Annotated in this window: 50 protein-coding genes and 1 tRNA gene (1 of these 51 running past the window's edge); 26 read left to right on the forward strand and 25 right to left on the reverse strand. The window is 55.4% G+C overall.

The annotated features are described in order from the left end of the window. Positions 1 to 98 precede the first annotated feature (98 nt). Both ACKVOS_RS11555 and ACKVOS_RS11560 read right to left on the reverse strand, forming a co-directional pair. Positions 99 to 2,762 carry a M1 family metallopeptidase gene (locus ACKVOS_RS11555; RefSeq protein ID WP_409212154.1) on the reverse strand — a complete coding sequence of 888 codons (2,664 nt, stop codon included), beginning with the start codon at positions 2,760 to 2,762 and terminating at the stop codon, positions 99 to 101. Positions 2,763 to 2,788: 26 nt separating this feature from the next. Continuing rightward, the gene (locus ACKVOS_RS11560) at positions 2,789 to 3,529 is read right to left on the reverse strand and encodes a TlyA family RNA methyltransferase (protein WP_409212155.1); all 741 of its coding nucleotides are present in this window, start codon (positions 3,527 to 3,529) and stop codon (positions 2,789 to 2,791) included. Positions 3,530 to 3,578: 49 nt separating this feature from the next. Between ACKVOS_RS11560 and ACKVOS_RS11565 the strand changes: the two genes are divergently transcribed. Both ACKVOS_RS11565 and sppA read left to right on the forward strand, forming a co-directional pair. Further along, on the forward strand, positions 3,579 to 4,115 hold the full coding sequence (locus ACKVOS_RS11565; protein ID WP_409212156.1) for a hypothetical protein: 537 nt from the start codon (positions 3,579 to 3,581) through the stop codon (positions 4,113 to 4,115). 399 nt (positions 4,116 to 4,514) lie between these two features. After that, positions 4,515 to 6,389: a signal peptide peptidase SppA gene (gene sppA / locus ACKVOS_RS11570; RefSeq protein WP_409212157.1), complete on the forward strand. Its 1,875-nt coding sequence runs from the start codon at positions 4,515 to 4,517 to the stop codon at positions 6,387 to 6,389. A 148-nt stretch (positions 6,390 to 6,537) separates the two neighbouring features. Here sppA and ACKVOS_RS11575 read toward each other — a convergent pair whose 3' ends face one another. From ACKVOS_RS11575 to ACKVOS_RS11585, 3 genes are read right to left on the reverse strand one after another with little or no spacing between them, the layout of a single operon-like run. Beyond that, on the reverse strand, positions 6,538 to 6,849 hold the full coding sequence (locus ACKVOS_RS11575) for a hypothetical protein (protein WP_409212158.1): 312 nt from the start codon (positions 6,847 to 6,849) through the stop codon (positions 6,538 to 6,540). Continuing rightward, entirely contained in the window at positions 6,846 to 7,382 is a 537-nt protein-coding gene (gene ppa / locus ACKVOS_RS11580; RefSeq protein WP_160352190.1) for an inorganic diphosphatase, read from the reverse strand. The genes ACKVOS_RS11575 and ppa overlap by 4 nt, the downstream gene beginning before the upstream one ends. Positions 7,383 to 7,401: 19 nt before the next feature. Then, positions 7,402 to 9,345, reverse strand: a complete 1,944-nt coding sequence (locus tag ACKVOS_RS11585) for a M61 family metallopeptidase (protein ID WP_409212159.1) — start codon at positions 9,343 to 9,345, stop codon at positions 7,402 to 7,404. 184 nt (positions 9,346 to 9,529) lie between these two features. Between ACKVOS_RS11585 and hisS the strand changes: the two genes are divergently transcribed. Further along, a complete protein-coding gene (gene hisS / locus ACKVOS_RS11590) occupies positions 9,530 to 10,795 on the forward strand; it encodes a histidine--tRNA ligase (protein ID WP_409212160.1) in 1,266 nt (421 codons plus the stop codon). Positions 10,796 to 11,015: 220 nt separating this feature from the next. Continuing rightward, positions 11,016 to 12,095: a peptide chain release factor 1 gene (gene prfA, locus ACKVOS_RS11595; RefSeq protein ID WP_409212161.1), complete on the forward strand. Its 1,080-nt coding sequence runs from the start codon at positions 11,016 to 11,018 to the stop codon at positions 12,093 to 12,095. Here prfA and ACKVOS_RS11600 read toward each other — a convergent pair. The 4 genes from ACKVOS_RS11600 to ACKVOS_RS11615 are packed head-to-tail and all read right to left on the reverse strand — an operon-like array spanning position 12,092 to position 17,080. Further along, positions 12,092 to 13,156 (reverse strand): LLM class flavin-dependent oxidoreductase, encoded by a 1,065-nt coding sequence (locus ACKVOS_RS11600; protein WP_158900615.1) that lies wholly within the window; start codon positions 13,154 to 13,156, stop codon positions 12,092 to 12,094. The two genes, prfA and ACKVOS_RS11600, sit on opposite strands and share 4 nt — an antisense overlap. Then, a complete protein-coding gene (locus ACKVOS_RS11605; RefSeq protein WP_409212162.1) occupies positions 13,153 to 14,055 on the reverse strand; it encodes an aldo/keto reductase family oxidoreductase in 903 nt (300 codons plus the stop codon). The genes ACKVOS_RS11600 and ACKVOS_RS11605 overlap by 4 nt, the downstream gene beginning before the upstream one ends. Then, positions 14,052 to 15,071, reverse strand: a complete 1,020-nt coding sequence (locus tag ACKVOS_RS11610; RefSeq protein ID WP_409212163.1) for a LacI family DNA-binding transcriptional regulator — start codon at positions 15,069 to 15,071, stop codon at positions 14,052 to 14,054. Before ACKVOS_RS11610 ends, ACKVOS_RS11605 begins: the two co-directional genes overlap by 4 nt. Beyond that, positions 15,068 to 17,080, reverse strand: coding sequence for an alpha-glucosidase (locus tag ACKVOS_RS11615; RefSeq protein ID WP_409212164.1), 2,013 nt, complete (start codon positions 17,078 to 17,080; stop codon positions 15,068 to 15,070). Before ACKVOS_RS11615 ends, ACKVOS_RS11610 begins: the two co-directional genes overlap by 4 nt. Before the next feature lie 242 nt (positions 17,081 to 17,322). Here ACKVOS_RS11615 and ACKVOS_RS11620 point away from each other — a divergent pair, with 242 nt between their 5' ends. The 6 genes from ACKVOS_RS11620 (at position 17,323) to nadA (ending at position 24,923) form a co-directional block, all read left to right on the forward strand. Beyond that, positions 17,323 to 19,653, forward strand: a complete 2,331-nt coding sequence (locus ACKVOS_RS11620; RefSeq protein ID WP_409212165.1) for a TonB-dependent receptor — start codon at positions 17,323 to 17,325, stop codon at positions 19,651 to 19,653. A gap of 336 nt (positions 19,654 to 19,989) precedes the next feature. Continuing rightward, on the forward strand, positions 19,990 to 20,361 hold the full coding sequence (locus ACKVOS_RS11625; protein ID WP_409212166.1) for a BlaI/MecI/CopY family transcriptional regulator: 372 nt from the start codon (positions 19,990 to 19,992) through the stop codon (positions 20,359 to 20,361). After that, on the forward strand, positions 20,358 to 21,989 hold the full coding sequence (locus ACKVOS_RS11630) for a M56 family metallopeptidase (protein ID WP_409212167.1): 1,632 nt from the start codon (positions 20,358 to 20,360) through the stop codon (positions 21,987 to 21,989). The genes ACKVOS_RS11625 and ACKVOS_RS11630 overlap by 4 nt, the downstream gene beginning before the upstream one ends. A 106-nt stretch (positions 21,990 to 22,095) precedes the next feature. Continuing rightward, complete coding sequence (locus ACKVOS_RS11635) at positions 22,096 to 23,022, forward strand: MBL fold metallo-hydrolase (protein ID WP_409212168.1); 927 nt, start codon at positions 22,096 to 22,098, stop codon at positions 23,020 to 23,022. Between the two features lie 59 nt (positions 23,023 to 23,081). Further along, entirely contained in the window at positions 23,082 to 23,849 is a 768-nt protein-coding gene (locus ACKVOS_RS11640; protein ID WP_409212169.1) for a hypothetical protein, read from the forward strand. Positions 23,850 to 23,933: 84 nt separating this feature from the next. Then, on the forward strand, positions 23,934 to 24,923 hold the full coding sequence (gene nadA / locus ACKVOS_RS11645) for a quinolinate synthase NadA (protein WP_409212170.1): 990 nt from the start codon (positions 23,934 to 23,936) through the stop codon (positions 24,921 to 24,923). 20 nt (positions 24,924 to 24,943) lie between these two features. Here the strand turns inward: nadA and ACKVOS_RS11650 are convergent, their stop codons facing one another. Next, complete coding sequence (locus ACKVOS_RS11650; RefSeq protein WP_409212171.1) at positions 24,944 to 25,237, reverse strand: helix-turn-helix domain-containing protein; 294 nt, start codon at positions 25,235 to 25,237, stop codon at positions 24,944 to 24,946. Continuing rightward, entirely contained in the window at positions 25,234 to 25,557 is a 324-nt protein-coding gene (locus ACKVOS_RS11655; RefSeq protein ID WP_409212172.1) for a type II toxin-antitoxin system RelE/ParE family toxin, read from the reverse strand. The genes ACKVOS_RS11650 and ACKVOS_RS11655 overlap by 4 nt, the downstream gene beginning before the upstream one ends. Before the next feature lie 168 nt (positions 25,558 to 25,725). Here ACKVOS_RS11655 and nadC point away from each other — a divergent pair, with 168 nt between their 5' ends. Then, complete coding sequence (nadC, locus tag ACKVOS_RS11660) at positions 25,726 to 26,574, forward strand: carboxylating nicotinate-nucleotide diphosphorylase (RefSeq protein WP_409212173.1); 849 nt, start codon at positions 25,726 to 25,728, stop codon at positions 26,572 to 26,574. Positions 26,575 to 26,671: 97 nt separating this feature from the next. Further along, positions 26,672 to 27,304 (forward strand): ribonuclease T2, encoded by a 633-nt coding sequence (locus tag ACKVOS_RS11665; protein WP_409212174.1) that lies wholly within the window; start codon positions 26,672 to 26,674, stop codon positions 27,302 to 27,304. A 9-nt stretch (positions 27,305 to 27,313) separates the two neighbouring features. On the opposite strand, the gene ACKVOS_RS11670 is transcribed toward ACKVOS_RS11665, so the two are convergent. The 5 genes from ACKVOS_RS11670 to ACKVOS_RS11690 form a co-directional block, all read right to left on the reverse strand. Then, the gene (locus ACKVOS_RS11670) at positions 27,314 to 27,736 is read right to left on the reverse strand and encodes a DUF4112 domain-containing protein (RefSeq protein ID WP_409212175.1); all 423 of its coding nucleotides are present in this window, start codon (positions 27,734 to 27,736) and stop codon (positions 27,314 to 27,316) included. 19 nt (positions 27,737 to 27,755) lie between these two features. Further along, positions 27,756 to 29,078: an ABC transporter substrate-binding protein gene (locus ACKVOS_RS11675; protein ID WP_409212176.1), complete on the reverse strand. Its 1,323-nt coding sequence runs from the start codon at positions 29,076 to 29,078 to the stop codon at positions 27,756 to 27,758. A 168-nt stretch (positions 29,079 to 29,246) separates the two neighbouring features. Further along, positions 29,247 to 30,740 (reverse strand): S1C family serine protease, encoded by a 1,494-nt coding sequence (locus ACKVOS_RS11680; protein ID WP_409212177.1) that lies wholly within the window; start codon positions 30,738 to 30,740, stop codon positions 29,247 to 29,249. An 86-nt stretch (positions 30,741 to 30,826) separates the two neighbouring features. Further along, positions 30,827 to 32,929: a transglycosylase domain-containing protein gene (locus ACKVOS_RS11685; RefSeq protein WP_409212178.1), complete on the reverse strand. Its 2,103-nt coding sequence runs from the start codon at positions 32,927 to 32,929 to the stop codon at positions 30,827 to 30,829. Positions 32,930 to 32,982: 53 nt separating this feature from the next. After that, positions 32,983 to 35,160 (reverse strand): primosomal protein N', encoded by a 2,178-nt coding sequence (locus ACKVOS_RS11690; RefSeq protein WP_409212179.1) that lies wholly within the window; start codon positions 35,158 to 35,160, stop codon positions 32,983 to 32,985. 158 nt (positions 35,161 to 35,318) lie between these two features. On the opposite strand from ACKVOS_RS11690, the gene ACKVOS_RS11695 reads away from it, so the two are divergent. The 4 genes from ACKVOS_RS11695 (at position 35,319) to ACKVOS_RS11710 (ending at position 39,904) form a co-directional block, all read left to right on the forward strand. Beyond that, positions 35,319 to 35,993 carry a DUF4197 domain-containing protein gene (locus ACKVOS_RS11695; protein ID WP_409212180.1) on the forward strand — a complete coding sequence of 225 codons (675 nt, stop codon included), beginning with the start codon at positions 35,319 to 35,321 and terminating at the stop codon, positions 35,991 to 35,993. 328 nt (positions 35,994 to 36,321) lie between these two features. Then, positions 36,322 to 36,975, forward strand: coding sequence for a fructose-6-phosphate aldolase (gene fsa, locus ACKVOS_RS11700; RefSeq protein WP_409212181.1), 654 nt, complete (start codon positions 36,322 to 36,324; stop codon positions 36,973 to 36,975). 267 nt (positions 36,976 to 37,242) lie between these two features. Beyond that, the gene (gene folE / locus ACKVOS_RS11705; protein WP_409212220.1) at positions 37,243 to 37,863 is read left to right on the forward strand and encodes a GTP cyclohydrolase I FolE; all 621 of its coding nucleotides are present in this window, start codon (positions 37,243 to 37,245) and stop codon (positions 37,861 to 37,863) included. An 85-nt stretch (positions 37,864 to 37,948) separates the two neighbouring features. After that, positions 37,949 to 39,904: an alkyl/aryl-sulfatase gene (locus ACKVOS_RS11710; RefSeq protein WP_409212182.1), complete on the forward strand. Its 1,956-nt coding sequence runs from the start codon at positions 37,949 to 37,951 to the stop codon at positions 39,902 to 39,904. A 71-nt stretch (positions 39,905 to 39,975) separates the two neighbouring features. On the opposite strand, the gene mltG is transcribed toward ACKVOS_RS11710, so the two are convergent. The 8 genes from mltG to ACKVOS_RS11750 form a co-directional block, all read right to left on the reverse strand. Next, positions 39,976 to 40,947 (reverse strand): endolytic transglycosylase MltG, encoded by a 972-nt coding sequence (gene mltG / locus ACKVOS_RS11715; RefSeq protein ID WP_409212183.1) that lies wholly within the window; start codon positions 40,945 to 40,947, stop codon positions 39,976 to 39,978. Positions 40,948 to 40,950: 3 nt separating this feature from the next. Next, complete coding sequence (gene fabF, locus ACKVOS_RS11720; protein ID WP_409212184.1) at positions 40,951 to 42,207, reverse strand: beta-ketoacyl-ACP synthase II; 1,257 nt, start codon at positions 42,205 to 42,207, stop codon at positions 40,951 to 40,953. Between the two features lie 133 nt (positions 42,208 to 42,340). Then, a complete protein-coding gene (locus ACKVOS_RS11725) occupies positions 42,341 to 42,574 on the reverse strand; it encodes an acyl carrier protein (protein WP_373474772.1) in 234 nt (77 codons plus the stop codon). A gap of 94 nt (positions 42,575 to 42,668) precedes the next feature. Then, positions 42,669 to 43,406 (reverse strand): 3-oxoacyl-[acyl-carrier-protein] reductase, encoded by a 738-nt coding sequence (fabG, locus tag ACKVOS_RS11730; protein ID WP_409212185.1) that lies wholly within the window; start codon positions 43,404 to 43,406, stop codon positions 42,669 to 42,671. Positions 43,407 to 43,428: 22 nt separating this feature from the next. Next, entirely contained in the window at positions 43,429 to 43,881 is a 453-nt protein-coding gene (locus tag ACKVOS_RS11735) for a GxxExxY protein (protein WP_409212186.1), read from the reverse strand. 2 nt (positions 43,882 to 43,883) lie between these two features. Then, the gene (locus ACKVOS_RS11740) at positions 43,884 to 44,678 is read right to left on the reverse strand and encodes a crotonase/enoyl-CoA hydratase family protein (RefSeq protein WP_409212187.1); all 795 of its coding nucleotides are present in this window, start codon (positions 44,676 to 44,678) and stop codon (positions 43,884 to 43,886) included. 4 nt (positions 44,679 to 44,682) lie between these two features. After that, positions 44,683 to 45,621, reverse strand: a complete 939-nt coding sequence (gene fabD, locus ACKVOS_RS11745) for an ACP S-malonyltransferase (RefSeq protein ID WP_409212188.1) — start codon at positions 45,619 to 45,621, stop codon at positions 44,683 to 44,685. Between the two features lie 32 nt (positions 45,622 to 45,653). Then, a complete protein-coding gene (locus ACKVOS_RS11750) occupies positions 45,654 to 46,490 on the reverse strand; it encodes an LD-carboxypeptidase (protein WP_409212189.1) in 837 nt (278 codons plus the stop codon). A gap of 89 nt (positions 46,491 to 46,579) precedes the next feature. Here ACKVOS_RS11750 and ACKVOS_RS11755 point away from each other — a divergent pair, with 89 nt between their 5' ends. From ACKVOS_RS11755 to ACKVOS_RS11785, 7 genes are all read left to right on the forward strand, one after another. After that, positions 46,580 to 47,971 (forward strand): Mur ligase family protein, encoded by a 1,392-nt coding sequence (locus ACKVOS_RS11755; protein ID WP_409212190.1) that lies wholly within the window; start codon positions 46,580 to 46,582, stop codon positions 47,969 to 47,971. A 63-nt stretch (positions 47,972 to 48,034) separates the two neighbouring features. Next, the gene (locus ACKVOS_RS11760; protein WP_409212191.1) at positions 48,035 to 49,153 is read left to right on the forward strand and encodes a GGDEF domain-containing protein; all 1,119 of its coding nucleotides are present in this window, start codon (positions 48,035 to 48,037) and stop codon (positions 49,151 to 49,153) included. 127 nt (positions 49,154 to 49,280) lie between these two features. Next, positions 49,281 to 49,727 carry a 30S ribosomal protein S6 gene (rpsF, locus tag ACKVOS_RS11765; protein ID WP_409212192.1) on the forward strand — a complete coding sequence of 149 codons (447 nt, stop codon included), beginning with the start codon at positions 49,281 to 49,283 and terminating at the stop codon, positions 49,725 to 49,727. A 3-nt stretch (positions 49,728 to 49,730) separates the two neighbouring features. Beyond that, positions 49,731 to 49,955, forward strand: a complete 225-nt coding sequence (gene rpsR, locus ACKVOS_RS11770) for a 30S ribosomal protein S18 (protein ID WP_125229746.1) — start codon at positions 49,731 to 49,733, stop codon at positions 49,953 to 49,955. Between the two features lie 10 nt (positions 49,956 to 49,965). Further along, on the forward strand, positions 49,966 to 50,643 hold the full coding sequence (gene rplI / locus ACKVOS_RS11775; protein ID WP_409212193.1) for a 50S ribosomal protein L9: 678 nt from the start codon (positions 49,966 to 49,968) through the stop codon (positions 50,641 to 50,643). A gap of 142 nt (positions 50,644 to 50,785) precedes the next feature. Next, entirely contained in the window at positions 50,786 to 51,292 is a 507-nt protein-coding gene (locus tag ACKVOS_RS11780) for a 2'-5' RNA ligase family protein (protein ID WP_409212194.1), read from the forward strand. Positions 51,293 to 51,369: 77 nt separating this feature from the next. Beyond that, positions 51,370 to 51,446 (forward strand) — tRNA-Met (locus tag ACKVOS_RS11785). Between the two features lie 15 nt (positions 51,447 to 51,461). Here the strand turns inward: ACKVOS_RS11785 and ACKVOS_RS11790 are convergent. Then, positions 51,462 to 52,967, reverse strand: coding sequence for a tryptophan halogenase family protein (locus ACKVOS_RS11790; protein ID WP_409212195.1), 1,506 nt, complete (start codon positions 52,965 to 52,967; stop codon positions 51,462 to 51,464). Positions 52,968 to 53,120: 153 nt separating this feature from the next. On the opposite strand from ACKVOS_RS11790, the gene ACKVOS_RS11795 reads away from it, so the two are divergent. The 3 genes from ACKVOS_RS11795 to ACKVOS_RS11805 form a co-directional block, all read left to right on the forward strand. Then, positions 53,121 to 56,492: a TonB-dependent receptor gene (locus ACKVOS_RS11795; protein WP_409212196.1), complete on the forward strand. Its 3,372-nt coding sequence runs from the start codon at positions 53,121 to 53,123 to the stop codon at positions 56,490 to 56,492. A 108-nt stretch (positions 56,493 to 56,600) separates the two neighbouring features. Continuing rightward, positions 56,601 to 57,581 (forward strand): family 16 glycosylhydrolase, encoded by a 981-nt coding sequence (locus ACKVOS_RS11800; protein WP_409212197.1) that lies wholly within the window; start codon positions 56,601 to 56,603, stop codon positions 57,579 to 57,581. A gap of 3 nt (positions 57,582 to 57,584) precedes the next feature. Further along, on the forward strand, positions 57,585 to 57,671 hold the beginning of the coding sequence (locus ACKVOS_RS11805; RefSeq protein WP_409212198.1) for a LacI family DNA-binding transcriptional regulator. Its footprint extends 975 nt past the window's final position; only the first 87 of its 1,062 coding nucleotides appear in the window; the start codon lies at positions 57,585 to 57,587; its stop codon lies off the right edge, out of view.

Raw genomic sequence — 57,671 nt, forward strand, 5'->3', positions numbered from 1 at the left:
ATTTCGTCACCCTGAACTTGGTTCAGGGTGACGGGTCCTATGAGGAAGCGTCAAAACTGCGGGGACTGTCCCTTTAGGGACTGTCCCCAACCATGCCATCACTGCGCCGCTTTTTCATCCAGCCAAGCCGATGTTTCGGCCCGGATCCGCGGTTGCAACTTGATGCGGGTTTGGATCGCGGCAACAGCCTGATCGATGGGTTTGCGCGATTCCGGTGAGAGATAGGCTTTGGCATAAGCTTCAAGCTTTCCAATCATCGCCGGGTCGCTGGAGCCATTGCCAAGGCCGGGAATGAACTCCGATTTGGACGACACATCGACCAGAGCCTCCACCGCCTCCCGGTTTGCCAGCGCGAAATCGACGGCCAGATCGGGATGGCCGCCCGATACGCCATTGATGATCGAGGCGCTCAGCGTGGGGCCGGGCTCCTTTGTCAGCGCGAGGACCAGCGCCTGCTTTGCAAGGGCCGTGTCGCGGGCCGAGCCCAGCAGGCGGTACATGCTGGATCGTACAAGGAAGTTTTCCGCCGTCTGGCCCAGCTTGCGCATCTTGTCCCAGTCGGCTTGATTGGCATTTTGCGCGATCACGCCGAGCCATGTTGTGCGCAGGGGGCCATCCAATGCTGCCGGGTTGGTTTCCAGTTCGGCGAAAAGCCGCTTGGCTTCAGCCACGACCGCTGGATCGCCCATATAACCGAGGGTGCTGATCAGCGCGCTACGCAAATTGGCGTCTAAGGTGCTATCGGAAGGGCTTTGGCGATAGCCAAGCTTGGCGAGTGCAGGACCAAAACGATTGCTGGCCAGTTTCGCAAGCTTGGCTTGGCGTGCCGGGTCCTTCTCATACAGGCCGTACAGATAGCCATAGGTGGACACAATATCCTCGGTCACCCGCTGGCTGGTGTCGGATGGCACCGCATCCACCAGATTCAATGCCGTGCGTACCGGCTGATATTCGTTGAAGGCGAGGCTTTGGCTGTCCTTCAGCAAGCCGAGCTGGTCGATTGCGGGAAGCTTTGCGAAATCCTTCTGCAAGGCCGCCATCATATCGGGTTGGTAGAGTACGCGGTAATAGCCGCTTTGTCCGGCATTCACGATGAAGGCGCCGCAGCCAGCGAGTTGCAGCGATCCGTTGCCGTTCGAAATGACCGTCTTGCTGGGCGCTTGTCCGATGACTTGCGCGATGACCGGCACATTCCAGCGTTGCGGTTTTGCCGATGTTTCGGCCTTGCGATCCCGCGAAAACTCGCTTTGGGTCAGGGTCAGCAGGGTCGAACCATTCACGCATTTTGCCGACTTCACTTCCAGCAGGGGGACGCCCGGCTGTTTGGTGAAATCATGCGCAATTTTGACCAGCCCCTTGGCGCCTGCCGCTTCCACCGCGTTCCATAGATCGTCCGTGCGCGTGTTCGCATAGGCGTGCTTCTTCATATAGGCGCGCAGGCCGTCGCGCCAGATTGTCTCACCGGCATAGGCCTCCAGCATGGTGATAACGGCTTCACCCTTTTGGTAGGTGATCGTATCGAACGCCTGGCTGGTCTGTTCGACGGTAGAGATTTTCTGGATCACCGGGTGGGTGGTCACATAGGCGTCGAGGCCCATCGCCCCTTCGCGGCCGTTCACACGGTCCAGTTCACTCTGCCAGTCGGGATTGAAATGGGCCGTTGCCTTGCTTTCCATCCAGCTTGCAAAACCTTCGTTCAGCCACAGATCGTCCCACCAGGCCATGGTGACCAGATTGCCGAACCATTGGTGGGCGATTTCATGCGCATCGGTCGAGAAAATTCCCTGACGCGTGCGGGCGCTGGTGATTTTGGGGTCATTCAGCAGGACGCGTTCAAAGGTGAAGATCGCACCCCAATTTTCCATCGCGCTGAAAAACTGGCTTTGTCCCGGGCCAGCGACATTGTCCAATTTGGGCAGCGGGTAGGGGGTGCCGAAATAGTCATTATAATAGGCAACCAATTTGGCCGAGGCGTCGAGCGCATATTGGCCTTTCGGGCCATTGCCCTTGCCAACAACAACACCGACTTCGGTGGGTCCTACCTGTTTGGTAATGCGGTCGAACTCGCCCAAACCGAAGAACAGCAAATAGGTCGACATTTTGGGCGATGTGCCGAAACGGACTTCGGCCAAACCATTGCCAATGTCGCGGCGGGCGGCGACGGGCATGTTGCTGACCGCCATTTGGTCGGCGGGGACAGTTGCGGTCAGGTCAAATGTTGCCTTGTAGTTCGGCTCATCCCAGCTCGGCACGAAGCGGCGGGCGTCGGGGGCCTCGAACTGTGTGAACAGCGCGCGCTTTTCTGCGCCTTGCGGGTCCTTATAATCCAATGCGAACAGGCCATTTGCCTGTTGCAGGATCTTGCCCGAATAATCGATGTTCAGCGTATAGCGACCGGCGGGGAGCTTCTTGCCGAAGGCGATGGTCGCAGTTTGTGCCGCTGCATTGACTGTGGTGGTGGCAGGCATCGCGGCTGCGCGGCCTTTGGCGATGGTTACACCGCGAAAGTCGATGTCCGCGGCGTTGAGCGTGACGCTGTCGCTGGGGGTCTTCAGCAGGAATTCGATGAGGACATTGCCTTCAAAGCTGAGCTTTTCGGCATTGGGTGTCACCGTGATGCTATAGTGCAGCGGGGCTGCATTGCGGGGCAATTGCGATGGCACCTCGGTCGCGGCACTTTTTGCAGGCGCGGCCAGTGTGGCGTTGACCGGCGCCAAGGCCAGCAGGGCAGCCGACGCTGCGAGTGAAATATATACTTTCATTTTCTGCTCCCCGAAAAGGACGGGCTTCAGTTTTTCTGTGCCCAGATTAGGAATTCGATATTGCCTTGCGGCCCTGTAATCGGGCTGGTTGTCAGACCGCGTACAGTCCAGTTTTTTTCGACCAACCACATTTGGACTTCGGCACACACGCGCGCATGTATGGCCTCGTCGCGCACGACGCCTCCTTTTCCGACTTCGCTGCGCCCGGCCTCGAACTGCGGCTTGATGAGGGCGATGATCTGCGCACCGCTTTTGGCGAAAGTCAGTGGGGTTTCCAATACCTTGGCAAGGCTGATGAAACTGGCGTCGCACACGATGATATCGATGGGTTCGGGAATATGGCTTTCTGTCAAAATCCGGGCGCTGGTCTGCTCATGGACGATGACGCGTTCGTCCTGCCGCAATTTCCAAGCGAGCTGGTTCGTGCCGCTGTCCACGGCGTAAACACGCGCGGCACCGTTGGTCAGCAGCACATCGGTGAAGCCGCCGGTCGATGATCCGACATCCATGGCGACCGCATCGGTGACGTCGATGGCAAATTCGTCGAGGGCATGGGCAAGCTTGATGCCGCCGCGCGAGACCCAGGGGTGGTCGCTGCCCTTCACCTGCAACGGGGCATCTTCGGCGACCTGTTGCCCGGGCTTTTGCGCCTTTACATCGCCGATGAAGACATGCCCTGCCATCACCAGGGCCTGGGCGCGCGTTTTGCTGTCCGCCAGATTGCGGTCGACGATGAGTTGATCCAAGCGTATTTTTTTCGTCGCCATGTCGCAGGGCGCTAGCGGAACAGAGTGGTTTTGGCCATAAGCTGTAGAGATGAAGCTTCATTATCCCCTGTGTGCCAGTCTGCTCGCCCTTGCAGCCTGTTCGCCACCACCACCACCCGCCCCGCCCCCTGCGCCCGTCGTAAGGCCCGCGCCGCCTGTGACACCCGCCCCGCCGCCTGTGCTGCGGCCGTCAGCGAACTGGCCCGACTGGCCATTGGAAACAGGGGATTGGGTCTACCGCCGGGATGAGCGCGGGTCGCTTGCCCTTTTCGGGCCGACCGGTCAGAATGCGATCGTTACGCTGCGCTGCGATACTGCGCGGCGGCGGCTTTATCTCGCGCGTGCCGGCGCTGGCCCGGCGGAGCGGATGATAGTGCGGACCAGTTCGGCGCTGAAGGAATTTGCGGTCAGCCCGACGGGCGCGACGCCGGCCTATCTTGCCACCGAAATCCTGCCGACTGACCCCATCCTCGACGCCATGGCGTTCAGCCGGGGCCGCATCGCGCTGGAGGTGGATGGGCAGCAATCGATTGCGATCCCGTCCTGGGCAGAAATCACGCGAATAATGGAAGATTGCCGAGCTTGACGTGCTTCGAAGCAGAACCCTAATATTTGCCGGAAAAAAAATATAATACAAGTCTTGTTTCCAAACTTTGTTTGATTCACTTATCGAGTCGCGGAGGGCAGAGATATGTTTGAAGCAAGCAATTTCCATTCAACGAAAGGAGGTGATCCGATGTCTCATGGTTCAGTTAAGAGGTCGGGCAATTCCGTTCGGGAGATCGGCCGCTGATTAAATCAGCGATGCCGGTCACGGCATGAAAGCAACTTCCGGCAGCGGCACATCCGACCGCTGACCCATGTTTAAGGGCCGCTGGGGTTTCTCCGGCGGCCCTTTTCTGTAAATCATTAGCTGTTGGTCGAAAGACCGCTGGAAATTGTGCGCTTAACGCTTACATTCGACGGGTATTTCAAAGGGTAAATTATGACATTTTTACGTATCAGCTGGAAATTGATTGTGGGCCTCAAGGACCTGCTGGTATTGATGTTATTATTCTTGTTTTTCGCTGTGCTGTTCGCGGCACTGAATGCCAGCCCGAACCCTGCAATGGTTAAGGAAGGGGCGCTTTGGTTGAAGCTCGATGGCGTAATATCGGAACAACCCGCCGAAATTGATCCGTTAACAACACTTACGTCAACATCTGTTCCCATAGGCGAAATCAGGCAGCGCGATATCATCAGGTCGCTGAAAATCGCGGAAACGGACACGCGTATCAAGGCAATCGTGCTTGATATGGACCGTTTCCTCGGCGCAGGGCAGGCGAGCCTTTCTGCTATCGGCGACAGTCTGGAGCGGGTCAAAAAGGCCGGAAAGCCGGTATATGCCTTTGCCACGGCTTATTCGGATGACAGTTATCTGTTGGCGGCGCACGCGACGCAAATCTGGATGGACCCTTTGGGGGGAGCGATGCTGACCGGCCCCGGTGGGTCGCAACCTTATTATAAGGGCCTGCTCGATCAACTGGGCATCAAAGCGAACATTTACCGTGTAGGTACATATAAAAGCGCGGTTGAGCCTTATATGCGATCCGACCAGTCGCCGGAATCCAAAATCGCGATTAAAGCGGTCTATGATGAAATCTGGGGCCAATGGAAAACCGACGTGGCCAAGGCACGTCCGCAGGCCAAATTTGCCGAGATACTAAACGATCCGGCGGGTTCAGTGGAAAATGCCAAAGGCAATTTGTCGCAATTGGCGATAGCCAACAAGCTCGTCGACAAATTGGGTGATCGCGTTGCTTTTGGCAAATTTATAGCGACGAAGGTTGGCGCGGATGACAAAAAATCCACAGGGGGATTTGCGGCAACGCCAATGGACGCCTTGCTGGCCAGCTATGGCCCGCCCAGTGCGGGGGAAGCAATTGGCGTTGTGACCATTGCGGGAACCATTGTCGACGGCGAAGCCGGGCCAGGAACCGCAGCCGGCGACACGATTAGCGGCCTGATTTACGATGCCTTGGACACCAAGAATCTGAAAGCGTTGGTCGTTCGGGTGGATTCGCCGGGCGGATCGGTTACCGCATCGGAAAAAATCCGGTTGGCGATTGAAGCGGCCAAGACGAAGAAAATACCCGTCATTGTGTCGATGGCCAATTTGGCCGCCAGCGGCGGCTATTGGGTTTCGCTCCCGGCTGATGTGATATTTGCCGAACCTTCTACGATTACAGGTTCGATCGGCATTTTTGGCGTTATCCCCAGTGCCAAAGCGGGTCTGGCGAAAATCGGGGTTACCGCAGACGGCGTAAAAACCACGGCATTGTCAGGCGAGCCCGATGTGCTGGGCGGATTCAGTGCCGAATTTGACCGTGTTGCACAGAGCGCGATTGAAAACGGCTATCGTGATTTTATCAGTCGTGTTGCAACAGCGCGCAAAAAAACCCCGGAACAGGTAGACGCCATTGGCCAAGGCCGTGTTTGGGCAGGCGGAACGGCGCGGCAAATTGGCTTGGTGGATCGCTTTGGTGGAATGGATGAGGCGCTGGCAGAAGCTGCCAAAAAAGCCGGGCTCGAAACCGGCGAATGGCATGCCTCTTATATCGAACCGCAACCTAGCTTTGCGGGGGCATTGTTGGGCGGATTGATGCCCAAACGGGCGAGCGTTGCCGCGCCGATGGATATTTTTGCCCAAGCTGCATGGCAGCAGCAATTATTTGTGCAACGCATGGTCGCCGATCTTGATATGCTGACCGGTGTGAAAGGCGTGCAGGCCCGTTGCCTGGAATGCGCCGACTTCACCCCACCAGCCCCGCCCAAGGCGGTTGGCGGCTGGTTGTCGGTACTGGCGAAGTTGTTCGCTTAGGATGGAGATAGACGTTGGGGACAGTCCCCAAGGATAGACGTTAGGGACAGTCCCCAAGGGGACAGTCCCCAGATAGCACACAGATAACACAAGGCCGGGGACTGTCCCTTTAGGGACTGTCCCCATTTTTGGACCCTAGTTTCCGACCCTAAGCTTTAATCGCGCAAATCAGACCGGATGAGCTAACTACGCCCAAGATTTCCGGGTCCTGCAAAGATCGGGTGCGTTTCAAAAACTCATCGACTGATAGCTTGCGGACATCCTTGTCCCGCAATTTTTTCAGGCCGGAAAGCTTGTTGAGTTGAATAAGCGAGAGCCGGTCCACCATTCTGTCTGCCATGCACGATGCAATTGGCTTTGATAGACCCGCATCCATCAATGCCGTCCGGACACGCGTTTCAGGCGTGGCGCACGCTGCCAGTGTCATCGCAGCCAGAACTGGACCGGCCCAGCGCATCATTTCTTATTGTCCTGTTCGCGTTGAATAGCTTCCAACAGAACACGGCGCGCTTCATCTGCATCGCCCCACTTGCCGACGCGGACCCATTTTTCAGGTTCAAGATCTTTGTAATGGGTGAAGAAATGCTCGATCTGCTGCATCACGATTTCGGGGAGATCATCGCTTTCGGTGATCTTGCGATAATATGGGAATGTCGCATCAATGGGAACGCACAGCAATTTTTCATCGCCGCCATGTTCGTCTTCCAAATTCAATACCGCGATAGGACGGCACCGCACAACGCATCCCGGCATAAAAGGCGAACGGGCGATGACGAGCGCATCCAAAGGGTCGCCATCGGGGGACAATGTGTGCGGAATAAAACCATAATTGGCAGGATACCGCATCGGCGTGTGCAAAATACGATCCACGAACAAGGCACCGGATGCCTTGTCGAATTCATATTTCACCGGTTCACCGCCGATAGGAACTTCAATAACAACGTTGATATTTTCGGGCGGGTTTTCGCCGGTAGGGATCATATCGATACGCATGGGAGAATGCTTTCCTAGGTTATTTGGTGGTCCTCCGCGGAGCCAGCAAACGATCTATCGCCGTTTCACTTTTGCCCACAGATTCGAGGTGCGGATAGCGCAAACCGCCGGAATAGGCGATGTCTATTTGTTCAAATCGCTTGTTTCGTTCGACGATCAGCCGGATTGCCGTCTTTCCGTCCTTTGCCACCGTAACCGCTTCGGTCAGGCGGTCTTTGGAAAATGCAAGTCCGCCGACGGAAAGGATTTTCGTACCGTTGACGATGTCTGCCTTAAATGCCGGTCCATTCCACATCACCGACGTCACCTTGCCTTCTTTATCAAGCGTTAAGCCAAGCGAGTGGGTCATGTCGGTGCCGCCACCTTCCTTCATACGCTCCTTGTCAAAAATATTGGGCTCTTCTTTCCAGACCAGCCGGTACCCGCCCTTTTCAAAGCCCGTCAGAGGGGCAGCTTGCCCGGGTTTGCGTAATTTTGAATCGAGAAAGCTTGCCCAGTCATAGGGTTGAACCGCATTCAACGTGCGGACAACTTCGTCAAAGTCATAGGTCAGAACGCCCCAATCCGCATCGCGCACACCAAAAAAGGATTTGGCAAAATCATCGAGCGACCTGGTATTTTTCGAAAGCTCGCGAATTGTCATGTCGGCGGCGAGCCATACTAAAGAGCCCTCATTATAATAATCCTCGCCGCGCGCCTGGCTCGCAAAAGGCTTCGGTTTGCGGGCTCCAAATATGGGATCATGGGTGGTGTCTTCGACGGAGCGCCAGTCGCGGCCGGGTTGTTCGGCATAGAAACCGGCATATTTTGCCCATTCTGCCAGCACCATTTCCTTGGACTGCAACCCCGAACGGGCGGCAAGGACAATATCCCAATAGCTGGTTTGCCCTTCGTACACCCACAAGAGATTGTCGCGCATCGGGGTGGAATAATTGGCGGTCCACATTTCGGCCGGGCGACGGAATTTGCCGTTCCAGCTATGGATCAGTTCATGCGGTAACAAACCGCGTTCGGAACCATTGTCAGCCCATCCTTCAAAATAATCGGTCTCCCGGCTGTTTTCCGAACTGCGATGATGCTCCAGCCCGATGCCGCCCAATTCGTCGGTCAGCGCCAGCAAAAATTCATAGCGGTCGAAATGTTTGGACCCAAACAGGATCAACGCTTCGTCGACCAGCGCCTTGTGCGCGGCAATATGCTCGGGCTTTGCATCCAGATATTTGGCTTCATCCGCCCACACATTCAGCATCACCTTATTGCCAAGATCCCATTTGCGATAATGGGGTCCGGCAAACATCGGGCTATCCACCAATGTTTCATAGCTGGTCGTCGCATAATCGATGCGGTCGCCCGTTATCTTGCCGCCATCCAGGGCCGCAACGCCGGTCCAGCCGGACGGAAGGGTGATTGAAGGCTTCACTTCGATAGCGCGCGTGAAGTGACCTGCCGGATAGAGCGACACCTGTTCCCATTGCACATTCATCATCGCGGGCGTGACGACAATTCGCCCTTCGCTTTCGCGCACGGGTGAAGTGAACTGGAATTCCACGTCGACCGATTTCGTTCCGGCGGGGGTATCGACATGGAAGGCATAGACTTCAACCGGATCGCGCGTCCATTCGAGAAGCTTGCCGCCTGCACGGACCTTGAGCCCCGTCATTTCGGCCAAGGCGCCGCGCGGGCCATGCTTGCCCGGCAACCATTGGGGATAGAGCAGCGTCAGCGGCTTGCCCGCCTCGACCGGGATGGTTTGCTTCACGCGGAAAATCGCCCGCGCAACATCGGTCGCATCCACCTCCAGCACCATAGGCGCGGGCAGGGGACGGTCTTCCGGTTCGGGCACCCGATCGACAATCGGCACCGGTTGCGGTGCGCTTTTCTGGGCAAGTGCGCCAGAAGCAAGGCTGGAGGAAAGGGCGAGTGCGGCAAGTGCGCGCGTTATTGTGCGTGAATTCATGGACATGGGTTTTGGCGGATGTGTTTGCAGGCGTCCAGTGGAATGTGAGGGGGGCTGTTGGGGACAGTCCCTGAAGGGACAGTCCCCGTAGCCGTCACGCGGGGACTGTCCCCTTGGGGACTGTCCCCAACCTTAGCAGAAACCAAAGCACTATTCCCCTCTCCGGCAATTGGCGCTAGGGCGCTTGCCGATGGCAAAGATACAGACCCCGCAGCCCGTTCGTGGCACCCAGGATATGTTCGGTGAAACCGAGGAACGCTTCGCGCATGTTGTGGCGACCTTTGAACGGGTGCGGCGGCTTTACGGGTTCAAAGGCCTGCAATTGCCGGTGATCGAGCCGACCGCCGTATTTTCCCGCAGTCTGGGCGAGGCGACGGATGTCGTTTCCAAGGAAATGTACAGCTTCGAAGATCGCGGAGGGGATTCCATCACGTTGCGGCCCGAATTTACCGCAGGCATTGCGCGCGCCTATCTGACCAATGGCTGGCAGCAATATACGCCGATGAAGCTGTCGTTGCATGGCCCGCTGTTCCGCTACGAACGCCCGCAAAAGGGGCGCTATCGCCAATTTCACCAGATTGACGCGGAAATCATCGGCGCGGCGGAACCTGCCGCCGATGTCGAATTGCTTGTCATGGCGGACCAGTTGCTCAAGGAATTGGGCATTGATGACGGCGTTACGTTACAACTGAACACGCTGGGTGACACACCCAGCCGCGATGCGTGGCGCGCGGCGCTGGTCAGTTATTTCAACGACCATCGCGACGTCCTGTCCGAAGACAGCCTTGCCCGGTTGGAAAAGAACCCCTTGCGCATATTGGACAGCAAGGACCCCGATGACCGCGGCGTCGCCTATGCGGCCCCGAAGATCGACGATTTCCTGTCCGCCGAAGCCAGCGACTTCTTCGGAGCAGTGACCGCCGGACTGGATGCAGCGGGTGTGGCATGGACCCGCAATGCAGCGTTGGTGCGTGGCCTTGATTATTACCGCCACACGGCCTTTGAATTTGTCACCGACCGGTTGGGCGCACAGGGCACCGTGCTTGGTGGCGGGCGCTATGACGGGCTGATCGAAAATTTGGGTGGACCTGCAACGCCTGCAGTTGGTTGGGCCGCCGGGATAGAGCGGTTGGCGATGTTGTGCGTAGAGGGTAAATCTGAACTGCTGATCGCTGTGGTGGCGGACCACCCGGAATTGCAGCAAGATTCTGAAATGTTAGCTCGACACCTTCGAAAGAATGGGGTTGCCATAGCGACGTCTTTTAAAGGCAATGCTAAGCGGCAAGTCGAACTGGCAAAAAAAGCTAAGGTGGACAGCATATTATTTGTTCGACAGTCAGATCCATTATCCGGGTCAAGACTTTATCTGAGCGGCGAATCGTTAACGCTCGACGAAATCAGACAAATTCAGGCGGCTTTACCATTAGGCTGGCAGACCATGCTTGGTGGTGACTGAATAAGATGGTCAACTCACTCAATTGTCATTCCCGCGCAGGCGGGAATCCATGGCCTGACTTGTCGGAAATAGGGTTCGCACGAAGGCACGAAGGCACAAAGAAGTTGCGCCGTGTCTTAGTGTCTTTGTGCGAACCAAGATTGCCTCGAGTGTGGAGGTATCAGCCCATGGATCCCCGCCTACGCGGGAATGACAATATTGGGGTTTTGGGGTTGGCCCTATGAAAATCTCCCCCCAACGTATCGCTCTTATTGAATCGCGTTTTGCCGAGCTTGAGGCGCGGATGGCGTCCGGGCAACTCGAAGGCGATGCCTTTGTTACCGCTTCGAAGGAATATGCCGAGCTGGAACCTGTCGCTGTCGCCGCCAAAACGGTGCGGCGTCTGCGCAAGGAAATCGAGACGTTGCAGCATATGGTCAAGGATTCGTCCGATGCCGAACTGCACGACATGGCGGTCGAAGAGCTGGAGGATGTGACCCAGCAACTGTATGATGCCGAAACCGCGTTGGCCATTTCGCTGCTGCCCAAAGACGCCGCCGATGAACGCCCTGCGATGCTCGAAATCCGCGCGGGCACCGGCGGAGATGAGGCGGCTTTGTTCGCTGGTGACCTGTATCGGATGTATGAACGCTATGCCGCGGGGCAGGGGTGGAAAATCGAACCGATCTCGGTCAGCGCTTCGGATGTCGGCGGGTTCAAGGAAGTTGTTGCCTCAATCAAGGGCAATGGCGTGTTCGCCAAGCTGAAATATGAAAGCGGCGTCCACCGCGTTCAGCGTGTTCCGGTCACTGAAAGCGGAGGTCGTATCCACACCAGCGCGGCGACCGTCGCGGTGTTGCCCGAACCGACCGAAGTCGACATCAACATCGAGGCGCGCGATCTGAAAATCGATGTCTACCGCGCGTCCGGTGCAGGCGGGCAGCATGTGAACACGACCGATTCTGCCGTGCGGATTACGCATCTGCCGACCGGGATTGTGGTGACCTGCCAGGACGGGCGCAGCCAACACAAGAACAAGGAACAGGCGATGCAGGTGCTGCGCGCCCGCATGTACGAAAAAGAGCGTGAGGAAGCTCAAGGGGCCGAGGCCGAGGCGCGAAAGGCGATGGTCGGCTCCGGCGACCGCTCCGAACGCATCCGCACCTATAATTTCCCGCAAGGCCGGGTAACCGACCACCGCATCAACCTCACCCTGCACAAGCTACCCGAAATATTGGAAGGCGGCGGGCTGGGCGAGATGGTCGACGCGCTGATCGCCGAGGATCAGGCCGAGCGGATGGCGGGTCTGGGGGAGGATTAAATCTCCAGCCGCCCATGCTCCAGCCGTGGCAGCACATAGCGGGCGAACATGTCGCATTCGTTGATGTGCGGATAGCCCGACAGGATGAACGCCTCGATGCCCACGGCCTTATAGGCTTCCAGCTTGGCGAGCACCTGGTCCGGGTCGCCGACGATGGCCGCGCCGCAGCCGGAACGGGCACGGCCGATGCCTGTCCATAGATTATCTTCGATGTAGCCGTCATTGGCCGCCGCCGCCTCGCGCAATTCCGCCTGCCGCGCGACGCCAAAGGTTTGCGCGTCGAGCGATTTGTTGCGGATCGCCTCGCCGGTTCCCGCATCCAGCTTGGACAGCAGGCGGTCGGCATAGGCGCGGGCTTCGGCTTCGGTTTCGCGGACGATGACATGGCTGCGGAAGCCATATTTCAGCGTCCGTCCGAACTTCGCGGCGCGCGCGGTCATGTCGTCGATCAGGTCCTTTGCGCCCTGCACCGTTTCGGGCCACATCAGGTAGACATCGCACCCTTCGGCCGCCGCTTCCTTGGCCGCGGGAGAAAGCCCGCCGAAATAGAGGGGCGGGCATTTGCCGCTGACGGTCTTCATCCGCGGCGGGTCTAGGTCGATCTTGTAATGCTCGCCATCAATAGACAGATGCTCGCCATTCAGCAGCGTCTTGAGGATGTGCATCGCCTCCACCGTGCGGCGGTAGCGGGGTTCGCTGTCCATCTGGTCGCCGGGTAGGTCGGACGAGATGATGTTGACGTTCAGCCGCCCGCCCGAAATCTGGTCCAGCGTCGCAATCTGCCGCGCCAGTTGCGGGGGCCAGCTTTCACCAACGCGAACCGCCATCAGCAGCTTGATCCGCGTCGTCAGCACCGCAATCGCGCTGGCAAAGGCGGTGGTGTCGAGGCCGAGGGCATAGCCCGACGGCAGCAGGATATTGTCAAACCCGCCCTTTTCGGCGTTCAATACGATATTGCGGCAATGTTCCCAGCTCGATGCCAACATCGGGTCGGGTTGCCCCAGAAATTCATAGTCATCATCGCACAGGGCGGAAAACCAGCTGACTTCGACAGGCTTCATGGAAGGGGCACTCCTCTTGCGGCGACCAGCACGCTGTACCAATCGGCGCGGGTCCATGTGATTTTGAAGGCATCGGCGGCCTCGGCGATACGCGCCGGATTTTGCGAGCCAACGATGGGGATGGGACGCGCCGGATGCGCCATGATCCAGCTATAGGCGGCCGCCGTGCGCGACACATTATGCGATGCGGCAACACCCGAAAGGGCTGCGGCGACATTCTGTTCACGCGCATTGGAAGGATCACCGATCCGCCCGCCGCCCAAAGGCGACCAGGCAAGGACAGCCATATCCATGGCAATCGCCTGATCCAGTTCGCCATTTTCGATGGTATCGATCCGCAGCGGCGACAGTTCGGGCTGTGTCGACACAATCGGCACCGCGCTGAATTGCGCCAGCGTGCTGATCTGCGCCTGCGTGAAGTTCGACACGCCAAAGGCGCGGATTTTGCCTGCTTTGTGCGCTGCTTCAACCGCGCGCGCGATTTCCTGCGGGTGGGTAAGGATGTCAGGCCGGTGAATTTGCCACAGGTCGATGCGGTCGGTGCCGAGCCTTTGCAGGCTATCATCAATCGCTTTCGTCAGATACTCAGCGCTGCTGTTATAGGGCGTGGGCGGGGTGATGCCGCCCTTGGTCGCCAACACCATCCGGTCGCGCAGTTCCGGGGCATCGGCAAAGACGCGGCCCAGCAACTCTTCCGCTTTTCCAAAGCCCTGTTCGCCAAAACCGTAAATGTCTGCGGTGTCGAACAAGGTGATACCGGCTTCAAAAGCGGCGTCAATCGCGGCGCGCGCGGCGGTCAGTTCGAGTCCGGCAAAACGCCACATACCCCATGCGATGGACGATATTTCTATACCACTTTTGCCCAGTGGTCGGGAGAATGTCGGTTTGGGAAGTGTCATGTTTTTTTGCTCTTTTGTGAAGGTGGAGATGTGGATTCGCGGTTGACGAGTTCATGGGGCAGGCGCCGGTGTTCAATACCGCCTTCGCCAAATAGAAGGTCGGCGGCGGTCGCGGCAAGATCACGCACAGGCTGGCGTATCGTGGTCAAAGGCGGCCAAACGACACGGGCAAGCGTGGTGTCATCAAAACCCGCGACCGACAATTGTTCCGGCACTTGCAGCGAACGCCGGTGGGCAACGGCAAGGACGCCAGACGCCATATCGTCATTGGAGGCAAAAACAGCCGTCGGTGGATTTTTCAAAGACAGAAATTGCTCGGTTGCGGCAACACCACTTTCAAAATCAAATTGACCTTCTGCGATCAAGTCGGGATCGACGGAGATTCCGACGCGGCTGAGCGCGCGTTCATATCCTGCTTGCCGCTCGGCGCTGGCCATATGGTTGGGGTGCCCCATGATGAACGCGATTCGGCGGTGCCCGATATTGATAAGATGAGTCGTCATGTCATCCGCCGCTTGCGTATCATCCATGAATACTGATGAGGTCAGGGCATGATTGGTGCCCGGCGAAATACGGACGAAGGGAATATTGAGCGCCTCCAAAGCGGAGAGAACCGGAGCACAGTCGGTCACAGGCGATGAGAGGATAACGCCATCAACGTGGGTTTGCCTCACCATACCCCGCACTTGTTCACCTACATCCGAATCCGCGACATCGACGGGCTGCGCGATCAGGCGCATCCCCTCTTCATGGCACCGGTCCCAGCAGCCTTGCATGATCTGATGCATATAATAGGGTGAGTGATTGTCGTAAATCAACGCGATCTGGCCCGATTTGGTGCCGGCTAAAATGCGTGCGGCAATACTCGGTGAAAATCCGAGTTCGGCCATGGCGGCGTCGACCTTGGCCTTGGTGGTGGCGCTGACATAGGGGTGGTTATTAAGGACGCGGCTGACGGTCTTAACAGCAACCCCGGCACGTTTTGCCACGTCGCGAATGTTTGAACGCGTGTTCACGTGCCAAATTCCTCAGTGATGGAGGCGAACAATGGCGCATAGGCGCTGTCTTGGCGATAGAAAACGGGCGGGTTGCCAACAGGTGCACTTATCATATGCCGTCCGCCCGCATAATTGTCACCGGACCAAAGATGCCGCCATTGCCCATCGGGCAAGCGGACATTGCGTCCTTCCTCACCCGCTGCGACAACGGGCGCGACCAGCAAATCTGTTCCGTATAGATATTGGTCTTGTATGTCGTGAAATTCGGGATCCGCATAATGCAGGAACAAGGGGCGTTGAAGCGGCAGTCCGGTTGCGACTGCTTCGTCGGACAGCGCACGTACATATGGTGCCAGCCGGGCATGCACCTTGCTCATCCTTGCGAAATGGGACAGAAGTTCTTCGCTGCTATCGATCTGGAGATTGTCGGCGGGACGGTTTCCTTCATGGCTACGCATGACGGGTGCGAACGCCGCCATATCAATCCAGCGGTGCATAAGGTCCGCGGTGCGGACAACGCCGTGGAGGCTGGTATAGCCGCCCAAGTCGCTGTGATGATAGGCGTTACCAAGCAGGCCAGAAGACAGTGCGCCAGTGATGACGGTATTGATCCCGTCATGTCTTGAAAAATCGACGCATTGGTCACCGGCCCACAACAACGGGCAATAGGCCTGCACGCCGGAATAGCCCGCCCGCATGAAGAATGTCGCCTCGCCTGTTTTACCGCGCGAGGCGATGGCGTCGGCATTGACCTTGGCCCACAAGACGGGCCAGCGGTTATGCGCCTCCATAGGGTCGGATCCGTCGAACAACCGCACATCGGTGGGCAGATATTCGCCGAAATCCGCCATCCAGCCCGACAGGCCGAAATCGAGCATTTCCTGACCAATGATACGTTCGGAAAACCAGGCGGCAGCGGCAGGGTTGGTAAAATCGACGACGCCTGCGTCAAATTCCCCGAAATCGACCGCATATGGGCTGTCGTCATTTTGGTGCAACGCCAGATAATTCGCGGCCAATGCCTCTTGATAAAGTGCGCCGTCGACTGCGAGATAGGGGTTAACATAGCCCAGATAGCGGACGCCCCGTTCCGCCAGCCCGGCAATTTGCGCGGGCAAATTCGGATAGCGCGCGGCATTCCAGCGCCAATCCCAAAACAGTCGCTTGCCAAAGCTGGTTTGGCGGATGCCGACCCAATCTTCGCACCACAGTCCCGAAATGGCTGCACCGGATGCCGCAATTTTTTCAAAACGGTCAAACGTCGCTTCACCATCTTTCAGACCTACAATGGCGCCCGTTATCGCCCATTCGGGTAATGGCGGTTGGCGACCGAAACGGTCGGACATTTTTGTGACAAGATCTGGAAGTGACGCAGCTGCGAATAATTCAAGATCGATATCGGCGGTCCAGCATTCCACGCGGGCGCGGCCCGCTTCGGTTAAGTCGAGAACCGAATAGGCCGCCGTTTTAAGATGTACTGCATATCGTTCGGAACTTAACCAGGTCGGCTGCGGATAATTGGTGGTCCAGTAATCACCTCCCGCCAATCCTTCGGCGTCCATGATTTGTGTCAGTTCGGTTGTTTTGTCACGGCCCACTCCCGGCTCGGATGTCCAGAATGGGAAGCGCCTGCCGTTCAGGCGCAGATAGGACATTTGTTCCCCGCCGCCCCAAAAGGATTCCTGTTCGGTGCAATTCATTGTCAACCAGAGCCGGTTCACATTTACATCCGTGCACCTAACCTTCAAAACTGCCCGGTTTGATTCCTGTTCGATTTTAATCGCCAGGATCGTGTCGGGCTGCGCGCTGCTCCATAGCCGGATCGCGCCATTGTCCGAGACGCAGCGGTCGAGAACCAGCCGGCTTTCAATTGCATCGTCGATCCGGAAATTGCCCCGAACCATCTCAAGGTCGGGATGTCCTTTGCCGATTGAAAATGCCGGATTGCCGGTTCGATGGGATAATAGACACAGGTCATTGTGCCGAAGATCAAAACCATCGTCGTGCAAGACCGTTGAAAATGCCACTCTTCATTCCCTCACTCGCGGTGCCCGAAACTGGCGCCGGCAACCCGTTGGTTTTTCGACTATGACATGATTGCCACAGTTGTTGCCTAAATTCTGTCGCTATATGACACCGCTAGACATATCAAGCGTGATTGGTTACATCAAGATAGTTATCAACGACGATCACGCCGGTCGGCAGAATTTCTGTGGCGCTAAACCAAGGAAATTTTCCGAAAGCGGGCGGTAATTTAGGGAGGCACAAGATGCGAAATACAAAATTCAATTCCACGATTCTTTTCCGGGCAGGGTTGCTTGGTTCAAGCGCATTGGCGCTAGGCATTTCGGCACCCGCCATGGCGCAGGTCGAAGAAATTGTCGTTACCGCACAAAAGGTAGAAGAAAACGTGCAGGATGTGCCGATTGCAATTTCGGTTATTTCTGGCGAAGCGCTCGCGAATTCGGGAACCACCAGCATTGAAAATCTGAACCAGCTGGTTCCGTCACTTAACTTCCGCAAAGGCACGACCAATGCCAACTCGGCGCTCGTGTTGCGCGGCGTTGGTACAATTACCTTTGCAATCGCAATTGAACCCAGCGTCTCGACAGTTGTCGATGGCGTTGTGCTCAGCCGTCCCGGTCAGGCTTTTGCCGACCTTGTTGAAATTGAACGCCTTGAAGTGTTGCGTGGTCCGCAAGGCACGCTGTTCGGCAAAAATGCTTCGGCAGGTTTAATCAATGTCGTGTCAAAGGGCGGTACCGAAACATTTGAAGGCGAAGTTTCGGTTTCGGCATTCGAAGGCGACGAATATCGTTTGCGTGGCACAATCGCTGGACCTCTCGCGCCAAATCTTACCGCACGGTTGAATGGCTTTTTCGGCAGCTATCGCGGGAACATCACCAATATAAACGCCAATGCCGACGGCAATCGCAAAGTAAATGGTTACGAGCATTTGGGCGTGCGCGGATCACTTGACTATGACAATGGACCGACCCGCATCCGTCTGATCGCCGATTATTACAAAGCTGACGATGATTGCTGCGCCGAAGTTACCGGAATCAGCCGTGGCGCGGTTCTGGATGCCGAGCTCGGTATTGTTCCAGCACAGGGTGAAGATCAACGTTTCATCAACCAGAATCTTGAAACTAGCACGGAAGACCGTCAGTGGGGATTGACGCTGAACGCCGATTTCGACGTATTCAGCGACCACACATTGAGCTTCATCGCAGGCTATCGCGACTGGAGCAATGACGAGATCCGCGAAGGCGATTTCTTGCCGCGTCCGCTGGTTGGCTTTAACCAATTGCATGACAATGGAAATGTATCGACGTCGCAATATTCGGCAGAACTGCGAATTGCTTCGCCGCAGGATCAGGCGCTGACATACCAGTTTGGCGGCTTTTACTGGAAGTCGGAAAACTCGCAGGACTTTACCCGCAATGTAATCCGCTGCACGACATCAACCTTGCCGGTTGATCCGTTGACCGGCGGGCAACCTTGTGCCTTGACGAATAATCCGAATACCATCTTTGGAACAGCAACTTCGCGCAGCGATGTCGATGTCGAAAACTATGCGGTATTTGGACAGGCAACCTATAACTTCAATGACTGGATCGCCCTGACCGGTGGCTTGCGTTGGACACATGACTCGCTTGCGTTCGTGCACCAACGCGCACCCGCCACCAACGTTTTGACGGGTCTGCCTGTGACGGGTCTTGGTGGTTTGCAGTCGGTTGGTGCCGGCGGTTCGCTGACATCTAATCCTCCGGGGAACGGCACGAATATCTCGGCCAATTCGACCACCACCAACAATGTGTCGGGCAAAGCGGTTTTGACCGTGAAGCCTTCAGAGGACGTGCTCCTCTATGGCAGCTTTACGCGTGGTTATAAGGGCCCTGCATTCAACGTCTTCTTCAACCATGTCGCACCGAACAACGCGGTGCCGATTGATGAAGAAACGTCAGACTCGTTTGAAATTGGCGTAAAGAGCCAGTTTCTCGACCGTCGTGTCCAATTGAACGCCACAGCGTTCACGGTGACTTATGACGGTTATCAGGCGAACAACTTCATATCCTTGAACGGTGTAACGGTCAGCAACTTGACCAACGCCGGTTCTGTTCGCAGCCAGGGTTTTGAAATTGACGCGCTGTTCAATCCGGTGGGTAAGCTTAATTTCTCCGCAAGCGTCGCATATGCCGATGCCAAGGTTGTAAAGTTCAACCCGAACCCGACGACCAATGCACCAAACGCGCAGAACGGTACAAAGCTGCCATTGGCTCCGGAATGGTCCTGGAATATTGGTGCTGATTACGAAGCATCGCTCAGTTCCAACCTGGCCCTGCATTTGAATGCGGCTTATAACAACGTCAGCAGCCAGTTTTCCGGATTGGGCGAGACTGGTCGCCTCGACGGACATGGCATGATCAATGCCAGCATCGGTCTGTCTGATGCTGACGATAACTGGCGCTTTACGCTGGTTGGCCGCAATCTGGCCGACGAAAGCTATGTGACGCTCAACACCGATGCAGGTGTCCGGTTGCACATTCCGCGCGATGCGGATCGTTACTTCGGGGCAACTTTGCGCTTGCGTATGTAATCACCACATCTCACAGTCTTACGGCTGTAAAGGGGCTGGAATCCAAATCGGGTTCCGGCCCTTTTTTTGTCAAATTTTCAGGAAGGTAAACCAGGACGGGTGGTGCGAGACCATTAGCAAACCACCCGTCCTTGTTTGTGGGGTGTTGAACACTCTAACATATGCACCCGTCGTGCCAGTTTGTTACCATACATTAAAAACAATGACTTAGATCGTTATCACAGCGTTAACCCTGTTCACGGCTGTAAAGAAGTTCGACAAAAAGCCGACGCGCGCGGACCAATGACGTTTACATTTGTAATCGAATCGATTACGTCTGTAGTCGGAGAATCGATAATGACACTTGAACGCATCAGCGACGCCGAATTGGCTATTTTGGAAATTTTATGGGATCAAGCTCCGCTGACGGCAACCGATGTTGCGGCGCGGTTGCCTGATGATCGCGATTGGTCCTTGCCTACAGTCAAAACACTTTTGTCTCGTTTGCTGGCAAAGGACGCTGTGGAACATCGTGCCGACGGCAGGCGGTTTCTGTATTCTCCCCTGGTTGTCCGCGAAGATTATGTGTCGCATGAATCAAAGCGGTTGGTTGATCGCTTGTTCGGTGGCAAATTTATGCCGCTTGTCGCGCATTTGGCAGAGCAGGAAAAGTTGACCGATGCCGACATATCCGAAATCGAAAAATTGTTGAGGGAGTTGAAATCATGATTCTTGATTTCACACAGACATGGCTGTTTGACAGCTTACTGGTCACGACATTGCTGATGGCGGCAGTGCTGATGATACGCAGGCCGGTTGCAAAGATTTTCGGCGCCGGCGTGGCCTATGCGCTTTGGCTCGTTCCGGCGGCACGCTTGTGTATGCCGGGCATAGAAGGTTCGGCGGTATCCGGCGTGCAAGGCGCGCAAGGCGTCAGCGAAGTGGTTAGCACATCAATTTTGGCGGGATTATCCGCTCCTGGTCCAGCGATAGCCCTGGCCGAGTCCGCAGGGCAAGCGCCGACGATTGATTTTGTTGCTCTCGGCCTAACGGTTTGGCTCGGTGGTGCAGCGCTGCTTTTTATTATCCAGATGATCCGCTACGCATCCATGCGCGACGATTTGTTGTCCGAAGCTACCGAAATCGCAAATATAGACGGCGTGAGGATCGTGACCTCGGATCAGGTCGCCGGACCTCTCGCCTTCGGTCTATTCCAACGCTTTGTTGCTGTACCGCACGACTTTACGCGCAGCTATTCGCCAGAGGAGCGGGAGCTCGCAATCGCGCATGAAATGGCACATCATAAATCAGGCGACTTGTTTGCAAATCTCGTCGCTTTCATGATGCTGTGCTTGCAATGGTTCAATCCAATCGCATGGATGAGCTGGGCCGCTTTTCGCTTCGATCAGGAGGCGGCCTGCGATGCACGCGTGCTGGCTGGAAAGGGCGCCGAAGAACGGGCCATTTACGGTCAGGCTCTCGCCCGGACCGCATTTGACGGTGTGCCAACCTTTGCCACCGCCCTCAATTCCCCAAAAACTATCATTGAACGGTTGAGGAGACTCACGATGAAAGATGCCAGCACACAGCGCCGGATTTTTGGCAAATTGGGCATTTTGGCCGCCGCAGCGATTATATTGCCGTTAACCGCAACCATTGTTCCTGCCGTTGTCGCTCAGGACGAGGCGACCGCGGAAGAGGGCGCAAAAGAGGGCGAAGCTGCAAATCCCCGCAAAGACATACGCATAATCAAAGTGAAACGCGACACAGAGACAGCGGATGTCATGGGGAAGGATGGCGCCGAAGAGGTCACGAAAGTTGAACGCGATGGCAAGGTTTTTGTCTTTCACACCGACAAAAAGCTGTCCGATGCCGAAGTGGAAAAGATGATAGCAAATGCAGAAATATCGCGCGCAGAAGCGGACAAGGCATTAGCCGAGGCGGATACTGCACACGCCGCCGCCGCCGTTGCAATCGCTGGATCAGCCCATGCCCATGCCCAAGCCGCCGCAGAGCGCGGGCGGATCGAAGCCATTCGGGTGATGAGCACTATGAATATTGCGTCTTATATTCCGGAGATCGACATCAAGGAAATAACCAAGGATTGCCGTGACGGTGTACCGGTCACGACCGATGTGAGCGGTTTTGATGGAAAAAATAGATCACGGATCAAGCTGGTGCTGTGCGGCAAAGGTCAGGCGAAAATCGCCCAGCTTGAAGCGATCAAAGGTCTTCGTGAGGCGCGTGGTGATATTAGCAAGGACAAGGACATTCCGGAAAACATACGCAAGGAAGTGGTTGAGAAAATCGAACAACAGATCCGCAAGCTGGAAACCAGCGCAAACGCCGCGGACTAACAGGGCGAACTGGACCGGACACAAGCTCCCCTTTTCAAAAATGTCCGGACGGGGCGGTTTTTGCGAACCGCCCCTTTTTCTTTTTGTCCGTTTACGCCATAACTTGATGATGAATTGGCCCGATACTATTCGCGCAGGCGAAACTGAACAGCACGAACCGCTCGTTCGCCGGGTGCTGGCACCAAATCCGTCGCCTTACACCTATACCGGCACACAAACATGGATCGTGGGTGCGGGTAACGATGTTGCGATTATCGACCCTGGCCCGACCGGGAGCGGCCAAAGCGTAGGTGACCCTGCCGACATACATGGTGAAGGCCATGTCGAGGCGATTTTGCGCGCGGTCGGCGGCAAGACGGTGACGGCGATAATGTGCACGCACACGCATCGCGATCATTCCCCCGCGGCATCCCCCCTGAAAGCTGCAACCGGTGCGCCGATTATCGGATGTGCACCACTGGTGTTGACGGATGACGGCCCACGGGCTGATAGTGCATTTGACCCCGATTACGCCCCCGACCGGATTTTGACCGATGGCGAACGGATTTCGGGGGACGGCTGGACAATTGAAGCGGTCGCAACGCCGGGGCATACTTCCAACCACTTATGCTATGCGCTCATCGAAAGCGGCGCCCTGTTTACCGGCGACCATGTGATGAAATGGTCGACCAGCGTTGTCAGCCCTCCCGATGGTGACATGAGCGCCTATATGGCCAGCCTGCAAAAATTATATGATCGCGACGACCGCGTTTTTTATCCGGCGCACGGTCCGGCTGTCGACAATCCCCGTCAACTGGTGCGCGGTATGATCGGTCACAGGCGGCAGCGCGAACGCCAGATCGTAAAGCTTTTGGAAACAGGCGAAGGGCATATTCCCGATATGGTTGCCATGATGTATAAGGGCCTAGACCCGCGGCTAACAGGGGCGGCCGCACGTTCAGTGTTGGCGCATCTGGTGGATCTGCAAAATCGTGGTGAGGCGGTGATGCGCGGTGATCTGTGGCATCTTTCAGGTAATGCACCAATCCATTGAGCTATCCGCCAATGGGTGTTAAACCCCGCCCGGGTCAGCGTGTATATCGGGAGGGATATATGGCGACTATTGCGCCTGCCGCAGCAACAAGCAATGACCGTTTTTTCATGCGGATGGCAATTATCATTGCGTTTACAATCATTTCCGGTTTTGTTTTGCATTTCGCCATGGGGCGGTCTTCGCTCGGCGCCCGGCCACTTGTTCATGTTCATGGACTGGTTTTCATGGGATGGGTTGTGCTGTTCCTGATCCAAGTGCGGTTGGCAACTGGCGGATCGCTGGCCTTGCACCGGCGCCTCGGTTGGATTGCGGCAGGTTGGGCCTGTCTTCTGGTTGTTATGGGATTGGCGATTACGATTGATGTTGCCATGCGCGGTGGCACGCCCTTTTTCTTCCTGCCTCAATATTTCCTGATTGCCAACCCGATGACGATGCTGTGTTTTGTCGCGCTTACCACTGCGGCGATCCGTCTGCGGCGCAGCACCGACTGGCACAAACGGCTGCATCTTTGTGCGACAGTTTCAATCATCGGGCCGGGGCTTGGGCGGTTGCTGCCATTGCCTTTGATGGGGCCATATTCTTTTGACATCGTCATATTCGTGTCATTGCTGTTTCCCGCTGCGGGCATGATCCACGATTGGCGTCAAAGCGGGCGGGTTCATCGTGCTTGGGCGTGGGGCGCTTTAGCTATCTTCCTGATCGTGCCAACTTCGCAGATTATCGCACGGTCGCCGGTGGGGGATATGATCTACGCTGCGGTGACACAGGGCCATCCCGGTGAAAAAGTGCCCGGTCTTGAATTCCCGCCGTCGCCGCTGACCGAATAATAAGTCTTGACCCTAATTGCACGGTGGACGCGCATGAAGCGGGCGCTTATTGCTTGAGCGAACTTGAATAACTGGATTCCGATTATGAACGCCCCGATCCGTGAGAATCTGCAAGCTGTCGATTTGCTTGGTGAAATTAGCCGGCTGAAGACAGAACGTAACGCCGTCATCTTGGCGCATTATTATCAAAAACCGGAAATTCAGGATTTGGCCGATTTTGTGGGGGACAGCCTTGAGCTGAGCAAACGGGCCGCGGAAACCGATGCCGATGTGATTGCGTTTTGCGGGGTCAAGTTCATGGCTGAAACCGCCAAAATTCTCAGCCCTCAAAAAACAGTTATTTTGCCGGATATGGCGGCGGGTTGCTCGTTGGAAGATGCCTGTCCGCCGGGGAAATTCAGGGCGTTCCGGGAAGCGCATCCCGATCATATCGCGCTGACCTATATCAATTGTTCAGCCGAGGTGAAGGCATTGTCCGACATCATCGTGACGAGCAGCAGTGCCGAAACCATTCTTGCACAAATCCCGCCGGAACAGAAAATTATCTTCGGCCCGGACCGTCATTTGGGTGGCTATCTTTCGCGCAAGTTTGACCGCGAAATGTTGCTTTGGCCCGGTGTGTGCATTGTGCATGAAGCTTTTAGCGAAACCGAATTGCTCAAGTTGAAGGCGCAACATCCCGGCGTACCCGTCGCAGCGCATCCCGAATGCCCGCCGCATATCATTGATCACGCGGATTATGTAGGTTCCACCAGCGGGATATTGCAATTTGCCAATGCGATGGAAGGCGACACTTTAATCGTCGCGACCGAACCGCATATCATCCATCAAATGGAAAAGTCGGAGCCGACCAAGACGTTTATTGGTGCGCCCGGTGCCGATGGCAATTGTGCGTGCAATATCTGCCCCTATATGGCGCTGAATACAATGGAGAAGCTGTATTTGGCGCTGCGCGATCTGCAACCGCAGATCGAGATGGATGAAACCATAAGGCTCGCGGCCAAAAAGAGTCTGGACCGGATGCTTGAAATGGCAAGCGGTTCGGTCGGCAAGGGCGATTTGGGGCGGGCTTGAATTTGATTGGAACGGTCCAATTATTGTCCGATTGCTTCAAAGCTAACTTTGAGTTTTGTTCCGGTGGCTTTGGCAAACTTTGTCAAAGTGGACGTTGAAGGCCTGGATCTTCCACCTTCAAGCCGCGCAACCACGCTTTGGGTTGTACCCATACGCTGAGCAACTTCTGCTTGTGTCAAACCCGCTTTTGATCGCGCCTCTATCAAGGCGCGGGCCAGAATGAATTCTTCTTCGAGCGCATCATATTCACGAACAAATTCCGGATCTTTGAACCATTGGTCGCTTAGTTTTGAAAATGATAGTGCTTGGGTCATCTAATTTGCTCCGCCCGTTTCAAGGCCAATTCAATTTCTGAACGTGGGGTCCTTTGAGTTTTTTTGAGAAGTGCGCATACAATGATTACGTGTTGTCCAGACGCTGTAACATAGATTGCACGAGCGATACCATCCCGACCCGTGAAACGCATTTCCCAAAGTTTGCCCTGCAAATGCTTGATATATGGTTCACGCATCGCGGTAAGGCCGAGTTGTTCAATCATATCGGCCAAACGCCGCAACTTTGCTTTTATCTCAATCGGTAATTCAGCAATTTCACGCTCAACAACACTGTCGAGATAGCCTACTTCCCAGTTCATAGATATTAAATAGCAAAAATGCTATTTTTGTCAATATGGTCTGCGTGATGATTCTGCTTTCCTAGTCCATGTGCTTTGGATTAGCTGGGATATAACGTTTCTTTACGAATCTCAAATTGCCCAAATATGCCTCGCAAAATTAAGCATGCCTCTAACGTAGGTCCGACAATGAAGTTCATGATTAAAGATTTTCACATACGCACATTTGTGGCGGCAACTCTTTCGGAGGATTTGGGGCCCACCGGGCGGGACATCACGTCCGAAAGTGTCATTCCGACTGATGTCAGATTTGCAGGCGTAATGGGAAGCCGGGACCCTATAGTTGTTGCCGGACTTCCAATTGCAGAGGCTTTTTTCAAGCATCTCGATCCCGGTATGAAGGTTGAAATACAGGTCGCCGAAGGGCAGCAAGTTGCATCTGGAACTGATCTGATGTGGTTAAAAGGACGCGCGCGCGCGATGCTCACTGCCGAGCGTTCGGCCCTTAATACGGTGCAGCATTTGTCAGGTATTGCGACCATGACGCGCAAATATGTCGACGCGATTGCCGGAACCGGATGCACGTTGCTTGATACCCGCAAGACGATCCCCGGTCTCCGCATCCTGGAAAAATATGCAACGCGCATGGGCGGTGCGATCAATCACCGGATGGGGTTATGGGATGGGGCCATGATTAAGGATAATCATGTTGCGGTCGCTGGCGGTGTTGAGGAGGCGGTGCGCCGCGCAAAAGAAGCAGGAATTGCTGAAATTATACTGGAAGTTGATCGCCTATCCCAAATCGAACCGGGCATGGCCGCTGGGGCGACCCATTTGTTGCTCGATAATATGGACATTGATGAATTGGCCGAGGCAGTATCGCTTGTGGCCGGGCGTGTGCCGACCGAGGCATCAGGCGGTGTGACGTTGGAAACAATTCGCGCAAAAGCGGAAACGGGTGTGACCTATATTTCGGTCGGCCGTTTAACGCAAAGTGCGCCAGCGGCCGATATAGGGCTGGATTTTGCTCAGACCTAACCCCGTGCAGATGGTCTTTGCGTTTATTGCAGTGGTCGCATTGTTTTCAGCGACCCCTTCTTTTGCGCAGGCATGGCAATGCCGTGCGCCGAAATATTTGCCGCGACCGGCGCTGGAATTGCCTGCACCCGGGCAGATGCGCAAGACGCCAATCAGCGGCTATACACTCGCGCTCAGTTGGAGCCGGGAATATTGTCGCGGTCGACAGCGTGATCCGGCAATGCGCTTTCAATGTTCCGGCGAGATTGGCGATTTCGGATTTGTGCTGCATGGGCTTTGGCCTGAAACAACTGGCCCGAATTATCCGCAATATTGCCGAAAGGTCGGTGTATTGCGGCGGGACATAATCAGTCAAAACATCTGCATGACCCCGACACCGCAGCTTTTGCAGCATGAATGGGCCAAGCACGGAACCTGTATGGCCAAAACACCAGAGGCCTATTTCGGGGCAGCAAGAGTTCTTTTCAACGCAATCCAATTTCCGGATATGGACAGGTTGTCGCGGGAGGTCGAAAGGGGCACGCCTCTGACCGTTGCCGGATTGGCACAGGCGTTTGCCGACCTGAATGACGGGCTGCCGGCACAGGCGGTCAAAATCAAAACCAATGGTAAAGGCTGGTTGCAAGAGGTGCGGATATGTTTGGGTAAAGACCTGAAGCCACGCCGGTGTCCGCGCTTCGCCAAGGGTGCAGCGGATAGGGCGGTGATCAAGGTGTGGCGAGGGCGTTAGGTCCTGACCCTAGCCTTCGATAATGCGCGTTCCGGGATGATGCTTGTCGAGATGCTTTTTAATAATCCGCAGGTTCTTGCTGTTGGAACGCCATACAAGGTCGAACACATCGCCGACCAGGGGTACAGCGCCGATGGCGGTATCGACACCCACATTGGCGGCCATGCGGATCAGCTGCCATTTTGACATCCCAAGGTTGCGCGCTTCCCACACAATATAAGCGCCCATCGCTGCCGTAACTACATCGCCCAGCACCGGGACCAGACCAACCACCGTATCCAAGCCAAAGGGAATTTTTGTGCCCGGAATATGAAACGCCCGCTCAAGTAATTTTTCCATCGCCTCCACCCGGACGCGCACCGAATGCGGGTCGCTACCCATGCCCGGTAAATCTTTGGCGATTTGACTAAACTGTTCTTGCGAAAGTGGCATGGGGCGCACTCCTTTACCCTTATGTTGTATCGCGCCCCAGATATTGCAACAGGTGCCAACCCCGACCATTTGCGACATGGCCCAGTAATCCGGGCCGTGCAACCGACCAGCGCAGGGGATTGGCGATAGGAATGAAATTCCGCATTTCCTGTAATTCGGCCTCTGCTTGCGCCAGCAACTGGGCCCGTTGTTCTATCGTCGCGGCCATGCGCGCTTCGAACACAAGCCGATCGGCATCCTTGTTACAAATGGAGCTTACGGTGCAGGAAAGCTGATCCAGATACCAGGCCGGGCTCGATTGATCGGCGGTGCGATCTATCAAGCGCAGATCGTGCGGCCGGTCAATCGTGACCCTTTCAACCTCCAGACCGATCGAGGCCATATCGGCGCGCAGCCGGGCAAAGAATATGCGCCCGCCATATCCACGCGGCAAAGCGATACGCAAGGGCCGCACCTCACCATTACTGCCTTCCCATTGTCCGATAATCGTTTTTGCTCTGGTCTTGCGACTTTCAATCTGTTGCGAAGACCAGTCAGGTCGTGGTGCTGGCAGCCGGTTGGGCAGGCTTTCGGGAACCAGAGTCAAAGTTTCGCGCCACGCCACAATATCAAAAGCCGTAAGAAGCTTTGGCCGGTCAATCGCCATAGCGATGGCATCGCGGTTATCGCGGGAGGAAAGAAAAGGGCCGCCTTCGACAAACAGCAATCCGAACAGACCCGGCACCGGATCAAATTGGATTTCATTCGCATTGATTTGCGCCGCATCGAGCAAAGGAAAATCTTCGAAACGGCCGCCTTCAACCAGATCGCTTTGCCCTTCCATATAGCGTGCGAGGGCGAGCGAAGCGGAGCTGCCACGGACGGTAACGGTCTCCGGTTCCAGGATATTATCGCCCTTTTCGTCAATATTTCTCAACCGCAGCTGCATCGCATCGCCAAGCCGTTTGGCCTGCATGGGACCCGATCCGAATCCGCGCCGGGCAAGGCCGAATTCCGGCTGTGCCATCATTTCGAGCAAATAGGGCATGGGTGCCTTAAGCCGAATTTCGATGACTTTGCCTGTCATCGGCACAACCCGATCAATGACCGCCAATTCGGAGTTGAACCGACCCTTGCGCAATTCCTGAATGCGTGTTGTCAGCAGGTCGGCAACTTCGTTGGATGTCACCTCACGCCCGTCATTCCAGCGAGTCTTATTCAGGCGGAAAATGTAACTTAAGCCGTCATCCGTCACAATCCACCGGTTGGCAAGTCCAGGGGCAACACGTCCTTTATTGTCAAAGGTTACGAGCCCTTGGGCCGTGGCACCGCGAAGATAGGCCGAAGCCAGTGGTAACGGCATTGCCGAAATGTTGAAAGGGCGCGGCCTTCCTTCGATGATATCGACGCGAACCCGGCTGTTATCGACCCCTTTGGAACATCCGGCGAGGAGAAAAATAGTCAGAATAAGGGGCAAACACCGCATCATATTTCTATCATAGACGGAACGGCTTGCGGTACAATCCATCCATTATTCGACCGAGCAAGCAAATACCAGAATTTCATTGGGCTCAGGTGGCAAAACTTCGCGAACGGCCTTGTTCATATTGTCGATCTTGCCCAACGCGTCTGGATCGGAGTTACAGCTTGTAACGTCGTATCTTTTGCGTGATGCGCGCGCCGCGCCCATTGCATCAATGCCCAACAAATAGCGTTCAATGCGATATGTTTCGCTCTTGGGCGTGTAACTGACCAAAGAAACGTTTGCATCGTTGTTGGGAACGAAAGAGCGGGTCCAGTTGCCGGCATTATCAACATATTGGGTTCGCCCGTTTATGCATCCCTCTGCTGTCCAATCAAAACGGACGTCGGCGGTATCCGAAATCGTCACCCGGCTGCGCTCCGGCTGGATTACGCATCGCCGTTTTCCTGTCTCGCCCGCTACAGCTTCTTTGGGTTCATCTTCGGATTGGGAAATCTGTTCGGTCATTGCGGCGCGAACACGTTCGTCGACTTCTTCAAAAGATGGTTTGGAAAAAAATAATGTTATAGCCGAAACCGCAGCAACGGCAGCAATTCCGGCCGCAATCTTGAATCGATCGCGCTGTTCGCGTTCGATAAACTGCCACGCTGCACCACCTGCCACCGCGGCTAGAATGAGCAGCAGCCCGGCAAGCGCGATGTGATTTTCACGCTCGGCAATAACGGCATGTTCGGCATCCCGCCGGACCTTTCCTTCGCGGCTGCTTCTAAGCTCGCTTGCAACTCTGGCCTCCGCCTCGATTTTTGCACGCGAAGCAGCTTCGCGTTCCGCTTCCGCCCGACTGAGTTCTGCAACAGACCGGCATTCGTTGATGACGGTGTTCAGTTCAACTTTCAGATCCTGCAGGAATGTAGCGACCTCGCGAACCGAAATCGCAAAATAGAATTCAGCGCCTCCGTCATCGGCGGTCGAGCCAAAACTGTTGATACCGATTACCCGTCCGCACGCATCAACCAAAGGCCCGCCGCTGTTGCCCGGTGCTATTGGTGCCGTGTGCAAAAGGGATTCAACCGTTTTGGAACTGCGCCCCGAAGAAATGCTGCCGCGTGTTTTGACAGGAGCAGATGGGCGCAGGACATCATCTTCATCCTGTTCCAATGCGATGTCGACATTCGCAGGATATCCGATCGCAAAGACATCAATACCGTCCCCGATTATGCCGGAAAAGAAACTGGCGGGAATGAGGCGTCCGGATTGCGTTAATTGCAAAAGCGCCAAATCCTTGCCGGGCGAAGCGGCGACCAATCGAGCTTTGTAGGTTGCATTCCCTTCAGTTGGGATGACGGTGAATGTTACGCTTTCATCGATACGGGCCGGGTCGACAACATGGGCGTTGGTAATGACTTTGTCAGCAGAGACCGCAACGCCTGATCCGTGGCCGATCAATGTACGCTGTCCGTCGGCCGAACTGAATACGGCAATCCGGACGACGCTGCGCGTGGCAGCAGCGATATCGGTTGCTTCGCCGCGGGACTGGGACATTGCAAACGGGGAAAGTATGAGCAGAAGAGCCAGTATATATCGCATACGCCCATCGACCATAAAAGCGCGCACCAATCAACAGGACATCAGCGCCGCTGCTCATTTTCCTGCTGCCGGGGCTGTATCGCGACGCCATCACGACCCAAATTGATATCAAGCGGAACACCGCCGACTTCGGTGTTGACGGTTACACCTTCTTTTTCATCAAAGCGGATATCGCTTTTGCCAATATCAATGGGAACATCTGGTAATTCGGTCAGGTCCAATGGTGCCACAGGCCCCTCGGGGTCTGGCTTTACAGCCGGTTTCGGCTTGGTTCTGGGCGCTGCACCTTTAATTGCCTGACTCATGAAATCCCGCCAGATCCGTGCGGGAAGGCCACCCCCGTTTACGCCGCGAAGGGGGCTGTTATCGTCGTTGCCGATCCAAACACCGACGACCAGATCGCCGGCAAACCCGACAAACAAGGCATCACGATTATCTTGGCTGGTACCGGTTTTACCATAAGCGGGAATGGACAAGCGGGCGGCGCGACCCGTGCCGTCGGTGACGGTTTCACCCAGCAATTCGAGCAGCATCCGGTGGGTCCGACCACTAAAACTGCGCGGTCCGGAAAATAACCATTCTATCCAGCCCTGTTCTTCCTGCTGGAAGGCGTGCGGTTCAACCGGCCAGGCGTTTCCTGCGACACCGGCATAAGCCGACGTAAGTTCCAGCAGTGAAATTGCCGAACTGCCAAGCGCAAGACTGGGGTCGAGATTGAGCTTGCTCGTTACACCCAAATCTTCCGCTGCCTTTGCCACAGCTTCACCCCCCACTTGTTGGTACAGGCGAACCGAAGCCACATTGCTTGACCGGGCAAAGGCTTCTTTCAGGCTTATGTCGCCCCGATAATTATCCTCCGAATTTTTGGGCCGGTAGAGTCCTTCATTGATTGGCGTGTCGGCAATCAATGAATTCGGGGTCATTCCTGCGCGCAAGGACGCCAGATAGACAAACAGCTTGAACGTTGATCCGGGCTGCCTTTTGGCTTGTGTAACACGGTTAAAGGCGGAATCCTTATAGCTGCGGCCACCCACCATAGCCACAACTTCGCCATTGGGGCGCATGGCGACCAGCGCAACCTGGGCCTTTCCGAGGCCGCTAGTGCCAGTTACGCGGCGCGCAATCTGTTGCAGGCGCGCGTCCAATGTCGTTTTGATGCGGACATCGGCATAGCCACTTTCGGTTAAAAGCCGCGCTTGCGGAACGGCCCAATCCGCAAAATAGGTACCAGTAGGAATGCTGTCGCGAACGCGGACATCCAGTCTTGCGACCGGCGTTGCATCGGCTTTTGCCTGTGTGATTGCGCCATTGGCCACCATGGCGCGAAGCACAAGTTTCGAGCGTTTGGCCGCGCGTTCCGGATTTTTCGTGGGAGCGAGGCGGGATGGGGCCTGTACCAGCCCTGCCAACATTGATGCCTGTGCCAATGTCAGCCGTTCGGGCTGGCGGTAAAAATAATGCAGGGATGCGGCGCGCAATCCATACACATTGTCGCCGAAATAAACGTTGGAAAGATAGCGTTCGAGGATTTCGTCTTTGGTCAGCCGACCTTCGAGCCAGAATGCGATAAGCATTTCGCGCGCCTTTCGGGTCAGGCTGCGTTCGGGAGTCAGAAATGTAAATTTGGCGAGCTGTTGTGTAATCGTGCTGCCGCCTTGTGTAATACCGCTGCCGATTGCGTTCGACCAGGCGGCGCGCGCGAGACCTCTGGGGTCGATACCCCAATGCGAATAGAACCGCCGGTCTTCAATCGATAGAAATGCCTGCACGACGTGTGGCGGTAGGGTGCTGACATTGACCGGCCTGTCGACAATGGCGCCGTTGCGGGCGATGGGCGTGCCGTCCGACGCCAACAAAGTAATGCGCGGTGGCGCGATAGGCTGCAGCGACTTTGACAAAGGCGCCGTGATCGCGAGCCACAGGATAAGCAGGATGAACAGCGCCAAAGATGCCGCTACGAAACGCGAAAACCACCACCAGCGGGATTTGCCCAAAAATTGTTTTTTGGGTTTTGGCGGCGGCGCCTCGCCATCCCAAGGTTTCGGGTTGTCGGGGTACAGTCCTGCATATGCCTGATCGAAGGCCGCAAGGCGGCTGTCGATATCGGTCGCCGCAGCGGAAGAATTGTCTCGTTTGAAAAACATCGATAGGCTGTATTATCTATATAAGACGCTAAAGGCGAGTACAAAAAAACGCATCATAGAAAGCTATAGGGGTCTACATCCACGCCGACGCGGACGCTACGGGGAAATTGTAGGCCACCCAGCCATTGGCGGATAATCGCCTGCATTTCCACTGACCTTTGGGCGTGGACCAATAATCTTTGCCGGTACCGGCCGCGCAGCATGGCGAGCGGAGCTGGCGCAGGGCCATAGACATACATGCCCTCGGTCTGCGGGGCTGCTCCGCCCACGGCACGCGCGGCTTCTATCGCCTCGCGTTCGTCCTCGGATGAAATAATGATCGCGGCAAAGCGGCCAAACGGTGGAGCACCGGCCGATTTGCGCTGTTCGGTTTCGGCATCGTAAAATGCATCGCGGTCGCCGGCCACAAGCGCGGCGATTACAGGGTGGCCCGGATTGCGGGTCTGGATAAAGACCTCGCCCGGCTTTTCGCCTCTGCCTGCCCGCCCGGCAGCCTGCGCTATCTGCTGAAAAGTGCGTTCGGCAGCACGCAGATCGCCGCCTTCCAAGCCCAGATCGGCATCAATCACGCCGACCAGCGTCAGTTCGGGAAAATGATAGCCCTTGGTCACCAATTGGGTGCCAATGATAATGTCGACAGACTTGTTTTCCACACGAGCGACAAATTCCGCTGCTTTTTCAGGCGACCAGAGCGTGTCCGACGTTGCAATGATGGTCCGTGCTTGCGGCAGCAAACGGTTAACCTCGTCCGATATGCGTTCCACACCCGGCCCGCACGCGACCAATGTATCGGACTCGCCACATTCGGGGCATTCTTCTGGCGGGGGCATGACATGGCCGCAATGGTGGCACGCCAGACGGCGCACCAGCCGATGTTCCACCATCCAGCTGGTGCAATTGGGGCATTGGAACCGGTGTCCGCAGGTCCGGCATAATGTCAGCGGCGCAAAGCCGCGGCGGTTCAGAAAAAGCAAGCTTTGTTCGCCGCGTTCAAGACGTTCTTCAAGCGCCTTTAGCAGGGTCGGCGCGATCCAGTGCTGCCGTTCCGGGGCGTCGAGTGTCAGGTCGATTGCCTTGATTTCGGGCATTTTGGCCGCGCCGAACCGCGACGGAATTTCCAGACCCCTATACCGCCCGATGGTGACCATATGACGGGTTTCCAGCGCCGGTGTCGCCGATGCCAAAATGACAGGAAATCCTTCAAACCGCCCCCGCATTACCGCGACATCGCGGGCGTGGTACCGCACGCCATCTTCTTGCTTGAAGCTGGTTTCATGGGCTTCATCAACGATGATAAGGCCGGGATTCGCAAATGGCAGGAACAATGCAGAGCGTGCGCCAACCACCACTTTTGCAGTCCCGTCGGCAATTGCGCGCCACACCCTGCGCCTTTGGGTCGAACGCATATTGGAATGCCATGTCGCAGGTTCGACGCCAAACCGTTCTTCAAATCGTTTCAGAAAGGGTTGCGTGAGCGCGATCTCGGGTAACAGAACCAGGACCTGTTTATTCAGCCGCAACGCCGCTGCGACCGCTTCAAAATAGGTTTCTGTCTTTCCGGAACCGGTGACCCCATCAAGGACAAATGTAGAAAAACCGCCATCGCGCACCGCTAAGGTCATGGTGTCAGCAGCGGCTTGCTGGGCTTCGTTCAGGACGGGGTTTGCAAAATCGGGCTGCGGTTCGAGAAAGGGCGTATCGACGCTGATTGTGACGGGTTCAAAGGCTCCGGCTTTTATCAGGCCGCGAATGATATTGTCGCTGACTCCGGCCTCTGCCGCCAATTCGCGCACCAAACCTTGCGCGTCTTCAAGGGCATCGAGCGCAGCCGCGCGTTGCGGTGTCAATCGCGCCGGCTCAACATTGGTTCGGCGATATTCCGTTATCGTACCCGATGTGGTAAAGGCTGCAGACGATGCCAAAACCATACGCAACACAGCGGCGTGCTGCGTCAGATAATAATCGGCTACCCAATCAACCAGTTTCCGCAAACCCGGACCGATGGGCGGACATTCGACGATCTCCAGCACGGCGCGCAGTTTCTTTGCTTCTACAGGCTCGTCATCGAAAATATCTTCATCCCAGACAACACCCGGCAGCTTGCGTGGACCCAGCGGAACCATGACGACAGTGCCCGGCTTTGCCACCATGCCATCGGGCAGCCGATAGTCGAGTGGCCCGATCACTTGCGTCAGCAGAACGACGCGGACACGGGGTGGAGTGGGATTCATGGGAAGCATATAGGCAGACAAAAGGGCAACGTCACCACTTCATCCTCTGCTGCCTTTTTCGCCGAATGTAAAACTAACGGAATCGAACAGCGAAGCGCAATGCATTGATGGATAACGTAGAATTTTCATGATACCAAAGCGTATAAAAGGAGAGCCAGATGACCACCAACCGCCGCCAAATCCTGCTGTCGGGCGCTGCCCTGTTTGCCCTTGCACTCCCCGGCTGCCAGAGCATGCCTACATTCAGCCTGACCGAAGCGATCCGGCGTTTGCTGACACTGGCATCGCAGAATGCCTTTGCCCTGCTGCTGCAACCGGGCGGATTCTATGACAGTTCGGTGGCGCGCATTTCCTTGCCCGATCGCTTCGGCGGAGAACGGGGTGCAGGGATTTTGTCCGTCGTCCTGCAAAGTCGCCAGTTTCGCGACCGGCTGCAACGCCAGCTGAACCGTGCCGCCGAAAAGGGCGCTGAACGCGCGGCCCCGTTGGTCGCAGATGCCGTGCGTAATATCAGCATCGAAGATGCCGACGCCCTTGTGCGGGGCGGGCCGCAGGCTGCTACTGCGTTTCTGCGTGGCAAGATGGGACCCGCGCTTCTTGAATCCATGGTTCCGGGAATTTCCGACGGTCTGCGGCTGTTCGATGATCAGGTGATCGGTCAGGCAGTGCGCTCGGTTACGGGTTTCGACATCGCTGCGCTGGCACAGGACATTTCCCGCAAGGCAGACGATAGCATCTGGGCCGCAATCGGTCTGGAGGAATCGGCCATCCGGGCGGACCCGCAAAAGACCAACGATCCATTACTAATGGGCGTGTTTGGACTTTTGAAATAGGCGGCGCGTCGGGCACTATATTATGAAGAGCGAAATGTGCCGAATGTCGCAACAAGTCATTGAAATGTAGGAATTTACCTGTCACTTTTGGATGCAGGAGATAAATTATCAGCGATAATGAATTACCCATTTGAAGCTTCAGCCAAGTCAAGAGAAAGATGGTTTCGGGGACCGCCTTTCCAACATGGAAAGATGCGATCCACTGTGAACTTCCCGCTATTGTCGCCGGTTTGCGGAACCTGGGTTTTCGGCCTTTTATCGCTGTCAATTGGGACGGGCATTTGCCAATAGACTTCAAACCGAATCCTCAGATCAGGAAATCAAGAAAATGAAATTCTTTGCCGACACCGCTGAAATCGCTGACATCAAGGAACTGGCCGCGACGGGTCTGCTGGATGGTGTTACCACCAACCCTTCTCTGATCGCGAAATCGGGTCGTGACTTTATCGAGGTAACGCGCGAGATTTGCGCGTTGACCCACGGGCCGGTTTCAGCCGAAGTTCTGGCGCTTGACCATGCGACGATGATGAAAGAGGCGGAGATTTTACGCAAGATTGCGGACAATGTGTGCATCAAGGTACCGCTCACCATTGATGGCCTGAAAACGTGCAAGGCGCTTACCAATGACGGAACGATGGTCAATGTGACCTTGTGCTTTTCGGCCAACCAGGCCTTGCTTGCGGCCAAAGCGGGCGCAACCTTTGTGTCCCCCTTTGTCGGTCGCCACGACGACAACGGTTTTGACGGTATGAGCCTGATTAGCGATATCCGCCTGATTTACGACAATTACGATTTTGGTACGGAAATTCTTGTCGCAAGTGTGCGCCATGGCGTCCATGTTCTGGAGGCCGCAAAGATCGGCGCGGACGTGATGACTGCGCCGCCGTCGGTTATAAAGGGACTGTTCAAGCATATCCTGACCGACAAGGGCATTGAAGGCTTTCTTGCCGATTGGGCAAAAACAGGTCAGGCAATCGGGTAAGTAATTGTCGAGGGAGAACGGAACGGGTCGCAAATATTCCGTTCCCCCCCAACGCCCCCGTAAAACGAGGAACTGTATTACGAATCAATAGATATCAGGTCTTGCGCTACATCGCTTGTACGTTTCCGACATTGGTCGATAAACAGACGCTATTGCAGGCAAATACCTATGGGCTATTGTCTGTATAGGATTGAAAGGCGGGTGACCGTACATGAAGGATGACGCAAACACGCGGTTTGCGGGAGCCCTGACATGAACAAGCCCGAAATGGTATTTCCCATCGCACACATTCATTATGACGACGAAATAGACAATAATGGCAAAGTCATTGTTCCTGAAGAGGTACAAGACGCTATCCGGACGCTTATCCGATGGTCCGGCGATGACCCCTCGCGCGAAGGACTTCTTGATACCCCCGCGCGAGTCGGGCGGGCCTGGCGGGAATATTGCAGCGGTTATGCCGAAGATCCTGCGGCGCATTTGTCCCGCACATTTCAGGAAGTGGGCGGCTACCATGAATTGGTCTTGCTGAAAGACATCCCGTTCCAGTCGCATTGCGAACATCATATGGCGCCGATAATCGGCAAGGCGTCCATCGCCTATATGCCTACCGATCGGGTGGTTGGCATTTCCAAACTTGCCCGCGTACTTCACGGTTTCGCACAACGGTTGCAGGTGCAGGAACGTTTGACCGCCGAAGTTGCGAACTGCATCTGGGATCATCTGAAACCCCATGGTGTGGCCGTTGTGGTTGAGGCCCAGCACGGGTGCATGACCGGGCGCGGCGTCAAGGTGCATGGCGTGGAAATGGTAACGTCAAAGCTGATTGGCTGCTTTCTTGATGACCAGTCGAGCCGAAAAGAAGTCATGAGCCTGATGGGTTATTGAGGCCAAAGCTGACCAATTTCCAATTGTCCAATCGACTTTACATTTGAAAGCTATCGGCGCACTCTTTTGATTGAAGGAGAGCGGCATGATAAAACAGGCTTTAATCGTCATCGGTTGCGTTGGCAGCATCACAGGCGCATCTGCGGCGGTGCAGGTACAGGAACCGAAAGGGGCCTCACCCTCGACCTCCGCCGCGCAACAGCAGATTGCCAGTTCATTACCTGCCGAAGATGGCAGGGACGCCGAATTTTCTGATCGGGGCTTTATCGCGACCCTTGCCGACCCGATCATAAAGTCCAAAGACGGTAAAACGGTCTGGAACCTGGATGCATATGCATGGGTGAATGGGCGCGCACCGGAAACGGTCAATCCCAGCCTTTGGCGGCACATGGGACTGCTGCGTAAACATGGCTTGTTCGCTTTGTCCGAAGGCATGTGGCAAATTCGTGGCTTCGACGTGTCGAATATGACCATTATCAAAGGCCAGACAGGCTGGATTTTAATCGACCCGCTCACCACCCGCGACACCGCGGCGGCGGCTTTGCGACTGGTAAACGAGACTTTGGGCGCCCGGCCTGTAAGTGCTGTGATCTACAGCCATAGCCACGGCGACCATTTTGGCGGCGTGCGCGGCGTCATTGACGAAAATGACGTTAAGGCAGGTAAGGTTCAGATTATTGCGCCCGAACATTTTATGGCCGAAACTGCATCCGAAAATGTCATGGCCGGGTCCGCGATGGGGCGGCGCGCGATTTACCAGTTCGGCAGCAATCTGACCCCGGGTCCGCAAGGGCAAATGGGTAGCGGAATTGGTAAAGGCATCGCGGGCGGCGACATCACCCTGATTGCGCCTACGATCGATATACGAAAAACAGGGGAGGTGCAGGTTATCGACGGGGTGTCGCTCGAATTCCAGATGGTACCGGAAACCGAGGCACCGGCAGAAATGAATGTCTATGTCCCGTCTGCGAAGACCTTTTTGGCTGCTGAAATTGCGACATGTTCCCTGCACAATATTCTTACCCCACGCGGGGCAAAGGTGCGCGATGCACATGCCTGGGCCGGGTTTCTGAATGAAGCGGCAAATCTATATGGGAAACGCAGCGATACGATTGCGTCCAGCCATTGCTGGCCACGTTTTGGCAAAACCGAAGTCAAGGGGTGGCTAAACGGGCAGCGCGATAATTACCGGTATCTGCATGACCAGACGGTCCGGATGATGAACAAGGGTATGACACAGGCGGAAATTGCCGAAACGCTAAAGGCGCCGCCTGCGATTGGGAATCAATGGTTCAATAAGGGATATTACGGGACTTACAGCCATAACAGCAAAGCAATTTATCAATTTTATCTGGGTTGGTATGATGCAGTTCCGGCCAATCTGAACCCGCATCCGCCCGAAATTCGCGCCACCAAATTGGTGTCCGCCATGGGCGGGGCCAAGAAAGTTCTGGCGGCTGCAAAAATGGCGATGGCCGATGGCGACTATCGTTGGTCATCGGACCTTCTGAACAGCCTTGTCTTTGCCGAGCCGCAAAATGCGGAAGGTCGTGCGTTGTTAGCCGACAGTTATGAACAGCAGGGTTATCAGGCGGAATCGGCTATCTGGCGCAATATGTTTCTGTCAGCGGCGCGCGATCTTCGGCAAGGCATAAAGGCCAGCATAACGACACAGAGCATCGATATGATCTCGGCCGTACCGACCGGACTTTTGCTCGATTCGGTGGCGACACGACTTGATCCGGGAGTGATCGGAGATAGATCGCTGAACCTGAATTTCAATTTCACGGACCGCAAGGAGCAGGCAAAAGTCAGTGTCGGCAATGCGGTGATGTTCAGCGAAATGGGCGTCAGTCATGAACGCCCTGCAGTGACTGTCAGTGCACCGCGTCAGCTTTTCCTCGCGCTATTGTTCTTGAAAATGCCGTTGGCGCAACTTGAAATGGCGGGGCTGAAAATAGAAGGCGACCGTACCCAGATTGACGCGTTGCAAGCGGCGCTTGATCCGATGCCGGGCCCGTTCAACATTGCGGAACCTTAGGATCAAAAGCCGCATAGTCGGAGTGATGATGGCGTTGTTAATAGGTCCTGACCCTAGATGGGAAGCTATCGTTACATCTCTCCGCGCTGACGGCGGATTGCGTACCATTTTTCGACATTGGCATTATGTTCTTGCAGCGTATTTGCAAATACATGCCCGCCCTTACCGTCGGCGACAAAGAACAAAGCCTTGGTTTCTTCGGGGTTTAACACTGCCTCAATCGCGGCGCGCGACGGGTTGGCAATTGGGCCCTTGGGCAGGCCGACCATGGCATAGGTGTTATAATCATTCACATCGGCAATTTCTGATTGACGGATGCGGCGGCCCAGCGGTTTCCCTTTGGTGATCGGATAGATGATGGTTGGGTCCGCCTGCAACATCATGCCTTGCCGGATGCGGTTGGAATAGACGCCAGCCACAATGCCGAGCTCGGATTTCAAGGACGTCTCTTTTTCAACGATTGATGCAAGTGTCAGGGCCTCTTCGGGTGTTTTAACCACCGTGTTGGCGCTGCGCTTTGGCCATAATTCGTCGATTGTCCTAGTCATTGCATCCTGCATCCGCTTCAGGACATCTGCGCGGCTTTCATTTTTTTCAAATGCATAGCTGTCGGGCAGGACGGAGCCTTCGACCGGTACGCCAATCGAGCCTTCCAACCGGTCATTTGCCATCAAGCGTTCATAAACCATGATGGATGGCCAGCCTTCGGGAATAGTGACCATACGCTGGACCGTCTTACCGCCGGTCAAAATATCCAGCACTTCGGAGTTGGAGGCCCCTGCCGGTATCACGAATTCGCCTGCTTTTATGGTGCTGGTCGCGCCGAAAACTCTCGCCCGGTTGACGAACGCATCAGCGGATTTGACAACACCTTCGGCTTCAAGCTGGACGGCGGCGGAGGTAATGCTGGACCCTGCCTTGATAACGACCGACGCTTCGCGAGCCAGCGGGCCCGGCGCGGTCCAGCCATGAACAAAGTTGCCCGCGATAAGCGAAAGCAGAAGGACGGCAGCAATTATCACCCATTTGGCGATACGGCGCACTGGTTATATGGCTTTCATAATCAAGCTGGCGTTGGTTCCACCAAAGCCGAAGCTGTTGTTCAGGACTGCCTTAACAGAACGTTTTTTGGCGACCAAAGGAACGAGATCCACGCCTTCGGTTCCCTCGTCCGGGTTATCGAGGTTTAGCGTTGGGGGAACGATCTGGTCCCGCAAGGCAAGAATACAAAAAATGCTTTCGACTGCACCGGCGCCGCCGAGCAAATGGCCGATTGCGGATTTGGTCGAGCTCATCGACACGGTTGACATAGCATCGCCAAACAGACGTTTGACCGCTCCTAATTCTATCGTGTCGGCCATTGTCGAGGTGCCGTGGGCGTTGATATAATCGATATCGGACGGGGTCATTCCGGCCTTTTTCAGAGCCATTTGCATGGAACGGAACGCACCATCACCTTCGGGATGCGGGGCGGTGACGTGATAAGCGTCGCCCGACAAGCCATAGCCGACCACCTCGGCATATATTTTCGCGCCACGCGCCTTGGCATGTTCATATTCTTCGAGAACGATTATGCCCGCGCCTTCGCCCATCACGAAGCCGTCGCGATCCTTGTCATAAGGACGGCTGGCTTGTTCGGGGCGGTCATTATAGGTCATGTTGAGCGCCCGGGCCTGGGCAAATCCGGCGATACCCAGCGGGTTAATCGTGCCTTCCGCACCGCCTGCCAACATGATGTCGGCATCATCGTCCCGGATCATGCGCGCGGCATCACCGATGGAATGTGCGCCGGTTGAACACGCTGTGACGACCGCGTGATTTGGACCTTTTAGGCCATATTTAATGCTCACCTGTCCAGATATCAGGTTGATAAGACGTCCGTGAACAAAATGCGGGCTGACCCGGCCCGGACCTTTTTCAGCCAATACCAACGCTTCGCTCTCGATGCCGGGTAATCCACCGATACCGGACCCGATTGAACATCCGGCGCGCAGTTTCAGGTCTTCGCTCATTTCGGTAAGCCCTGCATCTTCCAGCGCTTGTCCGGCGGCATCGATGCCAAAAATAATGAACGGATCGACTTGCCGTTGCACCTTGTGATCGACCCGCTTGTCGGGATCAAAGCCCCAAGGGTGATCTTTCGGTTTTACCTCACAGGCAATGTGGCATTTCTGATTGCTCGTGTCGAAATGCGTAATGCGCCCAGCGCCGGATTTTCCCGCAATCAGGTTCGCCCAGGCGGTTTCGACATCAGCCCCTAACGGCGTAACCAGACCAAGTCCGGTAACCACAACACGACGCATGCTTTATCTCCTGACGGGCATAATTATCGCCCAATAAAAACAAGTGGAGCCAAAAAGCAAACGGCTTTCCGGTTAAGACCGGAAAGCCGCGCTATTCCTTGGGTTTGCAACGCAACCGCGTTGCAACATCCGATCAACCGTTTGAGTTGATAAAGTCGATGGCATCCTTGACGGTTGCGATCTTTTCGGCCGCATCGTCAGGTATTTCGACGTTAAATTCTTCTTCAAAAGCCATAACAAGTTCAACAATGTCAAGGCTGTCAGCGCCCAGATCATCGATGAAGCTCGCCGCTTCATTCACCTTGTCGGCTTCGACGCCCAGATGTTCGACTACGATCTTTTTGACCCGTTCCGCGGTATCACTCATTTTTTTGCCCCTTAATGTTATGGGAAGGTTTGATATCAGGACTCGCCCTAATGTCCAGAATCGCCGCTGGCAAGGGGCAAGCGCGGGATATGCGCTAAAGCATTGCCATCCCGCCATTAACATGAAGTGTCTGGCCGGTAATATAACCAGCTTCTCTCGACGCAAGATAGGTAACGGCCGCACCGATGTCGGCACCATCCCCCATACGGCCCATCGGGATTCGGGCGTTGAGCGCATCTTTCTGCGCGTCAGGCAGAACATCGGTCATCGGAGTCGCGATAAAGCCGGGGGCTACGCAATTTACGGTGATACCGCGGCTCGCCAATTCCTGAGCCATCGACTTGGACATGCCGACCAGCCCTGCCTTGGATGCCGCATAATTGGCCTGACCGGGGTTGCCCGTCGCACCGACAACGCTGGTGACAGAAATCATTCGGCCAAAGCGCGCCTTCATCATTGGACGGCTGGCCGCGCGCATCAGCCGGAATGCGCTTTCAAGGTTGATCTGGATCACTTCGGCCCATTCGTCGTCTTTCATGCGCATGGTAAGGTTGTCGCGCGTAACGCCTGCATTATTCACCAGAATGTCGATCTGACCCAGTTTCTCGAGCGCCGCCGGGACAAGAGCCTCGACGCTTTCCGCATCACCCAGATTGCACGGTATGGCGACATGGTCGCCGCCCAGAGAGGCGCGAAACGCTTCCAGTTTCTCCACATTGGAACCTGAAACCGCCAACCGCGCTCCTTGCGCGGTGAGCGCGTGGCAGATCGCACTCCCAATCCCGCCCGAAGCTCCTGTCACAAGGGCGGTCATGCCGGTAAGATCAAACATCAATTCATTCCTTTTGACTGGTTCACGCAGAGCGCGCAGATTTCGCAGAGTCTTTGTGATTATTGACGACGCGCTTTATTCCATCCATCATCGATAGACAGCCAAAATTCAAGACCAGCCCTACCGGGAGTTTTTTCAATCTTAAATATGTGAGCAGTTGCTTTGCATAAATGGGGCTGAGTTTCTCAGAAGATTTTATTTCAATTATCAGGCGCTGATCCACCAAAATATCAATTTTGAAGGCATTTGCAAACGAAGAGCCTTCAAATTCGATGTCCACGGGTAATTGCTGTTCAACACGATAACCCGCTTCGACAAGCTTGCCGACCAAAACGGTTTCATAAACTTTTTCAAACAATCCTGGACCCAGTGCGGTATGAATTCTCATTGCTAAGCCAATGACTTCGCGCGTTAATTCGTCGATAGGCTTATCTCTATTGTTCTCCGCGTACTTTGCGACCTCTGCGTGAACCAAGCTTATTCTCCGGTAAACTTCGGCGCGCGTTTTTCCATAAACGCGTTGATGGCTTCGTCATTGTCGGCGGTTGCGTGGGCAAGGGCTTGCATCGCAGCCGACATTTCGAGGATATTTTTCAACTCTGCGGTTTGCCCTTCGCGCAAGAGACGCTTTGTCATCCGCACAGCATGCGGAGGGTTCGCGGCAATTTTGTCCGCGATCCGGCGCGCGGTGGCTATCAGTTCTTCTGGTGCAACTACTTCGGAAACGAGGCCGATGCGCAACGCTTCTGCTGCGTCGATCATTTCGCCGGTCAGCGCCAGTTCGGTTGCCTTGGAAAATCCGACAATGCGCGGCAGCAGCCAAGCTCCGCCATCGCCCGGTATAATCCCGAGTTTAACGAAGCTCTCCGCAAATTTGGCGTTGTCGGATGCCACACGGATATCGCACATACACGCAAGGTCGCAGCCTGCGCCAATGGCGTGACCGTTGACGGCAGCCACAACGGGCACTTCGAGTGCCTGAAATAATAAGGGCAGGCGTTGGATGCCATATTTATAGTTGCGCCGCGTCTGGACAGGCTTGGCAGAGCGAAGGCTGCCGACGTCGGGCGCCATTTGCTTCAAATCTCCGCCCGAAGAAAAGGCGCTGCCTGCACCCGTCAGAATAACGCAGCCGATGCTGATATCCTTATCCGCAGCCTCCATCGCAGCGCATAAGGCGTCGACGACATCATTGTCGGATATGGGATTGCGCTTTTCGGGCAGGTTCAATTTTACGGTAAGGACAGCGCCGTCGCGTTCTTGCAAAAGCATGATCTTAAAGTTCCTTCAAAAGGGCTTCGATGTCGTCCATCGAAATAATGCTGGCGGTCGATACATCTTCGCCGGCGCTGCGCTTCACCATGGGGCTTAGAACCTTACCCCCAAATTCGACAAAATGCATCACGCCGGCGCCTGCCATGGCGATGGCCGATTCCCGCCAGCGCACTCGACCGGTCACTTGTTCGACCAACTGCGCGCGGATGGTGTCCGGATCGACAACCGCGTTTGCCGTCACATTGGCGAAGAGAGGCACGACCGGTGTTTGCAGTTCGGTGTTGCCCAAGGCTTCGGCCATGGCATCGGCGGCGGGCTGCATCAGAGGACAGTGAAAAGGTGCCGACACCGGTAATAAAATGCCGCGTTTGATTCCGTGGTCTTTGACCAATTCTACTGCACGATCAATCGCGCTTTTATGGCCGGATATTACAACTTGGGACGGGTCATTATCATTCGCAACGGTGCAGGTTTCGCCTTCGGCAGCGGCTTTTGCCAGGGCTTCGGCCTTTTGTATGTCCGCGCCCAACAAGGCCGCCATCGCGCCAATTCCTACAGGAACAGCTGCCTGCATCGCGCGTCCACGTAATTTTAGCAGCTGTGCCGTCGTCGCAAGGTCAAAAGTACCCGCCGCACATAATGCGGAATATTCACCCAGCGAATGTCCCGCGACGAAGTTGCATTTGCGACCAAGAGAAACGCCGCCTTCAACTTCCAGAACCCGCAAGGTGGCAACGGCGTTGGCCATGATCGCAGGCTGGGCATTTTCGGTCAGCGTCAGATCACCTTCCGGTCCTTCGCACATTAGCTTGAACAGATTTTGTCCCAGCGCATCATCGACTTCCTGAAACACGGCCTTCGCGGTGGGACTGGCGGCCGCTAGCGCTTGGCCCATGCCAACGGCCTGACTGCCTTGGCCTGGAAAGATGAATGCGCGCATGAATGCTCCCTTTCAGTTATGTTTGCAGCCGCCTAGAAAGTGGAGCTGGATGTTGCAAGCCCGAACGGCACGATCTTGTTGTCCGCGTCATGGCCGATATCTGCGGAACCCAGAAAGTCGATGCCGCTTATGCGGCACCATCGTTTGGCAATATCGGTTGCGCCTTCACCAAATGGGCGGTCATTGTCAGGTACGTCGCTGACCCGGCCGAGCCGCAATCCTGCAAGACCTGCTTCTTTCAAATGGCTGCTTACATGAAAAAAAGTGCGGTCAAAGGCGTAAAGATATTCGCTCACTTCTTCGATCATCAGAACATGACCTTTCAGGTCGGGCATCAACGGCGTGCCGACCATCATGGCCAACGTCATCAGGTTAAACGCGGCAAAACGTTGGCCTGCCTGAATGCCGGGTTCCAAAGCCACCGGATTGCGGTGGACGATCCATTCAAGCGCGCGCTCGACCGCCTTATCGCCGCCGTCACGCCGGATATCGGCTGGCATCGGGCCATGTGCAAGAAAAGGAAAGCCGTGCCGATAGAGACAACCGAGCAGATTGCCCTGATCGCTATACCCCATATACAACTTGCCACGAGCTGCGGATTTCAGTTGTGCTACCGCCTGTTCGGCGATGCGGACTGCCCCATAGCCACCCCGCACAAACCAGATTGCATCGATACCGGGGTCATTTGCAAGATCAACAAATGCAGACAGGCGCTCGCCGTCCGATCCTGCGAAATGCCCACTTTCGGTAAAGCATTGCGGACTAAAAACCAACTCGGCACCCGGATGGCTGACTTTGGCCAGCGCGATAACGCGGTCGGCATCGTCGCGTGTAAATGGCGTGGATGGCGCGCAAATGCCAATCTTCATGAACGCTTTTCCTATCCCCGTCTCTGATCCAGCCACCTTATGGTGAGGTCTATGTTGCCAAAGCCCGTTGCACACAATAGCGGGGTTGGATGAGCAATACCAAATCCTATTTCTTCTGTGGCATCGGCGGTTCCGGGATGCTGCCGCTCGCGACAATTCTGGCGGAACAAGGCGCAACGGTCGCGGGTTCGGACCGTGCTCTGGATCAAGGGCGTTTGGGCGCGAAATTTGAATATCTGCAGGCGCGGGGTATAAAGCTGTTCGCGCAAGATGGCAGTGGCCTTACACATGGCGGGCAGATTTTGGTCGCTTCTGCCGCAATTGAGGACAGCGTTCCCGATGTCGCCAAGGCACATAGCCTTGGCTGCGCGCGTATGACACGGGCAGAATTATTGGCCGAACTTTTTAACGCCGCACCGCGTTCGGTCGCGATAGGAGGGACAAGCGGAAAATCGACTGTAACCGGCATGATCGGGTGGATTGCCAGCGAGGTATTTTTGGATCCTACCATCATGAACGGTGCAGTGATGCGTAACTTTGCCAATGATGATGCGCCTTTTGCGAGCAGTCGGGTCGGCAAGGGGCATCTATTTGTCAGCGAGGTCGATGAAAGCGATGGTTCTATCGCCCTGTTTCGTCCGGAAATAGCCGTGCTCAACAATATCACGCTCGACCATAAAAGCCTGGAAGAATTGCGACAGTTGTTTGGCGATTTTGCCGGACAGGCAAAATGCACGATATGGAATGCTGATGATCCGGAATGTGATGCGCTTATGGCTGGAAAATCCGGCGCGATTTCCTTTGGTTTCGCTTCATCCGCTGATTATCAGGCCGTGGATTTGGTTGAGGCACCCTTTTCCATTGGGTTTAATGTAATTCACAATGGCAATGTGTACCCGGTGGCGCTGCCCGTACCGGGTCGTCATAATGCGGCGAATGCGCTGGCGGCGCTGGCGGCCTGCGCGGCGTTGGGCATTGATTTGGAGCGGTCGACCAAAGCCATAGGTCAGTATAAAGGTCTCGCCAGGCGCTTCGAAATTATCGGATCGGAGGACGATGTCACTATTATAGACGATTTTGGACATAATCCGGATAAGATATCGGCAACGCTTGATACGTTGAAAGCATTCCCCGGGCGGGTGATTGCATTTTTCCAACCGCATGGATTTGGGCCGTTGCGTGTCATGGGTAGCGAGCTGGCCGATGTGTTTGCTGCCAAGCTTGATAGCAGGGACCGGCTATTTCTGTGTGATCCTGTGTATTTTGGCGGGACCGTGGACAAGAGCATAGGTGCCGACAGTGTTGTGGTTCGGGTTAACAAGGCTGATACCGTGCGCGCTGAACATATCGCGTTGCGCGACGACTGTGGACAGGCGATCCTTGCGATTGCCAAGCCGGGAGATCGCATCGTCATCATGGGTGCGCGGGATGATACTTTGAGTGTTTTTGCATTGGAAATATTGCACAAATTGCAAAAATAGAACCACCCAAAAAAATATGGTAAAGAAATTTCGCGGTCATCCGTTTCTCTGCTCATGAACAACTTGTCTTTAGATTTTGGCGGCAGCAACGAAACTGCCGGTGGCCTCCTAAAATGGCTTTGGGGACGTAAACCCGAGGCCCGCGATCCGAATGTCCGCGAAGAATTATCGCGTGATGACCGGTTCATGATGCGACACGGGGCCATGGTTGAAGATATTTGTGAATTTCTGGCGCGCGCCGGACTGGACCCGATCCCCGACCATTATGAGTTAGCTTGGCTCTATTTGGCCGGGGCTTCGAGCACACAGCGGCATATGATCGAGGCGCACATGCTCGAACATGGCGGAATCGCGCCCGTCCACGCAACCGGCCTGCTTGATGTCATGCGGAATGCCATTAGCGAGCGCGAATTGGCCCAAATGGTCGAAAAGGCCAAAAGTGATATCAATGAAGCGCAATTGACGGCGGATCGATCCGGTCAGGAAGTCGCCAATTTCGGCGCTGCATTAGGCGTATCAGCAGATTCGCTGTCTGATCCCGACGCCGCACGCGATGCGGTCGTAAAGTTGCAAAACCTGACCAAAAACATGATGGAACGTGCCGCCAAAGCAGAAGCGGAATTGAAAGAGCGTTCCAAGGCCATGTCGCAGTTGAAAAGCCGGTTGGTACAAAGTCAGAAGCAGGCGTTAAGCGATGCCTTGACCGGCCTTCCCAATCGCAGGGCATTCGATCTGCAATTGGACGAAGCAATCGAAAATGCCCACGAAACAAAACAGCCTTTGTCGGTCGCATTTTGTGACATCGACCATTTCAAAAAGGTCAATGATACCCATGGACACGCCATCGGCGACCGCGTTATCAAACATGTGGCGCAGGTTTTGAAAAGCTGCGCTGGGGCAAAGGCCCATGTGGCACGGCACGGCGGTGAAGAATATGCCTTGTTGTTCGAAAACATGAACGCGTCACTTGCCTGTGATTTGTTGAACAGCGCCCGCGCCCGCCTGGATGCCAAACGCTTGGTTGCCAAAGACACGAATTTGACCATCGGTGAAGTTACCATCTCGTGCGGCGTTGCCACCTTGCAAATCGGCGAGACCGGCGCATCCATGCTGACCCGCGCCGATCAGGCTTTGTACGAAGCCAAAAACACGGGCCGCAACCGCATCTGCATCGCGCCATAGGGTTGCGCTTATTCCTAAATACCCCTAGGGCGCACGCTCTGCCGAATATGATTCGGTAGAACGAAGAAGGCCGGAGGGGCGTTCGCATGGTGCGGCGTTAGCGATCGGTAGGAACAAGGAAACGCCCATGCCGCTGTACGAGCATGTATTTTTGGCGCGTCAGGACCTGTCACAGGCTCAAGTTGATGCGCTGGCTGAAAATGCCACCAAGATTGTAGAAGACAATGAAGGCAAGGTTGTAAAGACCGAAACCTGGGGTCTTCGTACACTGACCTACAAAATTCAGAAAAACCGCAAGGCACATTTTGTCATGCTCGACATCGAAGCTTCAGGCGCGACCATCGCTGAGCTTGAGCGTCAGACCCGGATGAACGAAGATGTGATCCGGTACATGACTGTTCGCGTTGACGAACATGAAAAAGGCCCATCGGTCATGATGCGCAAGAGCGACCGTCCTGAACGCAGCGAACGCGGTGGCTTTGGTGGTGATCGTGATCGCGGTGATCGTGGAGATCGCGGCCCCCCCCGTGGCGACCGTCCCGACCGCGCACCCCGTGCAGAGCAGGAGGCTTAAATTATGGCACGTCCGTTTTTCCGTCGTCGCAAGTCCTGCCCGTTTCAGGGCAAGGATGCGCCGCAAATCGACTATAAAGATGTACGCCTTCTTCAAGGCTACATTTCCGAGCGTGGCAAGATTGTCCCGTCGCGCATCACCGCCGTTTCGGCAAAGAAGCAGCGTGAGCTGGGCCAGGCTATCAAGCGCGCCCGTCACATCGGCCTTCTGCCGTACATCGTGAAGTAGGAGCCGAAACATGGATATCATACTTCTCGAACGCGTCGAAAAGCTGGGTGCGATTGGTGATGTTGTCACTGTGAAGGACGGCTATGCCCGTAACTTCCTGTTGCCAAACAAGAAAGCCCTTCGCGCAAACGACGCAAACCGCAAGGTTTTCGAAGCCAACCGCGCTCGAATCGAAAGCGACAACGCAACCCGTCGTGGTGAAGCGCAAGCAGCATCGGGCAATGTCGAAGGCAAGCAGATCGTTCTGATCCGCGCTGCATCGCAAACCGGCCAGCTTTATGGTTCGGTTTCGGTCAAGGACATCGTCGATGGCCTGAATGCTCAGGATGCCAAGGTCGCCAAGTCAATGATCGTACTTGAACGCCCGATTAAAACACTTGGCCTGTTCGACGTCCGCGTCGTTCTGCATCCCGAAGTTTCGGTGATGGTCAAGGTGAATGTGGCCCGTTCGGATGACGAAGCCGAGCTGCAAAAAGATGGCGTTAACGTTCTCGACCAGATGTTTGAAGCCGAGCAGGCCGAGATCGCTGCCGAAGCCATTGAAGCCCAGGTTGAAGCTGAAGAGGCCGCCGACGCTGCCGACGCGGCCGAAGCTGCTGCAAATGCAAAGCGCCGCGAAGAACAAGCAGCCGCCAAGGCCGCTGCCGAAGCTGAAGGCGGTTTGTCGGCGGATGCCGACGACGCATAATTTTTTCGTCACGAAACAAATGAGCCGCTCGATCAACAGGTCGGGCGGCTTTTTTGTGTCTGTTTTGCCTCTTGTCTCGTCATGCTGAAACAAGTTCAGCATGGCCAGTTGGCCGTGCGCGCCAATGTGCTAAGTCTACGCCATGACCGCGCCGATCATCATCACTGCCGAAATGGGCAAAGCGGACCAGGCATGGGCGAATGGTTTGCGCCGGACTCACTTCCCGGTGGAGCGCAACTTTCTGGACGCGCATATCACCCTGTTTCACCATTTACCGCCTGGTCATTTGGCGGAAATCAAATCCCGACTGTCGGCTCTGGCAAAAGAATGCCCTGCGCCGGTTGCAACATTGACCGATGTCATGATGCTCGGTCGCGGTGTTGCCTATCGGGTGGAAAGCCCCGAATTGCTGGGCATCCGAGACGAGCTGGCATCAGAATTTCAAGGGCTTCTCATCCCGCAGGACCAGGCCCGTCCCCGCTTGCACATCACCGTCCAGAACAAGGTTGAACCCGCTATTGCCAAGGGCCTTCATGCCGCGCTGGTGCAAGATTTCAGACCGCGTCCACTTGCGATTACCGGACTTGGCGCGCATTATTACAGGGGCGGTCCTTGGGACCTTATCGGTCGTTGGTCATTTCGCGGATGACAGCCCTTGACCCGCCTCAACCCCCCGCTTATAGCGCCGCTTGCTTCCCCGCAGATGCAGGGATTCACGCTTGGTATGGCGAAGTAGCTCAGCTGGTTAGAGCGGTGGAATCATAATCCATAGGTCGGGGGTTCAAGTCCCTCCTTCGCTACCAAAAATTGGCATTCCTTTACGCAGGTGCCGGACAATATTGCTTCAAATAGGCGTCGTGTGTCGGCATTTGTTGGACGAGGTAGCGGATGGATTGCTCCATTTCGTTGATTTCCTTGACCGTTTCCGGTTTGCCGATCACATTGGCCATCGGGTTGTGGCCCGTCATTGATATGCCCTGACCCATCATCACGGCCGCCCAACTGGTTTCGGTAAACAGTTCATCCTCTTCGCGGAATATCTGCCCGTTCATCCGGAACAATTCGGTCTTTTCCGTCAGGCTGTCGGGGACGGCCATGTTGCGGCAATAATTCCAGAATTCGGTATCGTCACGGCTGGTTGCGTTATAATGTAAAATCAGAAAGTCACGGATGCGCAGATACTCTTTGGTGGTCAGGCGGTTAAACGCATCTTCCTGTGTCTGGGTAATGCCGTCCAGCGACAAAAGGGCGATCAGCTTGTTGATGCCGGTGTTCACAAGGTGGATCGAGGTTGATTCCAGGGGTTCCATGAATCCTGCGGCCAATCCCAAAGCCACCACATTCTTGTTCCAGAATTTTTTGCGTCGGCCTGTGGTAAAACGCAAGAAATTGGGTTCGGCGCCCGGCTTACCAGCAATGTTGCCGACCAATATCGAATGCGCCTCGTCATCGGACATATATTCGCTGCAATAGACATGGCCATTGCCGTTGCGATGCTGCAAGGGGACTTGCCATTGCCAGCCCGCTTTATGCGCCGTGGCGCGGGTGTAGGGCAGGGGGCCGCTGCCATCTTCGCGGATACAGGGCAACGCCACCGCCCGGTTGCAGGGCAAATAATTGGACCAGTCTTCATATCCGGTTTTCAATGCCTGTTCGATCAACAGCCCGTGAAAACCGGAGCAGTCGATAAACAAATCGCCTTTGACACAATCACCATTGTCCATGGTCAATGATGACACAAAACCGGTTTCGCTATCTAAAGAGACGTCGGCAACCTTGCCTTCGCGGCGCACGACGCCACGTGTTTCGGCATAGTTCCGCAAGAAACGCGCATAGCGACCCGCATCGAGGTGATAGGCGTAATTGACAGGGGGCAAATCTTCGCGCTGGAAATCCGCTGTTCGGGCAAAGCGGCCGAAATAGGCGGCCATGGTCTCCACGTTGAACGCCTGTATGGGGCGTTTGTCCCCCGACTGGCGCATTTTGTGCCAGACCTGATGGAATGAAACGCCATCAATCTGATACCCGTAAGCACCGAACGGATGGATGTAGCTGTCACCCAATTTGCCCCAATTGACGAACTGGATGCCCAGTTTGAAACTGCCTTGTGCAGCGGCAAGCATTTCCTGTTCGCTGACACCGAGCAATTGGTTGAATTCGACAAAGGGCGGGATAGTCGCCTCGCCCACGCCGACGGTGCCGATTTCTTCGGATTCAATCAGCGTTATTTTGACCTGTCTACCGGTGCAAAGCCGCGACAACGCCGCGCCAGCCATCCAGCCAGCGGTTCCGCCCCCCACGATGATGATATGTTCTATGGCCATATTAGTTCACCCTTCATGAAACCCATTGCTCTATAGAGCAAGAGGTGAAATTGTGAACGTTCATTTTGCCCCTTGTGAACGCTCTCAATTGCCGTTAAACGGAAAATTAATTGCGGGAGTAATACCTGCAGAGCACGTATCAGGGAGGATCAATTGGCTCATACATCTCAAATCGGCGCGTTGCGTTCACAGCGTTTTTTGGCACTGTCGACGGCTTCAAGCCTTGCGCTTTGCGCGTTTGCAACCCAACCGGCATTTGCCCAATCGACCGGAACTCCCGAAGAAGCCGTTGAAACGGCGGAATCCGAAGACGTTATCATTGTTACGGGCTTCAAAAAATCGCTCGAAAGCGCACAGAACGTCAAGCGTGATTCCGATACATTTGTCGACGCCATTACAGCTGAAGACATCGGCGCATTGCCCGACCGTTCGGTTGCAGAAGCGCTGCAGCGCGTACCCGGCGTCAATATCGGACGCTTCGAAAAGACAACCGACCCTGACCGCTTTTCGGTCGAAGGTACCGGCGTCATTATCCGCGGCCTTCCTTATGTCCGGTCGGAATTGAACGGCCGCGAAATTTTCTCGGCAACAGGTGGGCGCGAACTCAGTTTTAACGACATATCACCCGAACTGCTCGGTCGGGTTGAAGTGTTCAAGAACGTAACCGCGGATATGGTTGAAGGCGCAATTGCCGGTACGGTCAATCTCGTCACGCGCAAACCACTCGATTCAAAAGGATTGAAAATCGGCGCGACGATCGGCGGCAATTACGGCGATTTGCGGAAAGAATGGTCGCCTGAATTTTCCGGTCTGATTTCAAACCGCTGGGATACGGATGCAGGATCGTTCGGGCTCCAATTCGGCTATGCCTATTCCGAATTGAAAAGCCGCACGGACGCATCGCAAGTGGCCGACCCATGCTACCGCGCCAATACTTTTGATGCACCCTGTATCCGTGCGGTATCGGTTGGTTCGGGCGGTTTCGTTGGTGATCCCAACTTTAACGCGACTAACTTCCCGCCTGCCGGTGCACTGGTTGTGCCAAAGGGTGCTGGTGTACGTACAACCGACCTCGACCGGACACGCGAAGCATTTTCCGCTGTCGGTCAGTATGAAAGCTCGGATGGCCGGTTCAAGGCTACGGTGGAATGGCTCCGGTCAGAAACAAGTTTCGACACAGAAGAATTTGCCCTGATTTCCCGCGTCGACGACGAAGCTTTGTTCCCGGTTCCTGCCGCCGGTAGCACATGGACATTTGACGAAAACGGTGTTTTCGAAAGCGGCATTTTAACCCAACGTCCGGGCGATGCATATGCCACGCCATTTGGCCGGGGCGGCATTCCGATCGACTCGCTGCGTTTCTTGCGCGGTACCGAAGGGGTGACAGAAGACATCTCGCTGGATTTGAAATTTGAAGCCACCGACCGTTTGCGGTTCAGCCTTGAGGCCCAAAAAATCAATTCGACGCTCAGCCGTGACTCGGTCTTTGGTGCGCTTAGCACATTTGCGAATGTGGCGCTTGACCTGTCGGGCAAGACACCGAAAGTCGAATTCCTTGCGCCTCCCGGTGCGCCTGCAGATTATTTCAGCGCGGGCCTGAATACTTATTACTGGTTCGGCCTTGATAGCCGCGAGAAAAATGAAGGTGACCTGAAAACGTTAAGCTTCGATGCCGAATATGACATCAGCGATGAAGGCTTTTTTAAACGTGCACGCTTTGGTGCGCGTTGGGGCGACCGCGATCGCACCACGCGTAATACGAACTTTAGCACTTGGGGCAATCTTTCGGCACCTTGGGCCGGTCGTGCAGGCTGTGCGCCTTGGGGCGCAGGGCCTGGCTGCCAACCTGGTGCCCCCGGAACCCTTGGTACATCTGGATTCACTCCTGGACGTTGGTATACTGGCCTTCAAGGTCAGGAATTCGCCATTGCTGGCGGCGCGTTTACCGACGAGTTTCCGAATTATTCGCAATATCGTGCGCCCTTCGCGAACGGGTTCCAACGCGGCAGCGCGCCGACACCTATCCAAAATGGCGCGGGCTGGTTCTTCGGCGGGGATGATTTCCTGGGTGAATATCTCAGCGGCCTTACCGATCAGCAGTTCGAAGAAATCCAGACATTCGGTCAATCGCCTGAGCGTTTCAACTATGGCGTGAACGGACGTTCCCGTACCGATCCGTTGACCCTCTTGGCCGTGCCTTGCGATATCGAGGGCGTATATTGCCCCGACGAAGTATCGACGGTCGCAGAAGAAACCAAGGCGGCTTATGCCCGTGTTGATTTCGGTCATGAGTTCGACGGCGGCATGAAGCTTTCGGGCAATTTTGGCCTGCGTTATGTCGAAACCACGGTTACCAGTGGCGGCCGGGTCGGCTTGCCTTCTCCTGTCCGGTTCGACGCAGTCGCCAATAACTTTGGCAATGGTGATGGCGTCGTCCAACTGTCCGAAATAGCGGCCAGCTGTGCTGGGCCTGCGATTCCAGGCATCCCGCGTGGATATTGCAGCCTATCGGCCGCTCGCCAAGCCGAATTTGCCGCCGCCCATACCGGCGAGATAATTATTGATGACCGGAAAATTACGTTCGAAAACTGGCTGCCAAGTTTCAATGCCAAGCTTGATGTTGGCGGTGGATTGCTGTTCCGTGCTGCGGTGTCGAAAGGCATTTCACGGCCTGATTTGCAGCTTTTCCGTGCAGGTGGCGGTATTGGTGACAATACCAACGCACTGTTATTGGCGCAAACATTAGCGACTGGACCGTTATTTGCCTTGCAAACCGGCAACCGTAATTTGCGGCCAGTGACATCATGGAATTATGATCTGTCGGCGGAATGGTATTTCAACACAGTCGGCTCGCTGACGATGTCGATATTCATGAAAGACATTCAGGGTATCGTGAATGACGGTTTTGAGATCGTCAATTACACAAGCCCAAGCGGCGTTTCGACCGATGTACAGGTTAGCGGACCGATCAACGACCAGAAAGGCAAACTCAAAGGTCTCGAACTTGCTTATCAGCAGACCTATGATTTCTTGCCAGGGTTTCTGAATGGTCTGGGGTCGCAATTGACCTATACCTATGTTGATGGAACTGACTTTTCCAACCCTAACCTTGCCGGAGCCGGACAGTCATCGGTTACGTCAGCTGTAAACCGGTTGAATTCCGGTGCATTTACCGGGCTTCAGCCGCTTGCGGGATTGTCGAAGCATACGGTGAATGCCACGGTGTTTTACGAAAAGGGGCCCATCGCATTGCGGGCTGCTTATAACTGGCGCTCCGCCTTCCTTATAACGGTGCGCGATGACATTTTCCCCTTCTCGCCAATTTGGCAGGAATCAACCGGACAGCTGGACGCATCGATATTCTATTCGATTACCGACCAGATCAAAGTGGGTATCCAAGGGGTCAACCTGCTCGATGAAGTGACACAGACTTCGCAGGTCGTCGATTTTGACGGCACGCGCGTACCACGTTCCGCATTCAGGAACGACCGTCGTTATACCTTCCTGGCCCGTTTCCAGTTCTAGGGTTTACATAGACGTCGCAAGGAACGGGCTCTGGTCTTATGGCCGGGGCCCGTTCCTTTTGGACCACAGAGCTTTGTTATTATTCGCGTTCACGATAGGAGCATCCCTATGCAATCCAGACTATTGAGCATCGTCGCGCTCGCAGCAGTATCGCAAGGTGCCTGTGCGAAAGCCGACGCCCCCACCCCTGCCAAATCTGCCGAATGGAATCTGGTGTGGTCGGATGAATTCAATGGAACGGAACTGGACCGGACAAAATGGAAACCGGAAATATCCTGCTGGGGTGGCGGCAATGACGAACGGCAATGCTACACTGACCGTCCAAAAAACATCAAGGTCGCGGATGGTGTGTTGCATTTGATGGCTCGCAAGGAGCGCTTTACCGGCCCCGAACGCCCACCGGAAATTGCCGAAACACCAAACCCCAGAAAGACGCAAAGTTTCACGTCGGGTAAAATCCGCACCTTGGGCCTTGCAAGCTGGAAATATGGCAAAATTGAATTTCGCGCAAAGCCGCCCAAAGGGCAAGGCACTTGGCCTGCCGTCTGGATGATGCCGAGTGGAAACATATATGGCGGTTGGCCCCGTTCGGGCGAAATCGACATATTGGAAGGCGTCAACCTTGGTGCAGCCTGCCCGACTTGCGAGGGCAATGTCGGCGAAAACCGGATGATCAGCGCGCTGCATTTTGGCGATTTTGCCCCTGCCAATAAATTTGTCGACACCCGCGTCGCGCTTCCGTCGAAAATGCTTCCTTCCGATGATTTCCACATCTGGGCGCTGGAATGGGGCGAAGGGGTCATGCGTTTCTTTCTGGATGGCCGCTTTTATTGGGAAGTGACAGCCGATAAATGGGACAGCGCGTCCCCATTGGCAAAATCAAATGACGTTGCGCCTTTCGATCAACCCTTTTACATCATGGCCAATCTGGCCATTGGGGGTAGGCTTTCGGAAAACAACAATGATAAGGGCGTGGCAGCGGCGGTTACCCCGGCGGAGCTTTTGATTGACTGGGTCCGGATTTACCAGTGTTCAGAAGATCCGCAAAAGGGATTAGCCTGCATGCAAAAGGCCAAGAGGGACGAATAACATATGGCGAGACGCCGTCAGGCCGTCACCATCAAGCATGTAGCCGCCGATGCAGGGGTGTCCCTGCAAACGGTAAGTCGTGTCATCAAT

The sequence above is a fragment of the Sphingorhabdus sp. genome (assembly GCF_046154385.1).
Classification (GTDB): Bacteria; Pseudomonadota; Alphaproteobacteria; order Sphingomonadales; family Sphingomonadaceae; genus Sphingorhabdus_B.

Excerpts from the sequence above, each read along its gene's own strand:
- ACKVOS_RS11555 (WP_409212154.1), bottom strand. The coding sequence starts at position 2,762 with ATGAAAGTATATATTTCACTCGCAGCGTCGGCTGCCCTGCTGGCCTTG.
- ACKVOS_RS11560 (WP_409212155.1), bottom strand. The coding sequence starts at position 3,529 with ATGGCGACGAAAAAAATACGCTTGGATCAACTCATCGTCGACCGCAAT.
- ACKVOS_RS11565 (WP_409212156.1), top strand. The coding sequence starts at position 3,579 with ATGAAGCTTCATTATCCCCTGTGTGCCAGTCTGCTCGCCCTTGCAGCC.
- sppA (WP_409212157.1), top strand. The coding sequence starts at position 4,515 with ATGACATTTTTACGTATCAGCTGGAAATTGATTGTGGGCCTCAAGGAC.
- ACKVOS_RS11575 (WP_409212158.1), bottom strand. The coding sequence starts at position 6,849 with ATGATGCGCTGGGCCGGTCCAGTTCTGGCTGCGATGACACTGGCAGCG.
- ppa (WP_160352190.1), bottom strand. The coding sequence starts at position 7,382 with ATGCGTATCGATATGATCCCTACCGGCGAAAACCCGCCCGAAAATATC.
- ACKVOS_RS11585 (WP_409212159.1), bottom strand. The coding sequence starts at position 9,345 with ATGTCCATGAATTCACGCACAATAACGCGCGCACTTGCCGCACTCGCC.
- hisS (WP_409212160.1), top strand. The coding sequence starts at position 9,530 with ATGGCAAAGATACAGACCCCGCAGCCCGTTCGTGGCACCCAGGATATG.
- prfA (WP_409212161.1), top strand. The coding sequence starts at position 11,016 with ATGAAAATCTCCCCCCAACGTATCGCTCTTATTGAATCGCGTTTTGCC.
- ACKVOS_RS11600 (WP_158900615.1), bottom strand. The coding sequence starts at position 13,156 with ATGAAGCCTGTCGAAGTCAGCTGGTTTTCCGCCCTGTGCGATGATGAC.
- ACKVOS_RS11605 (WP_409212162.1), bottom strand. The coding sequence starts at position 14,055 with ATGACACTTCCCAAACCGACATTCTCCCGACCACTGGGCAAAAGTGGT.
- ACKVOS_RS11620 (WP_409212165.1), top strand. The coding sequence starts at position 17,323 with ATGCGAAATACAAAATTCAATTCCACGATTCTTTTCCGGGCAGGGTTG.
- ACKVOS_RS11625 (WP_409212166.1), top strand. The coding sequence starts at position 19,990 with ATGACACTTGAACGCATCAGCGACGCCGAATTGGCTATTTTGGAAATT.
- ACKVOS_RS11630 (WP_409212167.1), top strand. The coding sequence starts at position 20,358 with ATGATTCTTGATTTCACACAGACATGGCTGTTTGACAGCTTACTGGTC.
- ACKVOS_RS11635 (WP_409212168.1), top strand. The coding sequence starts at position 22,096 with ATGATGAATTGGCCCGATACTATTCGCGCAGGCGAAACTGAACAGCAC.
- ACKVOS_RS11640 (WP_409212169.1), top strand. The coding sequence starts at position 23,082 with ATGGCGACTATTGCGCCTGCCGCAGCAACAAGCAATGACCGTTTTTTC.
- nadA (WP_409212170.1), top strand. The coding sequence starts at position 23,934 with ATGAACGCCCCGATCCGTGAGAATCTGCAAGCTGTCGATTTGCTTGGT.
- ACKVOS_RS11650 (WP_409212171.1), bottom strand. The coding sequence starts at position 25,237 with ATGACCCAAGCACTATCATTTTCAAAACTAAGCGACCAATGGTTCAAA.
- ACKVOS_RS11655 (WP_409212172.1), bottom strand. The coding sequence starts at position 25,557 with ATGAACTGGGAAGTAGGCTATCTCGACAGTGTTGTTGAGCGTGAAATT.
- nadC (WP_409212173.1), top strand. The coding sequence starts at position 25,726 with ATGAAGTTCATGATTAAAGATTTTCACATACGCACATTTGTGGCGGCA.
- ACKVOS_RS11670 (WP_409212175.1), bottom strand. The coding sequence starts at position 27,736 with ATGCCACTTTCGCAAGAACAGTTTAGTCAAATCGCCAAAGATTTACCG.
- ACKVOS_RS11675 (WP_409212176.1), bottom strand. The coding sequence starts at position 29,078 with ATGCCGTTACCACTGGCTTCGGCCTATCTTCGCGGTGCCACGGCCCAA.
- ACKVOS_RS11680 (WP_409212177.1), bottom strand. The coding sequence starts at position 30,740 with ATGTCCCAGTCCCGCGGCGAAGCAACCGATATCGCTGCTGCCACGCGC.
- ACKVOS_RS11685 (WP_409212178.1), bottom strand. The coding sequence starts at position 32,929 with ATGTTTTTCAAACGAGACAATTCTTCCGCTGCGGCGACCGATATCGAC.
- ACKVOS_RS11690 (WP_409212179.1), bottom strand. The coding sequence starts at position 35,160 with ATGAATCCCACTCCACCCCGTGTCCGCGTCGTTCTGCTGACGCAAGTG.
- ACKVOS_RS11695 (WP_409212180.1), top strand. The coding sequence starts at position 35,319 with ATGACCACCAACCGCCGCCAAATCCTGCTGTCGGGCGCTGCCCTGTTT.
- fsa (WP_409212181.1), top strand. The coding sequence starts at position 36,322 with ATGAAATTCTTTGCCGACACCGCTGAAATCGCTGACATCAAGGAACTG.
- folE (WP_409212220.1), top strand. The coding sequence starts at position 37,243 with ATGGTATTTCCCATCGCACACATTCATTATGACGACGAAATAGACAAT.
- ACKVOS_RS11710 (WP_409212182.1), top strand. The coding sequence starts at position 37,949 with ATGATAAAACAGGCTTTAATCGTCATCGGTTGCGTTGGCAGCATCACA.
- fabF (WP_409212184.1), bottom strand. The coding sequence starts at position 42,207 with ATGCGTCGTGTTGTGGTTACCGGACTTGGTCTGGTTACGCCGTTAGGG.
- ACKVOS_RS11725 (WP_373474772.1), bottom strand. The coding sequence starts at position 42,574 with ATGAGTGATACCGCGGAACGGGTCAAAAAGATCGTAGTCGAACATCTG.
- fabG (WP_409212185.1), bottom strand. The coding sequence starts at position 43,406 with ATGTTTGATCTTACCGGCATGACCGCCCTTGTGACAGGAGCTTCGGGC.
- ACKVOS_RS11740 (WP_409212187.1), bottom strand. The coding sequence starts at position 44,678 with ATGCTTTTGCAAGAACGCGACGGCGCTGTCCTTACCGTAAAATTGAAC.
- fabD (WP_409212188.1), bottom strand. The coding sequence starts at position 45,621 with ATGCGCGCATTCATCTTTCCAGGCCAAGGCAGTCAGGCCGTTGGCATG.
- ACKVOS_RS11750 (WP_409212189.1), bottom strand. The coding sequence starts at position 46,490 with ATGAAGATTGGCATTTGCGCGCCATCCACGCCATTTACACGCGACGAT.
- ACKVOS_RS11755 (WP_409212190.1), top strand. The coding sequence starts at position 46,580 with ATGAGCAATACCAAATCCTATTTCTTCTGTGGCATCGGCGGTTCCGGG.
- rpsF (WP_409212192.1), top strand. The coding sequence starts at position 49,281 with ATGCCGCTGTACGAGCATGTATTTTTGGCGCGTCAGGACCTGTCACAG.
- rpsR (WP_125229746.1), top strand. The coding sequence starts at position 49,731 with ATGGCACGTCCGTTTTTCCGTCGTCGCAAGTCCTGCCCGTTTCAGGGC.
- rplI (WP_409212193.1), top strand. The coding sequence starts at position 49,966 with ATGGATATCATACTTCTCGAACGCGTCGAAAAGCTGGGTGCGATTGGT.
- ACKVOS_RS11780 (WP_409212194.1), top strand. The coding sequence starts at position 50,786 with ATGACCGCGCCGATCATCATCACTGCCGAAATGGGCAAAGCGGACCAG.
- ACKVOS_RS11790 (WP_409212195.1), bottom strand. The coding sequence starts at position 52,967 with ATGGCCATAGAACATATCATCATCGTGGGGGGCGGAACCGCTGGCTGG.
- ACKVOS_RS11800 (WP_409212197.1), top strand. The coding sequence starts at position 56,601 with ATGCAATCCAGACTATTGAGCATCGTCGCGCTCGCAGCAGTATCGCAA.